The 54,809-nt window shown below is 63.4% G+C and carries 61 protein-coding genes and 1 tRNA gene (2 of these 62 running past the window's edge); 31 read left to right on the forward strand and 31 right to left on the reverse strand.

Translation table 11 applies throughout. The features are described from left to right. On the forward strand, positions 1–460 hold the 3' portion of the coding sequence (locus EBS_RS11220) for a substrate-binding domain-containing protein (RefSeq protein ID WP_231892810.1). Its footprint begins 128 nt before the window's first position; the window shows 460 of its 588 coding nt (coding positions 129–588); its start codon lies off the left edge, out of view; the stop codon is at positions 458–460. Then, entirely contained in the window at positions 457–747 is a 291-nt protein-coding gene (locus EBS_RS14670; protein ID WP_231892811.1) for a type 2 periplasmic-binding domain-containing protein, read from the forward strand. The genes EBS_RS11220 and EBS_RS14670 overlap by 4 nt, the downstream gene beginning before the upstream one ends. 123 nt (positions 748–870) lie before the next feature. Here EBS_RS14670 and EBS_RS11225 read toward each other — a convergent pair whose 3' ends face one another. The 3 genes from EBS_RS11225 to aprB all read right to left on the reverse strand — a co-directional run bounded on the left by EBS_RS11225 (position 871) and on the right by aprB (position 4,566). Further along, the gene (locus EBS_RS11225) at positions 871–1,812 is read right to left on the reverse strand and encodes a YkgJ family cysteine cluster protein (RefSeq protein ID WP_043108753.1); all 942 of its coding nucleotides are present in this window, start codon (positions 1,810–1,812) and stop codon (positions 871–873) included. Positions 1,813–2,047: 235 nt separating this feature from the next. After that, a complete protein-coding gene (gene aprA / locus EBS_RS11230; RefSeq protein ID WP_043108754.1) occupies positions 2,048–4,051 on the reverse strand; it encodes an adenylyl-sulfate reductase subunit alpha in 2,004 nt (667 codons plus the stop codon). A 41-nt stretch (positions 4,052–4,092) separates the two neighbouring features. Beyond that, the gene (gene aprB / locus EBS_RS11235; protein WP_043108756.1) at positions 4,093–4,566 is read right to left on the reverse strand and encodes an adenylyl-sulfate reductase subunit beta; all 474 of its coding nucleotides are present in this window, start codon (positions 4,564–4,566) and stop codon (positions 4,093–4,095) included. A 340-nt stretch (positions 4,567–4,906) separates the two neighbouring features. Here aprB and EBS_RS11240 point away from each other — a divergent pair, with 340 nt between their 5' ends. Both EBS_RS11240 and EBS_RS11245 read left to right on the forward strand, forming a co-directional pair. Then, positions 4,907–6,238 (forward strand): sigma 54-interacting transcriptional regulator, encoded by a 1,332-nt coding sequence (locus EBS_RS11240; RefSeq protein ID WP_081999951.1) that lies wholly within the window; start codon positions 4,907–4,909, stop codon positions 6,236–6,238. Positions 6,239–6,482: 244 nt separating this feature from the next. Then, a complete protein-coding gene (locus EBS_RS11245; RefSeq protein ID WP_043108757.1) occupies positions 6,483–6,953 on the forward strand; it encodes a sigma-70 family RNA polymerase sigma factor in 471 nt (156 codons plus the stop codon). Between the two features lie 96 nt (positions 6,954–7,049). Here the strand turns inward: EBS_RS11245 and speA are convergent, their stop codons facing one another. Next, a complete protein-coding gene (gene speA / locus EBS_RS11250) occupies positions 7,050–8,921 on the reverse strand; it encodes a biosynthetic arginine decarboxylase (RefSeq protein ID WP_043108758.1) in 1,872 nt (623 codons plus the stop codon). A gap of 37 nt (positions 8,922–8,958) precedes the next feature. Beyond that, the gene (locus EBS_RS11255; protein ID WP_043108759.1) at positions 8,959–9,837 is read right to left on the reverse strand and encodes a LysR family transcriptional regulator; all 879 of its coding nucleotides are present in this window, start codon (positions 9,835–9,837) and stop codon (positions 8,959–8,961) included. A 105-nt stretch (positions 9,838–9,942) separates the two neighbouring features. On the opposite strand from EBS_RS11255, the gene metE reads away from it, so the two are divergent. Continuing rightward, positions 9,943–12,249: a 5-methyltetrahydropteroyltriglutamate--homocysteine S-methyltransferase gene (metE, locus tag EBS_RS11260; RefSeq protein ID WP_043108760.1), complete on the forward strand. Its 2,307-nt coding sequence runs from the start codon at positions 9,943–9,945 to the stop codon at positions 12,247–12,249. Positions 12,250–12,513: 264 nt separating this feature from the next. On the opposite strand, the gene EBS_RS13750 is transcribed toward metE, so the two are convergent. From EBS_RS13750 to EBS_RS14100, 4 genes are all read right to left on the reverse strand, one after another. Continuing rightward, entirely contained in the window at positions 12,514–13,146 is a 633-nt protein-coding gene (locus EBS_RS13750) for a restriction endonuclease subunit S (protein WP_171816246.1), read from the reverse strand. Between the two features lie 18 nt (positions 13,147–13,164). Then, on the reverse strand, positions 13,165–15,111 hold the full coding sequence (locus EBS_RS13755; RefSeq protein ID WP_081999953.1) for a restriction endonuclease subunit M: 1,947 nt from the start codon (positions 15,109–15,111) through the stop codon (positions 13,165–13,167). Positions 15,112–15,227: 116 nt separating this feature from the next. Next, positions 15,228–16,313: a hypothetical protein gene (locus EBS_RS14095; RefSeq protein ID WP_148307748.1), complete on the reverse strand. Its 1,086-nt coding sequence runs from the start codon at positions 16,311–16,313 to the stop codon at positions 15,228–15,230. 185 nt (positions 16,314–16,498) lie between these two features. Next, on the reverse strand, positions 16,499–17,314 hold the full coding sequence (locus EBS_RS14100) for a hypothetical protein (protein ID WP_148307749.1): 816 nt from the start codon (positions 17,312–17,314) through the stop codon (positions 16,499–16,501). A 533-nt stretch (positions 17,315–17,847) separates the two neighbouring features. Between EBS_RS14100 and EBS_RS11270 the strand changes: the two genes are divergently transcribed. Further along, complete coding sequence (locus EBS_RS11270; RefSeq protein WP_043108762.1) at positions 17,848–18,027, forward strand: hypothetical protein; 180 nt, start codon at positions 17,848–17,850, stop codon at positions 18,025–18,027. A 186-nt stretch (positions 18,028–18,213) separates the two neighbouring features. Here EBS_RS11270 and EBS_RS11275 read toward each other — a convergent pair whose 3' ends face one another. Further along, on the reverse strand, positions 18,214–18,639 hold the full coding sequence (locus EBS_RS11275) for a cytochrome c (protein ID WP_052199653.1): 426 nt from the start codon (positions 18,637–18,639) through the stop codon (positions 18,214–18,216). A 328-nt stretch (positions 18,640–18,967) separates the two neighbouring features. Here EBS_RS11275 and speE point away from each other — a divergent pair, with 328 nt between their 5' ends. Then, entirely contained in the window at positions 18,968–19,828 is an 861-nt protein-coding gene (speE, locus tag EBS_RS11280) for a polyamine aminopropyltransferase (RefSeq protein WP_043108763.1), read from the forward strand. A 5-nt stretch (positions 19,829–19,833) separates the two neighbouring features. Then, positions 19,834–20,259, forward strand: coding sequence for a potassium channel family protein (locus tag EBS_RS11285; RefSeq protein ID WP_148307795.1), 426 nt, complete (start codon positions 19,834–19,836; stop codon positions 20,257–20,259). Here EBS_RS11285 and EBS_RS11290 read toward each other — a convergent pair. The 4 genes from EBS_RS11290 to lgt all read right to left on the reverse strand — a co-directional run bounded on the left by EBS_RS11290 (position 20,241) and on the right by lgt (position 22,713). Further along, positions 20,241–20,747, reverse strand: coding sequence for a dihydrofolate reductase (locus EBS_RS11290; RefSeq protein WP_043108765.1), 507 nt, complete (start codon positions 20,745–20,747; stop codon positions 20,241–20,243). The two genes, EBS_RS11285 and EBS_RS11290, sit on opposite strands and share 19 nt — an antisense overlap. 64 nt (positions 20,748–20,811) lie before the next feature. Then, on the reverse strand, positions 20,812–20,946 hold the full coding sequence (locus EBS_RS14795; RefSeq protein WP_269446334.1) for a hypothetical protein: 135 nt from the start codon (positions 20,944–20,946) through the stop codon (positions 20,812–20,814). Positions 20,947–21,052: 106 nt separating this feature from the next. Continuing rightward, positions 21,053–21,886, reverse strand: a complete 834-nt coding sequence (locus EBS_RS11295) for a thymidylate synthase (protein WP_043108766.1) — start codon at positions 21,884–21,886, stop codon at positions 21,053–21,055. Then, complete coding sequence (gene lgt, locus EBS_RS11300; RefSeq protein ID WP_043108768.1) at positions 21,883–22,713, reverse strand: prolipoprotein diacylglyceryl transferase; 831 nt, start codon at positions 22,711–22,713, stop codon at positions 21,883–21,885. The genes EBS_RS11295 and lgt overlap by 4 nt, the downstream gene beginning before the upstream one ends. Before the next feature lie 94 nt (positions 22,714–22,807). On the opposite strand from lgt, the gene EBS_RS11305 reads away from it, so the two are divergent. The 3 genes from EBS_RS11305 (at position 22,808) to EBS_RS13175 (ending at position 24,351) form a co-directional block, all read left to right on the forward strand. Then, positions 22,808–23,590, forward strand: a complete 783-nt coding sequence (locus EBS_RS11305) for a hypothetical protein (RefSeq protein WP_043108770.1) — start codon at positions 22,808–22,810, stop codon at positions 23,588–23,590. Positions 23,591–23,701: 111 nt separating this feature from the next. Further along, entirely contained in the window at positions 23,702–23,887 is a 186-nt protein-coding gene (locus tag EBS_RS11310; protein WP_148307750.1) for a hypothetical protein, read from the forward strand. Positions 23,888–23,988: 101 nt separating this feature from the next. Continuing rightward, positions 23,989–24,351 (forward strand): helix-turn-helix domain-containing protein, encoded by a 363-nt coding sequence (locus tag EBS_RS13175; protein WP_171816247.1) that lies wholly within the window; start codon positions 23,989–23,991, stop codon positions 24,349–24,351. An 11-nt stretch (positions 24,352–24,362) separates the two neighbouring features. Here the strand turns inward: EBS_RS13175 and EBS_RS11320 are convergent, their stop codons facing one another. The 4 genes from EBS_RS11320 to EBS_RS11335 are packed head-to-tail and all read right to left on the reverse strand — an operon-like array spanning position 24,363 to position 27,457. After that, the gene (locus tag EBS_RS11320; RefSeq protein WP_043108772.1) at positions 24,363–25,559 is read right to left on the reverse strand and encodes a class I SAM-dependent rRNA methyltransferase; all 1,197 of its coding nucleotides are present in this window, start codon (positions 25,557–25,559) and stop codon (positions 24,363–24,365) included. Between the two features lie 52 nt (positions 25,560–25,611). Beyond that, complete coding sequence (dsbB, locus tag EBS_RS11325; RefSeq protein WP_043109773.1) at positions 25,612–26,127, reverse strand: disulfide bond formation protein DsbB; 516 nt, start codon at positions 26,125–26,127, stop codon at positions 25,612–25,614. A gap of 7 nt (positions 26,128–26,134) precedes the next feature. Continuing rightward, positions 26,135–27,079 carry a KPN_02809 family neutral zinc metallopeptidase gene (ypfJ, locus tag EBS_RS11330; protein ID WP_043108773.1) on the reverse strand — a complete coding sequence of 315 codons (945 nt, stop codon included), beginning with the start codon at positions 27,077–27,079 and terminating at the stop codon, positions 26,135–26,137. 3 nt (positions 27,080–27,082) lie between these two features. Continuing rightward, complete coding sequence (locus EBS_RS11335; RefSeq protein WP_043108774.1) at positions 27,083–27,457, reverse strand: DUF2780 domain-containing protein; 375 nt, start codon at positions 27,455–27,457, stop codon at positions 27,083–27,085. Positions 27,458–27,578: 121 nt separating this feature from the next. On the opposite strand from EBS_RS11335, the gene EBS_RS11340 reads away from it, so the two are divergent. From EBS_RS11340 to EBS_RS11355, 4 genes are all read left to right on the forward strand, one after another. Further along, on the forward strand, positions 27,579–29,075 hold the full coding sequence (locus EBS_RS11340) for a helicase HerA-like domain-containing protein (RefSeq protein ID WP_043108776.1): 1,497 nt from the start codon (positions 27,579–27,581) through the stop codon (positions 29,073–29,075). 256 nt (positions 29,076–29,331) lie between these two features. Then, positions 29,332–31,335, forward strand: a complete 2,004-nt coding sequence (locus tag EBS_RS11345; RefSeq protein ID WP_043108778.1) for a thioredoxin domain-containing protein — start codon at positions 29,332–29,334, stop codon at positions 31,333–31,335. Positions 31,336–31,457: 122 nt separating this feature from the next. Continuing rightward, the gene (locus tag EBS_RS11350) at positions 31,458–32,063 is read left to right on the forward strand and encodes an SCO family protein (RefSeq protein ID WP_043108779.1); all 606 of its coding nucleotides are present in this window, start codon (positions 31,458–31,460) and stop codon (positions 32,061–32,063) included. Positions 32,064–32,258: 195 nt separating this feature from the next. Beyond that, the gene (locus EBS_RS11355; RefSeq protein ID WP_052199547.1) at positions 32,259–32,603 is read left to right on the forward strand and encodes a TusE/DsrC/DsvC family sulfur relay protein; all 345 of its coding nucleotides are present in this window, start codon (positions 32,259–32,261) and stop codon (positions 32,601–32,603) included. 38 nt (positions 32,604–32,641) lie between these two features. On the opposite strand, the gene EBS_RS11360 is transcribed toward EBS_RS11355, so the two are convergent. The 3 genes from EBS_RS11360 to EBS_RS11370 form a co-directional block, all read right to left on the reverse strand. Further along, positions 32,642–32,977, reverse strand: coding sequence for a hypothetical protein (locus EBS_RS11360; protein WP_171816248.1), 336 nt, complete (start codon positions 32,975–32,977; stop codon positions 32,642–32,644). 17 nt (positions 32,978–32,994) lie between these two features. Next, positions 32,995–33,068, reverse strand: a tRNA-Gly gene (locus EBS_RS11365). 28 nt (positions 33,069–33,096) lie between these two features. Continuing rightward, the gene (locus EBS_RS11370; protein WP_043108781.1) at positions 33,097–34,929 is read right to left on the reverse strand and encodes an AMP-dependent synthetase/ligase; all 1,833 of its coding nucleotides are present in this window, start codon (positions 34,927–34,929) and stop codon (positions 33,097–33,099) included. 125 nt (positions 34,930–35,054) lie between these two features. On the opposite strand from EBS_RS11370, the gene thiS reads away from it, so the two are divergent. From thiS to EBS_RS11400, 6 genes are read left to right on the forward strand one after another with little or no spacing between them, the layout of a single operon-like run. Further along, on the forward strand, positions 35,055–35,255 hold the full coding sequence (gene thiS / locus EBS_RS11375; protein WP_043108784.1) for a sulfur carrier protein ThiS: 201 nt from the start codon (positions 35,055–35,057) through the stop codon (positions 35,253–35,255). A gap of 13 nt (positions 35,256–35,268) precedes the next feature. Further along, the gene (locus EBS_RS11380; RefSeq protein ID WP_043108785.1) at positions 35,269–36,063 is read left to right on the forward strand and encodes a thiazole synthase; all 795 of its coding nucleotides are present in this window, start codon (positions 35,269–35,271) and stop codon (positions 36,061–36,063) included. Beyond that, positions 36,064–36,753 (forward strand): tRNA (guanosine(46)-N7)-methyltransferase TrmB, encoded by a 690-nt coding sequence (gene trmB / locus EBS_RS11385; protein ID WP_043108788.1) that lies wholly within the window; start codon positions 36,064–36,066, stop codon positions 36,751–36,753. It abuts the gene before it with no gap. Then, the gene (locus EBS_RS11390) at positions 36,753–37,340 is read left to right on the forward strand and encodes an ABC transporter ATP-binding protein (protein WP_052199548.1); all 588 of its coding nucleotides are present in this window, start codon (positions 36,753–36,755) and stop codon (positions 37,338–37,340) included. The genes trmB and EBS_RS11390 overlap by 1 nt, the downstream gene beginning before the upstream one ends. Further along, positions 37,337–38,134: an ABC transporter permease gene (locus EBS_RS11395; protein ID WP_043108789.1), complete on the forward strand. Its 798-nt coding sequence runs from the start codon at positions 37,337–37,339 to the stop codon at positions 38,132–38,134. The genes EBS_RS11390 and EBS_RS11395 overlap by 4 nt, the downstream gene beginning before the upstream one ends. Before the next feature lie 29 nt (positions 38,135–38,163). Beyond that, positions 38,164–38,544, forward strand: a complete 381-nt coding sequence (locus EBS_RS11400) for a DUF3301 domain-containing protein (RefSeq protein WP_081999955.1) — start codon at positions 38,164–38,166, stop codon at positions 38,542–38,544. Between the two features lie 225 nt (positions 38,545–38,769). Here the strand turns inward: EBS_RS11400 and EBS_RS11405 are convergent, their stop codons facing one another. From EBS_RS11405 to EBS_RS11430, 6 genes are all read right to left on the reverse strand, one after another. Continuing rightward, positions 38,770–39,153, reverse strand: a complete 384-nt coding sequence (locus EBS_RS11405) for a ClpXP protease specificity-enhancing factor (RefSeq protein WP_043108790.1) — start codon at positions 39,151–39,153, stop codon at positions 38,770–38,772. Between the two features lies 1 nt (position 39,154). Then, on the reverse strand, positions 39,155–39,784 hold the full coding sequence (locus EBS_RS11410) for a glutathione S-transferase N-terminal domain-containing protein (protein WP_043108792.1): 630 nt from the start codon (positions 39,782–39,784) through the stop codon (positions 39,155–39,157). Positions 39,785–39,930: 146 nt separating this feature from the next. Next, entirely contained in the window at positions 39,931–40,728 is a 798-nt protein-coding gene (locus tag EBS_RS11415) for a cytochrome c1 (RefSeq protein ID WP_043108794.1), read from the reverse strand. Beyond that, entirely contained in the window at positions 40,725–41,954 is a 1,230-nt protein-coding gene (locus EBS_RS11420) for a cytochrome b (RefSeq protein ID WP_043108796.1), read from the reverse strand. The genes EBS_RS11415 and EBS_RS11420 overlap by 4 nt, the downstream gene beginning before the upstream one ends. After that, positions 41,951–42,547 carry a ubiquinol-cytochrome c reductase iron-sulfur subunit gene (gene petA / locus EBS_RS11425; RefSeq protein ID WP_043108799.1) on the reverse strand — a complete coding sequence of 199 codons (597 nt, stop codon included), beginning with the start codon at positions 42,545–42,547 and terminating at the stop codon, positions 41,951–41,953. Before petA ends, EBS_RS11420 begins: the two co-directional genes overlap by 4 nt. Positions 42,548–42,693: 146 nt before the next feature. Beyond that, positions 42,694–43,434 (reverse strand): Nif3-like dinuclear metal center hexameric protein, encoded by a 741-nt coding sequence (locus tag EBS_RS11430; protein ID WP_043108801.1) that lies wholly within the window; start codon positions 43,432–43,434, stop codon positions 42,694–42,696. A gap of 280 nt (positions 43,435–43,714) precedes the next feature. On the opposite strand from EBS_RS11430, the gene EBS_RS11435 reads away from it, so the two are divergent. Both EBS_RS11435 and EBS_RS11440 read left to right on the forward strand, forming a co-directional pair. Continuing rightward, the gene (locus EBS_RS11435; protein WP_331711234.1) at positions 43,715–44,653 is read left to right on the forward strand and encodes a S1C family serine protease; all 939 of its coding nucleotides are present in this window, start codon (positions 43,715–43,717) and stop codon (positions 44,651–44,653) included. Positions 44,654–44,658: 5 nt separating this feature from the next. Then, positions 44,659–44,946 carry a hypothetical protein gene (locus EBS_RS11440; protein ID WP_043108802.1) on the forward strand — a complete coding sequence of 96 codons (288 nt, stop codon included), beginning with the start codon at positions 44,659–44,661 and terminating at the stop codon, positions 44,944–44,946. Positions 44,947–45,006: 60 nt separating this feature from the next. On the opposite strand, the gene hisC is transcribed toward EBS_RS11440, so the two are convergent. The 4 genes from hisC to EBS_RS11460 all read right to left on the reverse strand — a co-directional run bounded on the left by hisC (position 45,007) and on the right by EBS_RS11460 (position 50,206). Then, positions 45,007–46,101, reverse strand: a complete 1,095-nt coding sequence (hisC, locus tag EBS_RS11445) for a histidinol-phosphate transaminase (RefSeq protein ID WP_043108803.1) — start codon at positions 46,099–46,101, stop codon at positions 45,007–45,009. Positions 46,102–46,564: 463 nt separating this feature from the next. Beyond that, positions 46,565–47,266: a Ni/Fe-hydrogenase, b-type cytochrome subunit gene (cybH, locus tag EBS_RS11450; RefSeq protein ID WP_043108804.1), complete on the reverse strand. Its 702-nt coding sequence runs from the start codon at positions 47,264–47,266 to the stop codon at positions 46,565–46,567. Between the two features lie 52 nt (positions 47,267–47,318). Beyond that, positions 47,319–49,133 carry a nickel-dependent hydrogenase large subunit gene (locus EBS_RS11455; protein ID WP_043108805.1) on the reverse strand — a complete coding sequence of 605 codons (1,815 nt, stop codon included), beginning with the start codon at positions 49,131–49,133 and terminating at the stop codon, positions 47,319–47,321. Between the two features lie 5 nt (positions 49,134–49,138). Further along, entirely contained in the window at positions 49,139–50,206 is a 1,068-nt protein-coding gene (locus EBS_RS11460; RefSeq protein ID WP_043108806.1) for a hydrogenase small subunit, read from the reverse strand. Between the two features lie 389 nt (positions 50,207–50,595). On the opposite strand from EBS_RS11460, the gene EBS_RS11465 reads away from it, so the two are divergent. The 8 genes in view from EBS_RS11465 to hypA are tightly spaced (at most 23 nt apart) and all read left to right on the forward strand, a layout consistent with a single transcriptional unit that may run on beyond the window. Beyond that, positions 50,596–51,300, forward strand: a complete 705-nt coding sequence (locus EBS_RS11465) for a HyaD/HybD family hydrogenase maturation endopeptidase (RefSeq protein WP_043108807.1) — start codon at positions 50,596–50,598, stop codon at positions 51,298–51,300. After that, entirely contained in the window at positions 51,300–51,632 is a 333-nt protein-coding gene (locus EBS_RS11470) for a HypC/HybG/HupF family hydrogenase formation chaperone (protein ID WP_043108808.1), read from the forward strand. The genes EBS_RS11465 and EBS_RS11470 overlap by 1 nt, the downstream gene beginning before the upstream one ends. Beyond that, the gene (locus EBS_RS11475; RefSeq protein ID WP_052199550.1) at positions 51,629–52,069 is read left to right on the forward strand and encodes a thioredoxin domain-containing protein; all 441 of its coding nucleotides are present in this window, start codon (positions 51,629–51,631) and stop codon (positions 52,067–52,069) included. Before EBS_RS11470 ends, EBS_RS11475 begins: the two co-directional genes overlap by 4 nt. Before the next feature lie 23 nt (positions 52,070–52,092). Next, positions 52,093–52,947: a hydrogenase expression/formation protein gene (locus EBS_RS11480; RefSeq protein WP_043108809.1), complete on the forward strand. Its 855-nt coding sequence runs from the start codon at positions 52,093–52,095 to the stop codon at positions 52,945–52,947. Further along, positions 52,944–53,165 carry a rubredoxin gene (locus EBS_RS11485; RefSeq protein ID WP_043108810.1) on the forward strand — a complete coding sequence of 74 codons (222 nt, stop codon included), beginning with the start codon at positions 52,944–52,946 and terminating at the stop codon, positions 53,163–53,165. Before EBS_RS11480 ends, EBS_RS11485 begins: the two co-directional genes overlap by 4 nt. Further along, a complete protein-coding gene (gene hybE, locus EBS_RS11490) occupies positions 53,162–53,680 on the forward strand; it encodes a [NiFe]-hydrogenase assembly chaperone HybE (RefSeq protein ID WP_052199551.1) in 519 nt (172 codons plus the stop codon). Before EBS_RS11485 ends, hybE begins: the two co-directional genes overlap by 4 nt. 4 nt (positions 53,681–53,684) lie before the next feature. Next, a complete protein-coding gene (locus tag EBS_RS11495; RefSeq protein WP_043108811.1) occupies positions 53,685–54,779 on the forward strand; it encodes a nickel-dependent hydrogenase large subunit in 1,095 nt (364 codons plus the stop codon). Beyond that, positions 54,772–54,809, forward strand: partial view of a hydrogenase maturation nickel metallochaperone HypA gene (gene hypA / locus EBS_RS11500; protein WP_043108812.1) — the beginning only. 304 nt of this gene lie beyond the right edge of the window; the window shows 38 of its 342 coding nt (coding positions 1–38); the start codon lies at positions 54,772–54,774; its stop codon lies beyond the right edge, outside the window. Before EBS_RS11495 ends, hypA begins: the two co-directional genes overlap by 8 nt.

Genomic DNA, 54,809 nt, shown 5'->3' on the forward strand with positions numbered 1-54,809 from the left:
CTGGGAGCGCAAGACCGGCATCCACATCGATCTCGAGGGCGGTGGTGCCGCCAAGGGCATCCGCCGAGTAGCCAACCGCAGCGTTGCCATCGGCGGTAGTTGCCGTCCGCGGATCCCTGGTGCCCGCGAAGAGATGCGCGCCCGCTTCAACCCGGTGGCCTGGGACGCCCTGAGCGTCATCGTTCATCCCGACAACCCGGTGTCCAACATCACTCTGGAGCAGTTGCGTGCCGTCTACGAGGGACGCATCACCAACTGGAAGGATCTCGGCGGGCCGGACCGTCCGATCGACCTGCTGATCCGGCGGGGCAAGTTCTCCGGCGTGGGCCGAACACTGCGACAACTGGTGTTCAACGACTACGACAAGGAGTTCGTGTCCGAGCACGTCTACAAGTCGTCAGGGCCGCTGGAAAAGGCAGTGGAACAGAGAACCCCAACGCCATCGCCGTCACCGGCGTGAGCAGCGCACACAAGCGCCAGGTAAAGCTGCTGAAGCTCAATGGCAAGGCACCCACCTACGACAACATCCGCAGCGGCGAGTACCTGCTCTATCGGCCGCTATACATCACCTCCAACCCCGCGCACCCGCAATACCGTGAGGTAAAACGCTTCATCGCCTTTGCCCACAGCCGCGAAGGACGCGAGATCATTCGCCGCGCCGGTGCCGTGCCCTACCTGGATGCCGTGAACCTGATCCGCAAGCAACGCCAACAGTGGGAGGATGCACGCAACCTGGCTACACGGTAGCCGGGACCAGGTCAGAGGGGGAAAACACAAAGCACACAAAGGACTCGAAGGTGATCGAGGATCATACTTCGTGCTCTTTGTGGGCTTTGTGGTAAACCAACCCCTCTGCCTTCGCGCCGGGGGTCAGTCGCGGTCGCCGCAGCTGTCGGTGTTGCACTCCTCGCCCAGGGTCTCCTCACGCATGGCCTTTTCCATCTCGGCATTGCGCCGCGCGATCTCGGCCTCGGCGCGAGCCTGCCAGACCGGCTTGCGCTCCTGCACCCGGCGATCCCAGGCGTCCTTCTGCTCGGGGATGGTCATCTCGGCGAACAGCACCTGGCGCATGAAGCGGTAGCCGAACTTGATCAGCGCCTCGTCGTTCTGTGCCAGCTCGTCGTAGGTCTGCTGCGGCAGGTCGTAGGTGCGCTTGAAGTTGTCGCTGAGCACGAACTTGCGGAACATGTCGAAGTTGAAAGAGGCCATGAAGAACAATTGCAGGCTCATCTCGTTGGGCTTGCCCACACCGGGGCCGCCCGAACGCTTCTTCAGGATCAGTTCGTACCACTCGCGGTTGAAATCGTCGTATTCCTCGACGCCCTGCTCCTTGCGGTATTCGGCCACGGTCAGTTCGCGATCTTCCTCATGGCCCTTGCAGTGCTCCTCGACCACCAGCGAATACTGCTGTTCGGCCACGCTGGAATCCTTGCGGCGCATGGCGAGCAGGCCGACCGGGTAGTAGCGGCAGACCGTGGGCCGGTCCTCGTACACGGTGCAGCCGTTTTCCGGATCGAGAAACAGGCAGGCGCCCTCGTCGTCGGTGCGCAGCTTGATCCCCGGCACCCCGTCTCGCTCGAGCTGGAAAGGCACCGTGTGGTTCTTGAGGAACTGCTCGGAGTTCATGCCCAGACGGCGCTGCAGGCGCAGCACGTCATAGGGCGCGAGCGTGATGTCGGCCGCGCGGCAGCAGTCGTTGAAGCAGGAGATGCCCTTGTGACAACAAAAGCGGATGGTGCTCTCGGCGGTCAGCAGGGTCGGCAGGGTCGCGCTGGCCAGTTCCTCGGGGATATCGAATTTCTCGTCACTCATCGACCTTACCTCTCGTGCAGTACGGCGCTGCCGCGCCGGAAGAAGATGCAGCCTGACACGGCACCGAGCCGCGATCAGACCGCGAATTATAGGGTTTTGCGCCGGGATTGGCGCGGCGGTTCCCGAAAGGACCCGGCAGGGACCCTTTCGGGAACCGCCCGGAAAGCAAAAAGTCCGGGTGCCAAAGCACCCGGACTCCTGAGCCTTCAGGCTCGGCCGTGTCCGGCCGTCAAGATCACTTGAACAGCTTGGACTTGTCGACCAGATCCTTGTGTGCCCGCTTGAAGCAGGTCCAGGTCTTGGTCTCCTTGTCGTACACGGAGTTGACGAAGCACTTCCAGTTTTCCTCGTCCACGAAGTTCTTGTCCATCCGGTAGTAGAAGCCCGGATAACGCGACTCTTCGCGGAACTGGATGTGCTTCATGTGGGCCTCGGCGGTGAGGATGCGGTGATAGTTCTCCCATGCGCGCAGCAGCTCGTGGAGGTCCTTCGCACGCATCTTCAGCGCGTCTTCCTTCAGCATCTCGAGCTTCTGCTCGGCCAGGGCCAGCATGTGCTCGTTGGTGGTGTAGTAGGTCGCCACACCAGCCACGTACTCGTCCATGATCTTCTGCAGACGGAACTGCAGCATCCGCGGGGTGATGTAGTTGGGGTTGATATCGATCGCGGTGGTGTAGTCCTTGAACTCCAGGAAGTTGCGCACCGGACGGTAGATCTCCTCGATGAGGGTGTCCACGTCGGTATCCAGTTCCGGGGTCCAGTCCTTGTTGTCCATCACGAACTTGACCATGGCCTTGGCAGCCAGACGACCTTCGGCGTGCGAACCGGAGGAGAACTTGTGGCCGGAAGCACCCACGCCGTCACCGGCGGTGAACAGGCCCTTCACGGTGGTCATGCCACGGTAACCCCAGTTCCAGCCTTCCGGCAGGTGCGAGGGGATCTTGTCCTTCTCGGGATGCTCCTCGGAGGTCGGCGCACCAATGTCGTCCGGGCCAGAGGTCCAGATGCCGCAGCAGCCGGAGTGCGAGCCCAGCAGGTAGGGTTCGGTGGGCATCAGCTCGGAGTTCTTCTTCTCCGGCTCGATGTTCTCACCGGCCCAGATGCCACACTGACCGATGCACATGTCGAGGAAGTCTTCCCAGGCCTCGGCCTCGAGGTGCTTCACCTCGCGGGGCGACAGGGTCTCGCGCAGGTTGGCCAGGGCGGTCACGGTGTCCATCCAGATGGGACCGCGGCCTTCGCGCATTTCCTTGAGCATCAGGTGGTTACGCAGGCAGGATGCCGGAACCTGGGCCTGACCGTAGGGCGGGTAGTCGTCCAGCATCTCCTTGTTGCGCTCCATGTACACCTCGCCGAAGGCGTTGGTGGCCTTGGATTTGAACAGGAGGAACCAGGCACCCACCGGACCGTAGCCGTCCTTGAAGCGGGTCGGCACGAAGCGGTTTTCCATCATGGTCAGCTCGGCACCGGCCTCGGCAGCCATGGCGTAGGTGGAACCGGCGTTCCACACCGGGTACCAGGCACGGCCCTGACCTTCACCGACCGAACGCGGACGGAAGATGTTCACGCAGCCACCGGCAGCCAGCAGGCAGGCCTTGAACTTGTAGACGTACAGCTTGTGCTCACGCACCGAGAAGCCGACGGCACCGGCGACGCGGTTCTTGTCGTTCTTGTCGTTGACCAGCTTGACGATGAACACGCGCTCCTGGATGCGGTCGGTGCCCAGGGCCTTCTTGGCGGCCTCGGCCACGATCCACTTGTAGGATTCACCGTTGATCATGATCTGCCACTTACCGGAACGCACGGGCTTGCCGCCGTCCTTCAGCGCGGGCAAACCCTCGGCACCGTTGTGGCGCTCGCCATTCTCGTCGGTCTTCCAGATCGGCAGGCCCCACTCTTCGAACAGGTGCACCGACTCGTCCACGTGACGGCCCAGGTCGTAGGCCAGGTCGTCGCGGGTGATGCCCATCAGGTCGTTGGAGACCATGCGTGCGTAGTCGGCGGGATCCTGCTCGGGACCGATGTAGGTGTTGATCGCGGACAGGCCCTGGGCCACGGCGCCGGAGCGGTCCATGGCGGCCTTGTCGACCAGCTTCACCTTGATGTCCACACCGGCTTCCTTGGCCACTTCCAGCCAGGGACCGATCTCGTAGGCCGCGCCGCAGGCAGCCATGCCGCCGCCGATGAGGAGGATGTCAACTTCTTCTTCGATGACTTCCGGATTTCCGAATTCAGCCATTTTCAATACCTCTGATAGAAATTCTTCGTCTCAACCCGCAATCACTTGCAGATCAGCTCGCTCGGGTCGCCGGCGCGGTAGCCGTTCTGCTCGTTGTGGTTGAAGAAACCCGGCTCGGCGATCTTGCTCAGGTCGGCTTTGGGCTTGCCGCCGTACGGATCGATGGAGCCTTCCGGGGTGGTGCGGATGGGGAACTTGAAGCGCTTCATGGTGCCGTTGCGGAACTTGATGGTCCACATGATGGAATCGGTACCACGCAGCGGCTGCACGGAGGCACCCAGCGGCACGATGTCAGCGTAGGGACGTGCCTCGATGGCGTTCTGCGGGCAGATCTTGATGCAGGAGTAGCACTCCCAGCACTGCTCCGGCTCCTGGTTGTAGGACTTCATGGCGTGGCCGGTCTCCGAGCCGTCCATGTCCAGTTTCATCAGATCGTGCGGGCAGATGTACATGCACGCGGTCTTGTCCTGGCCTTTACAGCCATCGCACTTGTCGGTACGTACGAATGTAGGCATCGAAAGTTCTCCTGAGGTTTACACTGCAGTGTGTGGGTGTTTCGGGCCACCCCCCGAGGGCGGCGTCCCAAATCTTTCGCCCCGTGTCGCAACCGGCGGACCGGGCCGCCTCGCGCACCGACCGGAGCCAATGGCGCAGGCCAGGCGGGGCATCGGGGTGAGTAAACATAGAGATGGGGGGGATAAAACGCCAAACAGTTTTACCCGCAGATGGCATAAATCACCTTTATTTCATATGCTGATACACCCAAGCGCCTGAATCGCCGGGCTTTTCGCTCGCCTCGATGGCACGAAAACCGAATGCAAATCATTCTCCGGGCTGTATCCCGAGGAGTCCGCCATGTCCCCTGCCCCATCCCCCCCCGCAGCACCCGACGTACTGCTGTTCATCGCCACCGGCTGCGCCCATTGCCCGGCCGTGCTGGCCGCCCTGAGCGAACTGGTCAAACAGGGCGCCGTGGGCCGCCTCGAGGTGGTGAACATCGCCGCCCGCCCCGAGGCAGCACAGATCGCCGGGGTGCGCTCGGTGCCCTGGATGCGCATCGGCCCCTTCACCCTGCAGGGCAGTCACACGCCTGCAGAACTGCGGCAGTGGGTGGAGCGGGCCGCACGCGGCAAAGGCGTGGCCGAATACCTGGGCGAGTTGATCGAGAACCAGCGGCTGGACGAGGCGCTGGCACGCCGCCGTGCCGCGCGCGAGAAACATCCGGCACCGCAATTGCCGACACGCGACCTGATCGGACGCAGCACGGCCATGCTCGAGGTGAGCAAGCAGATCGCACTGTCCGCGGGTTCGGACGCCAATGTACTCATCGAGGGCGAATCCGGCACCGGCAAAGAGGTCGTCGCACGGCTGATCCATCAGCACAGCGAGCGCAATGGCCCCTTCGTCGCGCTCAACTGCGCGGCCATCGTCGACACCCTGATCGAGAGCGAGCTGTTCGGTCACGAGAAGGGCGCCTTCACCGGCGCCGATCGGCGCAAGCCCGGCAAGTTCGAACTGGCAGCGGGCGGCACCCTGTTCCTCGACGAGATTGGCGAACTGGCCCTCCCTCTGCAGGCCAAGCTGCTGCGCACCCTTCAGGAACGGGTGATCGAACGCGTGGGCGGTACCGAGTCCATCCCGGTGGACGTGCGCATCATCGCCGCCACTCACCGCGACCTGTTCAAGCTTGCCGCAGATGGTCTCTTCCGCGAGGACCTCGCCTACCGACTGAAGGTCATCGAGATCCACCTGCCACCCCTGCGCGAACGCCCCGAAGACATCCCGCTGCTCGCCCAGTCGCTGCTCGATCGCATCGCCGTGCAGCACCGCGCCTGCCCGCCGCCGCTGTCCGAGACGGTCATCCACAAACTGCAAGGGCATGACTGGCCAGGCAATGTACGCGAACTGGAGAACACCCTCACCCAGGCCCTGGTGCGCGCGCGCGGCGGCGCCATCCTTCCCGAACACATTCGGCTCGGCACCACGGGCACGACGACACCGGCCACCAACGACACGGCCGTGCTGCGCTCGCTCGCGGAGGTTGAGGCCGAACACATCCAGCGCGTGCTCGAATATACCGGCGGGCACAAGGGACGCGCCTGCGAGATCCTCGGCATCTCTCGCCCGGCGCTGGACCGCAAGATCACCCGCCACGCCCTGATCGTTCCATCCTCCCGACGCAGCTGAACGGCAGATCTGTCACACTGTAACGAAGCGTTGTAACGAAACGTTCAACTTCCTGATCGGGCGCCTTGAAAATTCCTTGAATATCCGCCACTTATAAACTGGCACGCCTACTGCAACGTTCAGGGTACACCCTTTCGAACCGAGCAGAGGACACTGCCATGAGCGTCAACGTCGCCACTCTTGCCTCCCTTGCCGTCGACCGCACCTCCCAGGCCGCCTCCCGCGAGGCCCGCTTCGAGGCCCTGTGATCACCACCAGACTGAACGATCTCTACCGTTACGCCTGCTGGCTGACCCACGACCCGGTGGTTGCCGACGATCTGGTGCAGGAGACCATGCTGCGCGCCTGGAAGAACCTCGACCGCCTGCAAGACCACAAGGCCGCCAAGAGCTGGCTGATCACCATCCTGCGCCGCGAGAATGCCCGCCGCTTCGAGCGCTACCAGCCGCCGCAGTCGGCCATGCCCACCGAGGAGCTGGCGGCCGGCCGCAACGAGTACGACACCTCCACCGAGGCCTTCGTGCTGCGCCGCGCCCTGGAGCACCTGCCCGAGAACTACCGTGAACCGCTGCTGTTGCAGATCATCCACGGCTACTCGCAAAAGGAGATCGCCGCCCAGCTCGGCATCTCGCCGGCCGGCGCCGGCACCCGCCTGTTCCGCGCCCGGCAGAAACTGCGCAAGATGCTGGAAGGCAACGGGGAAGCCGTGGACTGATCACCCAAGGGTTCGCGGCGAGGACGCCGCTCCTGCCCGCAGGAGGCCGTCCCCGGGCCGAAGCGTTCGTGGAGAGCCCCCCGCCCGGCAACACGATCAATCGGTCAGGTAGGTGGTTCCGTGCAGGCCGGCCTTGAGTTCACGGAAATAGCCGTCGGCCGCGCGCGCATCCGTCCCAGCCGTGCGCAGCTTGTGGCGGTAGCGCTCGAGCATCTGCTGCGGTTCGAAATGCACGTAGCGCAACAGTTCGTCCACGCTGTCGCCACGCTCGGGCTCGGCCAGCCGATAGCCTCCCTGTTCGTCCAACTCGACATTCACCGCGTCGGTGTCGCCGAACAGGTTGTGCATGTCGCCCAGGATCTCCTGGTAGGCGCCGACCAGGAAGATCCCCAGCAGGTAGGGCTCGCCGTTGTCGGCATGCAGTTTCAGGGTGGTCTCCACGCCATCCTGATCGACATACTGTTCGATGCAGCCGTCGGAATCGCAGGTGAGATCGTGCACCAGGGCGGCACGTTGCGGAGCCTCGTCCAGGCGCTGCAGCGGCATCACCGGGAAGATCTGCTCGATGGCCCACACATCGGGCAGCGACTGGAACAGCGAGAAATTGCAGAACACCCGTTCGGCGAGCATCTCGTTGAGTTCATCGAGCAGCTCGCGGTGACGACGCGAACCGGGCCGCAGGCGGCTGCGTACCGCTTCGGCCAGCGCATACAGCCATTGCTCGGCATGGGCACGCTGCACCAGGCTCAGTTCGCCCTGCTCGAACTGTTGCTGGGTCTGGTCGAACAGGTGTCGCGCGGCCTGCCAGACAAGCAGCGGCTGCCCCTGCCCGGCCCGCGCATGCAGGCTCGCCAGCTCGCGCACCACGGGGGCGGCATCGTCTCGCGCCGCACCATCCGGCGGTACCGAGGGCAGTTCGCGCTCGATCACCTCGGTGACCAGCACGGCATGATGCGCGGTGAGCGCGCGCCCCGACTCGGAAAAGATCATCGGCTCCGGCAGCCCGTGCTCACGGCAGCGCCGCTGGATCACCTCGAGCACTTCGCGCGCATAGGCACGCACGCTGTAGTTCATGGAACAGAAGTGGCGGCTCGCCGTTCCCTCGTAGTCCACGCCCAGGCCACCGCCGACATCGACGATCCCGATCGGCGCTCCCGCCCGGTGCAGTTCCGCGTAGAAGCGCGCCGCCCCGCCGATGCCGCGGCCGATGTCGGCAATGTCCGGGATCTGCGAGCCGATATGCGAATGCAGCAATACCAGGCCATCGAGCATCCCGGCCTCGCGCAGGCGCTCGACCAGGGCCACCGTCTGCGCCGCCGACAGGCCGAACTTGGAACGCGCCCCGCCCGAGTTCTGCCACTTGCCCGCGGCCACTGCGGTCAGGCGCACCCGCACGCCCAGCAACGGCCGGATGCCCAGGTCGCGCGCGGCCTCGATCACCAGGTCTACCTCGGAGGGCTTCTCGATCACGATGTACACCGGGTGGCCCAGGCGCTGGCCGATCAGCGCCAGGCGGATGTACTCGCGATCCTTGTAACCGTTGCACACGATGGGACTGCCCGGCGCGGCCGCCGCCAGCACGGCCATCAGCTCGGGCTTGCTGCCGGCCTCCAGGCCCACGTCCCGGCCACTGCCCGCGATCTGTTCAACCACGCTGCGCTGTTGATTGACCTTGATGGGATAGATGGCGCGATAGCCGCCCCCGTAGCCCAGTGCCTCCGCGGCCTCGGCAAAGGCATCGCACAACTGGCGCACCCGGGTACGCAGCAGATCGTTGAAGCGCAGCAGCACCGGCCAGCTCAGGCCGGCGGCACGCACCTCGTGGGCGATACGATGCAGGTCCAGCTCTTCGCCGTCGCGCAGGCGCGGGCAGACCGTAACGTGTCCCTCGGCATTGATGCCGAAGAACCCCTCGCCCCAGTAGCGGATGCCGTAGTTCTCCTCGACCGGATGGATGTTGGCTGGCATGCGGCAGACCTCGAAAAGACCGATTATCCAGCAGCGTTCAGCGGCTGGCCAGCGCCACGAAATCGCGCACCCAGGGCAGCTCGGCATCGGCTGCGCGCAACGCGGCGTACATCTTGCCGTGCAGCCCACGCCGCCCCAGCGGTCGCGACACCAGGCCTGGCGGACACACTGAGGAGGCCAGCACCCAGTCCGGCAACACCGCCACGCCACGCCGGCTGGCGACCAGTTGCAGGATCACCGCAGTCAGCTCGCTCTGGCGCACCGACGCCGGCGCCACCCCGGCCGGGTCGAGAAAACGGGTGAACACATCCAGCCGCGCGGCCGGCACCGGGTAGGTAATGAGCATCTCTCCGGCCAGGTGGTGCGGCTGGATGCGCTTGAGGCGCGCCAGCGGATGCGACTCCGCGAGCACCGCGCGCGCCTCGTAGGCGAACAGCGGCGCAAAGTACAGCGAACGATGGCGCGAGCGATCCGAGGTGACGACCAGGTCCACCTCACCGGCGAGCAGGTCGGGCAGCGCCTCGAAGCGTGCCTGCCGGATGTCGATGTCCACCGCCGACCAGGTCTCGCGGAAACGCGCCAGCAACGGCAGCAACCAGTCGTAGCAGGCATGGCATTCCAGTGTCAGGTACAGGCGCGCCGAGGCCGACCGTTCGGGGTCGCCCAGCTCACGCTCGGCCCGCTCGACCTCGGGCAGCACGGTGCGCGCCAACGCCAGCAGGCGCTCACCGGCGGGGGTCAGCGCCAGGGGCCGGGTCCCCTTGCGCACCATCGGCACCTCGAAGTAACGCTCCAGCGCGCGCAACTGGTGTGACAGTGCCGACTGAGTCAGGTGCAGCTTGCGCGCCGCGGCCGCGAGACTGCCGGTCTCGGACAGCGCTTGCAGGGTACGCAGATGGCGAAGTTCGAGAAACATGAATCACTCTCATCAACCGATTGAGAATAATGAATTTGAATACACGCCCGGCGCGCAGCATACTCGCCGTCTGTTACCGGAACAACCACATCAGAGGACGACGACATGCTGGCACACAATCTCGGCTTTCCGCGCATCGGCGCCCACCGCGAACTCAAGTTCGCACTCGAGCAATACTGGCGCGGCGAGATCGACCGCGAGGGCCTCGAGGCCACGGGACGCGAACTGCGCGCCGCGCACTGGCGACGCCAGCAAGAAGCCGGTATCGCACTGATCCCGGTCGGCGACTTTTCCTTCTACGACCAGATGCTGGATCACTCGGCGATGTTCGGCGTGGTGCCCGAGCGTTTCGGATGGGATGGGAAGGAAATCGATCTCGACCTCTACTTCCGCATGGCCCGCGGGCGCGCACCGAGCGGTGAGCCCGTTGCCGCCTGCGAGATGACCAAGTGGTTCGACACCAATTACCACTACCTGGTCCCCGAGGTGGTGAAGGGCCAGCGTTTCGCACTGTCCTCGCGCAAGCTGTTCCACGAGGTGGCCGAGGCGAAGGCGCAGGGCATCCCCTTCAAGCCAGTATTGATCGGTCCGCTCACCTGGCTGTGGCTGGCCAAGGTCAAGGGCGAATCCTTCGACCGCCTCGAACTGCTCGACGAGCTGCTGGCCGTGTATGACGAAATCCTCGGCCAGCTCGCCGCCCTCGGCGCCCTCGGCGCTGAGTGGGTACAGATCGATGAACCCGCACTGGTGCTCGACCTGCCCGTGGCCTGGCAACAGGCCTGCGAGGCCGCCTACAACCGCCTGCAGGCCGCGCCGGTGAAGCTGTTGCTCACCACCTACTTCGGCGGCCTGGAGGACAACCTTGGCCTGGCCCTGTCGCTGCCCACCGCCGGCATCCACGTGGACCTGGTGCGCGCGCCCTCGCAGCTCGAGGCCGTGCTCGACCGCCTGCCCCCCTACAAGACACTGTCACTGGGCCTGATCGACGGACGCAACATCTGGCGCGCCGACCTCGACGCCGCCCTGGACACCCTGGAGAGCGCGGTCGGACGCATCGGCGCCGACCGCCTGTGGGTCGGGCCTTCCTGCTCGCTGCTGCACGTGCCGGTGGACCTGGCGTCGGAAGACCAGATCGATGCCGAGCTGCGCACCTGGCTGAGCTTTGCCGAGCAGAAGCTGGGCGAACTGGGCGTGCTGGCGCGTGCCATCGTAAAAGGCCCCGACAGCGTGGCCTCTCAGCTGGCAGCCGCGCGCGCCGCGCTGACCGCCCGGCGCACCTCCGAGCGCACCCACCGCCCCGAAGTGGCCGAACGCCTGGCCACGATCGACGATGCCATGCTCTCGCGCCGCAGCCCCTATGCCGAACGGCGGCCATTGCAACGCTCACGGCTCGAGCTGCCGCTGTTCCCGACCACCACCATCGGCTCCTTCCCGCAGACGCCGGAGATCCGCAAGGCGCGGCACGACTACAAGGCCGGCACCCTACCCGAAGCCGATTACGTCGTGCGCATGCGCGAGGAAATCGCCCTGTGCGTACGCAAGCAGGACGAGTACGGCCTGGACATGTACGTGCACGGCGAGCCCGAGCGCAACGACATGGTCGAGTACTTCGGCGAACTGCTCGAAGGCTTTGCCTTCACCCGCTTCGGCTGGGTGCAGTCCTATGGTTCGCGTTGCGTCAAGCCGCCGATCATCTTCGGCGACGTGTCACGCCCCGCGCCCATGACGGTGGACTGGATCACCTATGCCCAGTCGCTCACCGACAAGCCCATGAAGGGCATGCTCACCGGTCCCGTGACCATCCTCAACTGGTCCTTCGTGCGCGACGACCAACCGCACGCCGACACCTGCACCCAGATCGCGCTGGCACTGCGCGACGAGGTACTGGACCTGGAGGCCGCCGGCATCCGCGCCATCCAGATCGACGAGGCTGCCCTGCGCGAGGGCCTGCCGCTGCGCCGGCGCGACTGGCAAACGTATCTCGACTGGGCGGTGCGCGCCTTCCGCCTCACCACCTCGGGGGTGCGCGACGAGACCCAGATCCACACCCACATGTGCTACTCGGAGTTCAACGACATCATCGCCTCGATCGCCGAGATGGACGCCGATGTCATCACCATCGAGACCTCGCGCTCGCAGATGGAGCTGCTCGACGCCTTCGTGGACTTCGAGTACCCCAACGAGATCGGCCCCGGCGTGTACGACATCCACTCGCCCAACATCCCCAGCGTGGAGCAGATCGTCGAGCTGATGCGCCTGGCCGCACAGCGCATCCCCACCGAGCGCCTCTGGGTGAACCCCGACTGCGGCCTCAAGACCCGCGGCTGGGCCGAGGTCGACCCGGCGCTGCACAACCTGGTCGAGGCCGCGCGTCGGCTGAGGGAGGAGTTTGCGGATCAGGCGGCGGGTTAAGCGCCAGGTTCCGTATGGACATATTCCGGGGCTTGTTCTGTAGCCCCGGAAGCATCCCCAACCTGATCGGGGAAGCTAATAACCGGAAACACCGCTCCGCCAGGGGCGCAACACTCGGAAATGGTGGGTGGTTAACCTTTACCATGCTGGGACTTTCACCCGACCAGATGCGCCACGCTTTGCGCGGCGCGCTAACGCTTGAGCTAACCGGGGGGCAAATGCGGAGCGAAGCGCCGCCTTTGCCCGTCCGTGTTGAGCGATTTGTTATGCGTTTTTATTATTAGCCTCTTCAATAAGACGGAGTAAAAAATCTTTTGTCATGACATCTAGACTTGATGTTGATTGTTCCAGTTCTTCCTTCATAGCTATTTGCAATTTAACCTTTTCCACTAGCAAGTCGACTTCGCTCCACTCACTCGGAACAGGGATCAATATGTTTGAAACATGATTTGGTTCGAGATGTTGCTGTACCGCTCCATACTCATTTTTGAGCATTTGATTCCGTGCCATTTCGGACATCAGAAACTGATAGGCATACATCCTGATCTTTTCATCAGGAATACGCACCCTAATTAGATCATCGGAGACAATCGCACCATCAAGCCTCTGAGTGATATATGCGACCCGTCCGATTGTCCCTGATCGGGTGATAACTATGTCACCCCGGTAAACGCGCACGGCGTTGATCGTAGAAATCTGCTTCGCGGACGCTAGCGACACGTTTAGTAACTTTGCGCTATCCGACTTTTCTTGCAGTACGGCAGACGGCGTATAGTAGGGTTCAATTCCAGGCCCTTCGTTTTCAACAATTAGATTTTCACTTTTAAGTCGTGGCCCCTTAAATATTCTTACTCCAGAACATATCTGCCCGAGAGTTGTGACCGACCACCCATCCACACCATCAATAGACTCTATTTAGCGTATCGTTTCGTTCAAGTTTGGCAAATAGAATTGCGGATTTATCCTCAGGTGGTGGTCGACCTGATGCCGATAAATTGAAAAACGATATTCCGAATTGACGAGTTGCCCATTCTGATGCGCGCGATAATCGGTCAAGATATCATCCAGGTCGTGATCAATAAGTTCTGTCAGCTCATTATTCGCGTCTCGTTTGAATATAGGAAAGCCTTCGCTGTCCTGTCCTATTTTCTTCGAGATAGCCATGAAAATTGGATAGTCGACAGAACCATCAATTTCCTTGATAGGTCTCTCTATAATCAAGAGGCAAGTCCTCACACCTGTATGCGGCTGAAATGTATCTTTGTGGCAATTAACAACAGCGAGCAACTTAAATTTTTCTAGCAAAAGGCGTCTTGCTGGATAATACGTTTGAGTATCCAGAAAACTCTCCGGCATTACTATACCGATCTTCCCGCCTGGTGCGATCCACTGAAGGCATCGTTCAAAAAATAGCATTTCAGGTGGGACGCCTTCAGTATTTCTTTCACCAGTTGAAATATACTCGCCGCTTCTGGTGGACCAGCGAATGCCAGTCGTGAAATTATCCAGTACGTGTGGATCTGTAATTCGCCCCTCTCCGACTCCGGCAAATGGTGGGTTGGTCAAAATAACGGTTGGTTTTCCAAGGCCACAACGTGCAACTACCCGTTCATTTAAATCAGCCACCGGACCCAAAGAATCACCCTGGATCATTCCGGCATGACCATCACCATTCAAGATCATCGCTGTTTTGGCGATTTTGACCAGACGCTTACTAATCTCAACCATAAAGAGATTGGTGCGGTGCTTATCCAATTGCCTTTGCTTAGATATGTCGGTTGCACTGGAATGTAGAATCTTTTTTCTAACGTGTCGCATGGCGCCCGTTAGAAAGCCGCCCGAACCGCCGGCCGGATCAAGGATGATGTCTTGATATTCCGGGTCCACGGCTTGGCAGAGAAAATCTACAACGAGGCGGTTTGTAAAAAATTGGCCTCTTTTCTTTTTTAAGTACGTTGCAGTGTATTGCTCATACGCGTGCCCCATTATATCCCAGTCATCTGGCGCATGCAGATCGCTTAACAAGCGATAACGCTGTAGTTCAATAACCACATCGCAAATGGCCCGCGGGCCAACTGAAATTTTCTCATGCTCGGAAAATACGTCTCTGTTTTCTGATACGACTTCCGCAAACAAACTATGAATGCGTGAGGCAACGGCATTTCGCCCTTCCTCTGTCTTGTATTCTTCTGGCGTGCAGTAAAATTCACAGTATTCGCCAGACTTTTCCTCGTCCATAGCCTTCGCGAGAATCAGACGAACCATATCCATGGTGAGATCATCTTCATCGCCATCCACACCACGACCATGCAATTTGTTATGGCACTGTCGCAACAATCCTTTGATATCTTTTGGACGTTTTAACTCCGCTTTCTTTCTCCGGCCAAGCGCATCCCATGCCTCTCCCTTTCTAGGGATGCCTGTCCAGTCAATTAGATCGTTCGTTGGTGAGAACAGGCGGCGATAATATTGTGGGGCCTCGCCGTTGTACCAAACTCCACCTTCTGCACTTGTGTTGTAAATATATGAGACAAGCTGGTTATAGCCGCTGGTAATGTTTGGTGCTTTACATTCGACAACCAATGCGATCGCACCTTGATTTCTATCTTTTTTTGCTTTGGCATTTCGATAGACAACTATGTCAGCTCGAACTGGATTGCCCGACTTGTCTTTTAGTTCTTTGCTTCCATAATAGATTGGAACTTCTCTGGCAAGCACGTTCTTCGGGTACTGGCATTCAAAATGAAGTACTCGGATGTACTGCTGACGTACAAACTCCTCGGGAGTGGGATCAAGCTCTATACCTTCCAAAAAATCTACGATTTTTCCGTTCTCGTTTTTGGTTACTTCAAAGTTGCTCATTCTTTCTCTCAAAGATAGGTAGAAGCGTCAATGTTGAGACGCATCACGCCGCAAATCACCGGCGCTAAAAAGCAGAGCGCAGCGGCGCTTTTTGGCGTCCGAGTGGATTTGCCTTGTTAGGCATATCTCTCAGGATACACCAATTTTAATGACCTAGTAATTTCTTCCGTTTCATGCCCTTCAATTGAATCCAAGTATGCATGAAAACTATCCCAGTCATTAGCTGACAATGTTTTTGTGCCATATGATGCTAAACCTTTGGCATCTGGATCATCACACCAAGTTTTCATGGCTCTATCGATGAAAATTGCATTACAATATGGTCCAAATACAGAAATACACTCTGTGTCATAGAAAAGGCCTGCTAATTTTCTTTTAGCATTATCTGGATTTGTATATGCCCCGTTTTTAACCATCTTTCTTAACACGGCGAATAGCTCGCAAGAAACTTTAACATTTGGAATGTTGGCAAAATACTCCGATGATAAGAACTCACTTACTCTTTTCAGGCGGAGCTCAATCTCCATAGTATTCGAATCGTAGTGCAATAATGTCTCAACGTATGACGCATCTATAGGGGAATGCAAATAATTCATGAAATCCTCAGAAACAGAAGCCACCATCTTTAGATATTGCTCCATAAGTGATCGCCCGTAGCCTCTTGCTTCTTCAGCTACATCCTCCTGGAAAGAGGTGGTCAATTTTGCCCAGTCAGGGAACAAACCTACTAATGCAGCAATAGCATCTGATTTGCCTTGCCTCATTGCCTCTAAGTCGCCTAATATTGGGCGAAGATCGATCCAGAAATAATCATCCCACTTATGGATATTTTCATGAAATGCATCTCTTTCATTTATTTCTATAGCGCTAGAGGCTTGATTGCGAAATGCATCAAATGATTCAACCAATTGGTTTTGTTTTATTTCATATGACTGTCTGAATTTATGACCACGAGCAGTTTGTTTTATAAACCTATATAGTTCTTCTTGTTGTTCATGGCGCCATAGATGGGTTTCGTCTGTATGTACCGATGAGTAGGGGCAAACCAAAAGTTGCCTTGCTGCCAATTCCTTTATTCTTTCCGCTGCTTCTACAAAAACTCTTTCTTGCCGCCTAAAAGCATGCGACAGAAAGAACTGATCTAAATAAATTATTTCTTTTTTTAGTTCTGGAAGCGGAAATCTAAACCACTCGCCACACAAGTCACATCCCCTATTTAGTAAATTGCCACCCTGACGTTACCATAATGCCCAACTTGGCCACACGATGGACACGGTTCATCTAATTTATGGGTGATTAACATTTATTGCATGCCTAACGCCAGCCGTAACCGGCGCATTTGCAGTAAGCAAAGCGAACGAAAAATGCGTCCGCGTTTACGGCCTTGTTAGGCATTTTTTAAGCCTGATTCGACTAGCCAGCTTGAAAATATTTCTGGGGTAATTATAAAGCCTTTGATTAAAATACTCTTTTCCGAAAATACTTGCTCCCCATCATTTTGCATATTTTCCTGATTCTTTCCACCTGGTTGACCTTCATACACGATACCAGCCACATCATAGAATTCTTCATGTTGTAGAATAATGATTCCTCCACTCATGCCGCTAAAAAAGAAACCGTGAGGTTCATCTAATTCACTAAACAAAGTGATTTTCGTTTCTCTAGCACCTAAACGGCTAACAACTTCTGCAGTTACATGTAAGCATGGAGCCGACACATATTTTCCTTGATGCTCTTTATGATCAGTGGGATACCCGAATGCAGATCCGTATTTGTATTCATCCCATCGTGGTTCTATCCAATTATCGAGGTCTACTGGGCTTTTATGTTTTTTGCTTTCAATTAATTCCCAGTGAAAATCCGTTATTGGGCCAATTACAATATCCACCTGTTCGCCTGAAAAATCCGTTCTTAGAGTACGAAAAATATCTTGGCGTTTTTTAGGGTTTTTGGGGTCAATAGCCGAAAGCTGCAAAATAACTCGCTCTAGATGTAGAGTTAGTGTTTGCCAGCCATCATTGAGTTCTTTCCTCTTTTTATCGAGTTGTTTGACGACATGATGACAAGTGACGGCGTATATGCGCTGTTGATATTTAACAAATGTAACAGTTGCATTATCTGTTTCTTCGTGACGCCCCTCATGCATTGACGATGAATGAAAAAATGCAGGGAGGCAAAATTCACAACCGTTCTTTTCTTCCATACGGGTTCCATTATGTGCCTAACAGTGTCTTAGACGGAATCCCGGTACATCTGGATAGACTGAATCCCGGTCCATCGTGATAGGCGGAATCGTCATATGACGGCTCTGCCCTGGCCTGTCAGGCCACCCTTGAGACTCTGTCCTGTTCGCCTTGGACCGATTATTCCAGTCACCATCGCTCTCCACCAACTCGGCACCGATGGCCGTTTGGGCAGACTGAACCTGCCTTCATCAGCGCCATTTGAGCGGAAAACCCGGCCTGATGGCGACAGATCGGGGCAGATTTGACGCCGAAACGCCACCCCGAGACTAGCCCAGGCTCGATCTGAACACAATTCCCTTCCCCGATCAGGGGATTCCTGCCACATTCCGTGATTTCAGGCACCACGAGGCACCAACCCTTTTCCAAGGCGCGACAAATACGGACGCTGCCTCCGTCGTGATAGACGGCTTCGGCCTATCACGGGTGGACATTGGCGATTGTGCGTTCCGTGTTGACTCTCTATCTCGGAGTAAGGAAACAGGATAATGGCATGGATGCCGACGACCAACAGGAAGGCATCCGCAGGTTTTGGAGGGGCTACCTCGCCCATCTGAAGACACAGAGGGTGCAGTCCAGGCAGTTCCCCTGGTATCGCCTGCGCGCCCGGCAATACATCGAGGCATCGGATATGCCTCTGCGGCAGCACGCTGTGGCACAGGTCAACGCCTGACACGAACACCTGTGTAAGCAGATTTACGCATGAGCGGGGATTTCAGAATTTCCCTAATCCGCCAAAGGTAAGCCCACAAAAGCAGTCGCCCACCGCAAGCCTCAACCCATCTCTACGATCCAGAGCCTATGGTCGATGTCGAGCTGCCGGAGCCTGAGGCCTCATGGGCACTCTCCGCTTAACCTGTTACTGCAACCGATACCCCGCATGACAGGCCGTGCACTGCGCCATCACGTCGGCCAGGGCGCGCAGGGCCGTCGCCGGGTCGCCGCGCACTTCGGCATCGCGTGCGGCCTGGGCGAACCGGCTGGCGGCCCGGTGCATGGCGATGCCGGCCTGGCGCATGCCCTCGGGCATGAAAGGCGCCATGTGGGCGGCACCGTGCATCTGCATGGCACTCATGCCCAGGCCCCCTTCGGCCAGCTCGGCGGCGCCCTCGTAATCGGCCTGTCCGAGCCGGGTGACGATACTGCGCAGGGTCTCCAGGTGGTCGCGCATGTTGTGCAGCATGTGTTCCCGCATCATGGGCGGCAGCTCCACCAGGACACGACCGTCCTCTGCAACGGCAGACAGCGGCAACAGGCACAGCAGGATCAGCTTCGTCCGTTTCATGGTCTTCTCCAGGTCAATCGCTATCTTGCCCTCGGCACGCTGCGCTGACCAGCGCTGCACCAACCCGATTCCCGGGCGGGAGCCGAATGTTCGCGACGGGGACGTCACTCCCACAGGGTCTGTAGGAGGCCCGTCCACGGGCCGAATGTTCGCGGCGGGGACGCCGCTCCTGCCACAGGAGGCTCGTCCACGGGCCGAATGTTCGCGACGAGGACGTCGCTCCTACCGTACGAGGCTCGTCCACGGGCCGAACGGTTTGAACTTTTGCCCTGTTGCACCCCCAGCAGTCGCTCGCTATGGTGCGCGAAACGCAACCGGAGGTAGGTTCATGGCGCTTGACAAAAACTGGTTCACCGAGATCGAGGAAGAGATCCAGTCGGCCTTTTCGCTGAAGGTCCGCAAGAAGCTCCACGAAGAGCAGTCCGCCTTCCAGAAGATCGAGGTCTACGAGACCGAAGGCTTCGGGCACCTGCTGGTGATCGACGGCTTCACCATGGTGAGCACCCGTGACAATTTCCTCTACCACGAGATGATGACCCACCCGGTGCTGTTCACCCATCCCGATCCGAAGCGGGTGGCCATCATCGGCGGCGGCGACTGCGGTTCGCTGCGCGAGGTACTGCGTCACCCGGGGGTCGAGCATTGCGTGCAGATCGATATCGACGAGCGGGTGACCCGGGTCTCCGAGCAGTTCTTTCCCGAGCTGTGCGAGGCCAACGACGACCCGCGCGCCGAGCTGCTGTTCATCGACGGCATCCAGTGGATGAAGGATGCCGAGCCGAACTCGCTGGACGTGATCATCGTCGATTCCACCGATCCCATAGGCCCCGGCGAGGTGCTGTTCTCCACCGAGTTCTACGCCGCCTGTCATCGCGCCCTGGGCGAGGACGGTCTGATCGTGCAGCAGAGCGAGTCGCCGCTGGCGCATCTGCCCATCCTCGAGCGCATGTACCGCAGCTACCGGGCCGCGGGCTTCCGCGCGGTGCAGACCCTGTTCTTCCCGCAGCCCATCTATCCCACCGGCTGGTGGTCGGCCACCATCGGCGGCAAGGCCGACAGCTTGCCCGGGTTCCGCGAGGCGGACGCCCGTGACAAGCCCTTTGCCACCCGCTATTACAATGCGGAGATCCATCGCGCGGCCTTCGCTCAGCCCGAGTTCTTCCGCGAGGCAGTCGCAAGCTGGCGATGAATACCCTGCTGGCCACCACCCTGCTCAACATGACCCTGATCACCACTGTGGTGATCGTGCACTACGAGTTCCTGATCCGCACCTCCGACGCCATCCCACGCCTGTGCCGGCATCACCGCCCACGTATCCTGCTCGGCGTGCTGGCGGCACTGGTGGCGCACTCGGTGGAGATCTGGATCTTCGGCCTGGGCTACTGGTTCATGCATCACAGCGAGGGCTTCGGACACCTGCAGGGCAACTTCGACGGCTCGCTGCTGGACGCGGCCTACTTCTCCTTCACCACCTACAGCACCCTGGGCTTTGGCGACATCGAACCGATTGGGCTGTTGCGCTATACCGCCGGCATGGAGGCGCTCGCCGGCCTGGTGCTGATCACCTGGTCGGCCTCCTTCCTGTACGTGGAGATGCAGCGTTACTGGGACGAACGCTGATAGGTGACGAAGTGATGGGGGATGGGGTTGCGCTCGTCCACCCGCCCCTCGATGCGTTCCACCTCGCGCCATTCGGCTGGATCGATGGCGGGAAAGAAGGCATCACCCTCGGGCTCGATATGTACCTCGGTGAGATACAGACGCGCCGCGCGCGGCAAGGCCTGGGCGTAGAGCTGGGCGCCACCGATCAGCATCAACTCGTCGACATCGCCGAACTGTTCGATGGCCTGGTCCAGCGAGGTCACCACGAAACCACCCTCGGCGCGGTAATCGGGATTGCGGCTGATCACCACGTGCGTACGGTGCGGCAGCAGGCCGGGCAGGGACTCCCAGGTACGGCGGCCCATGAGGATGGGCTTGCCCAGGGTGAGCCGCTTGAAATGCGCCAGGTCGGCGGGCAGGTGCCAGGGCAGGCGGTTGTCGATACCGATCACGCCATTATCGGCGACCGCGGCGATGATCGACAGCTTGGGAACGACGGCAGACATGCCACCATCGTATCAAACCCGTCCCGGTCCTTCCGGGACGGGTCTCCTCGTGCGCCTGTGACGTTCAGGCGGCCAGCTCTTCACAGAGTTCTTCTTCGGCCTCGATCAGCATCTCGATGATGACTTCCATTTCGCGGCTGTTCTCTTCGGCCAGTTCGCGGATCTGCCCGCAGTCGATGGTGAGTGCCTCAGCGTTCATGACGGTACCTCCTGTCAATGTGTGCATTAGAAGATTAGTCTCTTCTGATGCTCTGACGAGTGGAAAGTTCTCCGTCACCTGATCCTGGTCAACAAAAGAAACCGACTCAGACGGCGACCACACCCTTGATGTGCGGATGGTGCTGGTAGTCGACCAGCTCGATATCCTCGTAGCCGAAGGCGAACAGGTCATCCACTGCAGGATTCAGGCGCAGACGTGGCAGGGGGTAGGGCTCGCGGGTGAGCTGCAGGGCGATCTGTTCCTGGTGATTGCTGTAGATGTGGGCATCGCCCAGGGTGTGGACGAACTCACCCGGCTGCAGACCCGTGACCTGGGCGATCATGCAGGTGAGCAGGGCGTAGCTGGCGATGTTGAAGGGCACGCCCAGGAACACGTCGGCGCTGCGCTGGTAAAGCTGGCAGGACAGGCGCCCCTCGGCAACATAGAACTGGAACAAGGCATGGCAGGGCGCCAGCGCCATCTTGCCCCGGTGCACGTTTTCCTGTGGCGGGATGGTCTCGTCGGGCAGATCGGCCGGGTTCCAGGCCGAGACGATGATGCGCCGCGAATCGGGCGTGTTGCAGATCTGCTCGATCACCTGGGCGATCTGATCGATATGCCGTCCGTCTGGCGCCGGCCAGGAGCGCCACTGATAGCCATAGATCGGCCCCAGCTCCCCGTCCTCGGTGGCCCATTCGTCCCAGATGCGCACCCCGTGCTCCTTCAGGTAGCGCGTATTGGTATCACCGCGCAGGAACCACAGCAGTTCATGGACCACCGACTTGAAATGGATGCGCTTGGTGGTGACCAGCGGAAAACCTTCGGCCAGGTCGAAACGCATCTGGTAGCCGAACACCGACTGGGTGCCGGTACCGGTGCGGTCGCCCTTGGACACGCCGTGCTCGCGCACGTGACGCAGCAGATCGAGATACGCTTTCATGAGCTCATCCTTCGTGATCGGTATACCAGGTACAGCCCAAACAGGATCATCGGCAAGGACAGCAGCTGGCCCATGGTCAGCCAGCCGAGGGCCAGGTAGCCGATGTGCGAGTCCGGCATGCGCACAAACTCGACCAGAAAACGGAACACCCCGTAACCGAGCAGGAACGAGCCCGACAGGAATCCCATGCCCGATGGGCGGCGCGCCGCCCACCACAGCAGGGCGAACAGCACCAGCCCCTCCAGCCCGGCCTCGTAGAGCTGGTTGGGGTGCAGCGGTGGCGTCTCGGGCGTGCCTGGCGGCAACCCCAGCTTGTTCAGGCAGAGGTCGAGATGGCCTGCACACGGCACGCGCATGCCCCAGGGCAGGTGGGTGGGCGCCCCCCACAGCTCGCCGTTGATGAAATTGCCGATGCGCCCGAAGAACAGACCGATCGGCACCAGTGGGGCAATGAAGTCGGTCACCTGCAGAAAGCGCAGCCCCTGGCGCCGGGCAAACCAGGCCATTGCCACCAACACCCCCAGCAGGCCGCCGTGGAAGGACATGCCACCTTCCCAGATACGCAGCAACGCCAGCGGGTCGTCCAGCCAGCGACCGAAATCGTAGAACAGGATATAGCCCAGACGACCACCAACAATCACCCCCAGGGCGCCGAAGAAGATCAGATCCTCGAGCTGCCGCTCATCGATCACACTGCCCGGCCGCCGCGCCAGCCGCCGACCCAGCAGCCAGGCCCCGGCGAAGCCCAGCAGGTACATCAGGCCATACCAGCGCACCGCGGCAGGCCCCAGGTGCAGGATGACAGGATCGAAAGCAGGATATTGCATGGCGCGCAAGTGTATCAGTGAAACCGCTCACATGCCGCCGGTGGACAGGCCCCGGCCCACCGGCTAGGCTGCCTCGAGGATCAACGGACAGTCCATGCGTACCCTGCTGAAGCTTTTTCTCTGGCTGATCCTGCTCAGCCCCCTGGCCACCGCCCTGCTGTTCTGGCTCGCGCTCTCACCCACCCCCTTGGTGAGTGAACAATCCGCATTGTCGCATCAGGACCTGTTGCAGGCCCGCCGATTGCTGCACCAACACCAGCAACAGGCCGGCAGGCAGGAAGACCGGCGCGAGCTCGTATTCATTGCCCGCGACCTGGAAGTGGCCGCGCGCCTGCTGCTGCAACGTCATTTCGAAAGTGCCGTACGCGTGACCATCGAAGAAGACCGCCTACGCGCCGAGGCCACGTTGCGCATCCCCGGACTGCCCAGCCGCCCCTGGCTCAACCTGGCGCTGACACTCCAGGAGCAGCAACGACATCCGGTGCTGGTGCGCATGCAAGCCGGTCCCTTCACCATTCCCCAGCCGACCGCCCGCTGGCTGCTGGCCCGACTGCTGGAGCGCGCCGCGCAGAGTCCGGAATTCCGCGTCGCGCGCAGCCTGATCGACACCCTCTGGCTGGAGAAAGGCCGCCTGCACCTGCGCTATCGCTGGAGCCAGGAACTCGCAGCGCATGCCTACGACATGCTCGGTGGCGCCGATCGCGACTTGAACGCCATCTACATCGCGCAACTGCGACAACAGGCGGCCGACGCGTCGTCGGACCAGCGTCTGGTCCAGGTGCTGCCCCCGCTCTTCGCCCTGGCGCGAGAACGCGCACAGACCTACGGGAATGCGGTCGGCGAGAACCGTGCCCTGCTCGGAGTACTGGCGGCCTAGGCACGCCCCGGCGAGGCCGCCCCCCTGCTCGGCCTGGCGGCCGACCGCGCAGGCAGCCGTTTCGGTGCCCTAGCGGTCCATCCCGACACGGCCACCGCCTTGCAGGCGCTGATGGCCACGGATGTCACCGAAGACGACCTGATGCCACCGATCGATGCGCTGGCGGAAGGACTGCAACTCGATCACTTCCGGCACGACTACCGCGACCTGGACTCCCCCCGCTATCGCGCCGCGATCCGCCTGATCGACCGCCGCATCGCGGCCTGCCGCCTCTATCGCAGCCTGGGCGTGCCCTGATCGAAATTCCTGAAATCCCCTGGCAACTCAAGTTTTTCTCCGCACCGCCGTTAGCCCCAGCACACCCCGTGACACCACGAGAGAAATTGGTTATGAGGCTGATGAGCATGAACGAAAGGAAACGACCGCCTGTGCATCTGCGCACCCTGGGGGAACGGCTGCGCTACTGCCGGCGCCAGATGGGATGGACGCAAGAACAGCTCGCCGTGCAGGCCGGGACCAACCAGGCCGTGATCCAGAAGATCGAAAACGGCAAAAGCCTGCGTCCGCGCAAGATCGACGAGATCGCGGCGGTGCTCGAAGTCAACCCGGCCTGGCTGATGTTCGGTGACGACAAGGCCACACCGCTGACCGACGACGCGCGCGAGGTGGCCGAGCTGTGGATGGGCCTGCCGGAGTACGACCGCCGACGCATTCTCGAAGAAATCCGCCGCCTGGCCGCACGCAACCCGCGCACCCAATGAAACGGCCGGGGTCACATGCCAGGCAACACCCGCAGATAAAACGCCTTCAGATAGGCCGTCTCGGGGATGGCGGGATGCACTGGGTGATCCGGCCCCTGCTGGCCGCTCTCGAGGAGCTGCAGGTAACGATCGCCGTGACGTGCGGCCTGCTGCACCACGCGCAGCAGTTCGTCCCGGGGCATGTGGGAGGAACAGGACGCCGTCACCAGTAGACCGTCGCGCGAAACCAGGCTGATCGCCGCCTCGTTCAGCCGCCGATAGGCCAGGGTGCCCTCTTTCATGTCCTTCCGCCGCTTGATGAAGGCCGGCGGATCCAGCACCACCACGTCGAAACGCTCGCCCTCGGCCTTCAGCATGCGCAGGGTATCGAAGGCATCACCCTGCAAGCCATCCACGCGATCTGCCACGCCGTTCGCCTGCGCATTCTCGCGCACCCCTTCCAGCGCACGGGCCGAGGCGTCCACGCAAACGACCTCGCGCGCGCCCGCATGCGCCGCGCGCACACCCCAGGCCCCGACATAGCTGCACACATCCAGCACCCGCGCACCCTCGACCTGCGGCATCAGCCGATCACGGTTGGCCGCCTGATCAAAGAACCAGCCGGTCTTCTGACCCTCGCTGGGCGACACCTCGAAACGACAGCCTCCTTCTTCGACGACCACCCGGTCGGGCACACGACCGTGCGCCACCTCGACATAACGCTCCAGGCCCTCGAGTTCACGCACCGCACTGTCGTTGCGCCACAGGATCGAGGCCGGCGAGAGCACCTTGTCCAGGGCCGCCACGATGTCCTCGCGCAGCCGCTCCATGCCGGCGGTGCCGATCTGGGCCACCAGGTGATCGCCGTAGCGGTCCACCACCAGACCCGGCAGAGCATCGGACTCGCCAAACACCAGCAGATAAAAAGGCCTGGCATAACGACGCTCGCGCAGGGCCAGAGCGATCTTCAGGCGATGCACCAACAGCGAACGGTCCAGCGGATGCTCACGGTCGCGGCTGGTGATGCGTGCACAGATCAGGGAATGCGGGTTGGCATAGGCATGAGCGATGAAGCGGCCACGCGCGTTCTCGATGACCACCGGCTGGCCCGGCGCCAATCCCTTGAGCGGCGTGGCCGCGGTGTCGATCTCGTTGGAATAGACCCACAGGTGGCCGGCACGCAGACGGCGGTCCTGGTGAGGCTTGAAACGCAAGACAGGCAGAGACATGGAGCGATCCGGTAACACGAAAGGGCCGCAAGGGTACCAGATCGGGGCGATCTCAGCGTCGTGCCATTCGCCCCAGCCCGGCACCGGTCACCAGCAACCAGGCCAGCAGATAGAGGCCGTAGATCACTGCCATCCAGCCCGGCATGCTCAGGCCAAGAAAGGCCCATTGCACCTCGCCACACAGCCCCGTGGGCTGGAACACCGCCGGCCACCAGACATCCAGTGGCGCCCAGGAGGGGAAGTCGGCCAGGTAGGTACAGCGCAGATCCACCTCGCCCCACTGGATGCCGACATGCTCCAGGGCCAGCGACAACCCCCATCCGGCGGACAACAGCCACAACAGAAGGGCCGACAGTCGCACGACCAACACCTGCGGCGCCACGGCCCCCAGCAGTCCCGCGAGCAGAATGCCCGCCACCGCGACACGCTCGTAGACACACAGCACGCAGGGGTCGAGCGCCATGCCGTACTGGAAATAGAGGGCGGTCAGCTCCAGGCCCAGCGCCGTGGTGGCGAGCAGCAGCCAGGGCCAGCGCTGGCGCGGCAGTTCAGCGAGGAAGTCGATCATCATGGATCTAGAGTCGCACATCCCTGCCGAAGGTGTCACAGGCGGTGAAGCTGCCCTGCTCGTAGCCCCGGGTGAACCAGCGCATGCGCTGCTCGGAGCTGCCGTGGGTGAAGGCATCGGGCGAGACTCGCCCGGTAGCCTCGCGTTGCAGGCGATCGTCACCGATGGCGTTGGCCGCGGTCAGGCCTTCCTCGATGTCGCCCGCCTCCAGCAACTGCCGCGAACGGCTGGCATGGTACGCCCAGACCCCGGCATAGCAGTCGGCCTGCAACTCCAGGCGCACCGACAGGCGGTTGCCCTCGACCTTGCCCACACGCTGCCGCGCCTGGTGCACCTTGCCGGAGATGCCGAGCAGGTTCTGTACGTGATGGCCGATCTCGTGCGCAATCACGTAGGCCTGGGCGAAATCCCCGGGCGCACCGTGGCGGCGTGCCAGCTCGTCAAAGAAACCCAGGTCGAGATAAACCTTCCGGTCGCCCGGGCAATAGAAGGGACCCATCGCCGCCTGTCCCAGTCCGCACGCCGAGCGCACCGCGCCGCGGTACAGCACCACGGTGGGTTCTCGATAGGCCTTGTCCGCCTGGCGGAACAGCGCATGCCAGGTATCCTCGGTATCGGCAAGCACCGTCTTGACGAACGCAACCTGCTCCTGTTCGGCGGCCGAGGCCTTGCCCCCGGTCTGGGTGGCCGCAGGCCGGGTCGCCACGCCCCCGCCACCAAGCAGGCTGCCGAGGTCACCGCCGCCGAAGAACATCCAGGCGCCGAGGGCCAGTGCCGCCAGCAGGGTGCCCTTGGGTCCAAGCACACGAAACAGCAGCGGCAACAGGCGCAGCAGGCCACCACCGCCTCCACCCAGACCGCCGAGACGTCCGATGCCGCCAACACCGCCGACAGGCGCGTCGAAACGGTGATCCTCCATGTTGCTGCTCTGCCTGCGACCACGCCAGCGCATGACTCATTCTCCCAGCAGGTCGCCGACACGGCGGGCCAGATCGCCGCCACCTCGTTGCTCGAGAAAACTGCTCAGCAGGGGCACGAAGCGCCCGAGCATCGAGGCATCCATGTCCAGACCGGAAAAGCCATCAGCCAGCTTCGCCAGGTCACCGGCGCCGCCACCGAGCAGCGAACCGGCCATGCCCAGCAGGCCCCCACCACCAGTGACGGGGGCCTGATCGGCCAGTTGCGCCGCCTCGGGCAGGGCCTCGCCCAATTGCGAGAAATCGCCGCCCAGCTTGTCGCGCAGCAGGTTCAGGGTCAGCCCCAGGCCACCCTCGGCCTGCCATTGATCCACGCCCAGACTGCTCATCAGTTGTTGCACCAGTTCGCTCATTGTATTGCCTCCTCCGGCTCGCATCCGAGCCGCCAGTTTACGGCGTACCCGGGGCCCGGGGCCCGATGCGGCAATGGCTTGCGTGTCGCCATACTGCGACAAACAGGGAGAATCATCGACCATGGAAGACAACACCCTCCTGCTCGGCGGCAATGGCGAGCGCCAGATCGTGCTGGATGCCGCCATGGCCAACCGCCACGGCCTGATCACCGGCGCCACCGGCACCGGCAAGACCGTCACCCTGCAGGTGCTGGCCGAGTCCTTTTCGCGCCTCGGCGTGCCCGTGTTCGCAGCCGACATCAAGGGCGACCTCTCCGGACTGGCCACCGCCGGCAAGCCACATCCGAAGATCGACGAACGCATCGACCACATCGGCATCGAGGGCCATGCCTTCGAGGGTTGCCCGACCCTGTTCTGGGACCTGTTCGGCGACAAGGGCCACCCGCTGCGCACCACCGTCTCCGAGATGGGGCCACTGCTGCTGGCCAGCCTGCTGGAACTCAACGAGACCCAGGAAGGCATCCTGCACATCGCCTTCGCGGTGGCCGACGACGAAGGCCTGCTGCTGCTCGACCTCAAGGACCTGCGCGCCATGCTCAACTGGGTGGCCGACAACGCCAGGGAACTGGGTCGTGAATACGGCAACATCTCGCGCACCAGCGTGAACGCCATCCTGCGCCGCCTGCTGGTGCTCGAGGAGTCGGGCGGCGAGCAGTTCTTCGGCGAACCCGGCCTGCACATCGAGCACCTGATGCAGACCGACTTCTCCGGTCGCGGGGTGATCAGCCTGCTCGATGCCACCAGGCTGTACCACTCGCCGCGCATCTACGCCACCTTCCTGCTGTGGCTGCTCTCGGAACTCATGGAAGAACTGCCCGAGCGCGGCGACGCCGAGCGGCCGCGCCTGGTGTTCTTCTTCGACGAGGCGCACCTGCTGTTCTCCACCGCCCCCAGGGCGCTGCTGGAGAAGATCACCCAGGTGGTGCGCCTCATCCGTTCCAAGGGCGTGGGCGTGTTCTTCATAACCCAGTATCCCAATGACGTGCCCGACGAGGTCATCGGCCAGCTCGGCAACCGCATCCAGCACGCCCTGCGCGCCTTCACGCCCCGCGACAAGAAGGCGGTGAAGGTCGCCGCCGAGACCTTCCGTCCCAACCCCGCCTTCGACACCTTCGAGGCCATCACCCGGCTTGGCGTGGGCGAGGCCCTGGTCTCCACCCTCGACGAGAAGGGCGTGCCATCGGTGGTCGAGCGCACCCTCATGGCCCCGCCGCGCTCGCGCATTGGCCCGCTGAGCGATGCAGAACGCAGCGAACTGCGCGAACGCTCACCGCTCAAGGGCCTGTACGAGCAGGCCATCGACCGCGAATCGGCCTATGAACGGCTCAGGAAGCGCGAGCAGGAACTCGAAGAAAGACGCCGCACCGAACTGCAGGCCGAAGAGGAACGCAGACGTCGCGAGAAGGAAACGAAGGCCGCCGAGCGTCGCACGCGCGGTGGCGGGCGCCGTCGCCAGGGCGTGCTCGAGGCAATGGCCAAGTCGGTGGCGCGCTCGATCGGCTCGAGCATCGGGCGGCGTATCGTGCGAGGCATCCTCGGCTCGATCATCGGGCGCTGAGCCCACCCGGCAAATCACAGCAGCGCCAAGGCCACAAAGCCCCCCGCACAAGCGCACCGCCCCCCTGCACCCGAAGGGCGGGAGCGCCCAAAAACCCGGGTGAAACGTTCCGGAAACTGCCTGTGCCGGGCGGAAAATCGTGTCAACCCGGATATTTCACCGGCATCCCGAGAACCGGCGGAATTCGCAGCCGCTCACGAGAAACCCCTGCAATCGCGACGTTTCCCCACCCTTCCCCGGCGCCTATGATGGTGGCATGAGCCAGAATCGCCTTACCGACGCCACCAGCCCCTATCTGCAACAGCATGCGGACAACCCCGTGCACTGGTGGCCCTGGTGCGAGGAGGCGCTGAGCGAGGCGCGCAGCACCGACCGCCCGATCCTGCTGTCCATCGGCTATTCGGCCTGCCACTGGTGTCACGTGATGGCCCACGAGTCCTTCGAGGACCCTGCCACCGCCGAACTGATGAACCGGCTGTTCATCAACATCAAGGTGGACCGCGAGGAGCGCCCCGACCTGGACCGCATCTACCAGAACGCCCACCAGCTGCTGGCACAGCGTCCCGGCGGGTGGCCCTTGACGGTATTCCTCGACCCGCACGACCTCACGCCGTTTTTCGCCGGCACCTATTTCCCGCCGGAGTCCCGCCACGGTCTGCCGTCCTTCAGCCAGGTACTCGAATCGATCGACCGCGCCTGGCGCGAACAGCGCGAGGCCATCGGCGAACAGAACCACGCCATGCGCGCGGCACTGACGCGACTGGAGACCACCACGGCCGGCGAGCGCCCTGGACGTGAGACCATCGAGCAGGTACTGCACGAACTGGCGCGGCATTTCGACCCCACCCATGGCGGCATCGGCCAGGCCCCCAAGTTTCCCCACCCGGCGACCTTCTCCTTCCTGCTGCACCAGGGCGCGCACCACGGGCACGGAGAGGCACGGCACATGGCCCTGTTCACCCTCGAGCGCATGGCCGAGGGCGGCCTCTTCGATCAGCTCGGCGGCGGCTTCTACCGCTACTCGGTGGACGAGCGCTGGGAGATCCCGCATTTCGAAAAGATGCTCTACGACAACGGCCCGCTGCTGGCGCTGTACGCCGAAGCCTGGGCGCTGGACGACCGGCGGCCACTGTTCCGGCACGTCTGCGAGCGTACCGCCGAATGGGTACTGCGCGAGATGCAATCGCCAGAGGGCGGATTCTGGTCCAGCCTGGACGCCGACAGCGAGGGCGAGGAAGGCCGCTTCTATCTCTGGGACCGCGAGGAGGTGGCCAGCCTGCTCGACGAACCCACCCACGACCTGTTCGCCGCACGCTTCGGGCTCGATGGTCCGGCCAACTTCGAAGGACGCTGGCACCTGCGCGTGACCACCGCGACCGACGCCCTGGCAGAACGCTTTGGCCTGCCCCCGCGTGCCGTGCGGCATCACCTGAAGAGCGCGCGCGAGACCCTGTTTGCCGCGCGCGAGCAGCGCGTGCACCCGGGGCGGGACGAGAAGGTGCTCACCAGCTGGAATGCGCTGATGATCCACGGCATGGCCCGTGCCGGGCGCCTGCTCGACCGCCCCGAATGGATCGATTCGGCCGCACGCGCCCTGGACTTCCTGTACCAGCATCACTGGAAAGATGGGCGCCTGCTGGCCACCAGCCGCGACGGCGAGGCAAGGCTCCCCGCCTACCTGGACGATCACGCCTACCTGATCGATGCCATCCTCGAGCTGTTGCAGGCACGCTGGTCGGACACCCATCTCGGCTTCGCCGTCGAACTGGCCGAACGCCTGCTCACACACTTTGCCGATACCGACCAGGGCGGCTTCTATTTCACCGCCGACGACCACGAGACCCTGCCGGTGCGGCCACGCCCCTTCAGCGACGACGCCCTGCCCTCGGGCAATGCCATCGCCGCCCGCGCCCTGCTGCTGCTCGGCTGGCTGCTGGCAGAACCGCGCTACCTGGAGGCCGCAGAAGGCGTGTTCCCCGCCGCCGACTCGCTGCGCCACACCCCTCACACAGCCACTGGCCTGCTCGACGCGCTGGACCTGGCACTCGACCCACCGACCATCCACATCGCACGCGGCAGTACCGAGTCGCTCGATGCCTGGCAGCCCGAATCGCTGGTTCCCGGGGACCTGGTATACCGCATCCCGGACGACGCACAGCTATCGCCCGCCCTCGCCACCAAGCGAGCCGAGCCAGGGCGGCTGCTGGTCTATCGCTGCACCGGCACCCGCTGCGAGACACCGTTCGAGCCCGAGGCCTGAACGACTCGCCCCGCGCTGCCTCTCCCGTCCCCACCCGCCGGAAACGACAGAACGGCCCGCCATCGAATCCCGCGGGCTTTCCGCTACAATGTCCCCATCCCGGCCACCGCGAGAAACCGCCCATGAAACAGCTCCCCCTGCTCATTGTTGCCCTCGCCAGCATCGCCCTCGGCATCTGGTTCGGCCTGCAATCACCGGGCGACGACGAGGACCCCTATGCCCACCTCGGCGGTGACTTCACCCTGCAATCCGACAAGGGGCCGGTCAGCCTGAGCGATTTCCGCGGCAAGGTGGTGGCCCTGTACTTCGGCTACACCCGCTGCCCCGACGTGTGCATCACCGCGCTCACCAAGGTCTCGCAGGCGATGCGGGCACTCGACGAGAAGGAACGCGAACAGATCCAGCCGATCTTCGTCAGCATCGACCCCGAACGCGACACCCCGCAGATCGCCAGCGAATACGCGCGCTATTTCTACCCCGGTGCAGTCGGCCTGAGCGGCAGCCCGGAGGAAATCGCCAAGGTCGCGAAACGCTACCTGGTGATCTACGAGAAGGTGCCGATGAAAGATTCCGCCATGGGCTATTCCATGGACCACTCTTCCATCATCTACGTCATCGGGCGTGACGGAAAGATCCACTCGCTGGTACATCACGCCGATACCGCCGAGGCACTGGTGAAATACCTGCGCGAGGCGCTGGCCGGCAACCCCTCGAAAAGCCCTGCCTGACCCGACACTTGCCGGCCCCTGCCGGGTCGGGCATACCGTGCACCCGACAAATAACCAAGTTGTTTACTTGGTAATTCCCTCCGCAGCGTCTATACCTGAAGGGTGAGTCGCCCCTCTCTTTCGAGAGAGGGGCGGCCACCGGGGTCAATCGGCCCCCGAAACACGACCCAGAGTGAGATTGGAGGAACGATTTCGATGCAACATACATCCCCATTGGTGACCGAGCGCAGGGACCTGCCGGAAGGATTCGAAGACTGGACCAGGGAAAAGGCCATGAAGCTGGCCCAGAAAGAAGGCATCGAACTGACCGATGCCCACTGGGAGGTCATTCACTTCCTGCGCCACCACTGCAAGGCCCGTGGCGCCTCGTGCAGCGCCCGGCACGTGCTCAAGGCGCTGACCAGACGCTTCGCCGAACAGGGGGGCAAGCGCTACCTGTACCGCCTGTTCCCGCACGGTCCGATCTACCAGGCCTGCAAGATCGCCGGCCTGCCACTGCCGCCGAGCACCACGGACCTGTCCTTCGGCAGCGTGCACTGATCGATTCACCGGCGGGACGGCAGACCGTCCCGTCACCTTCAGTCTCGCGGCTCACCGCGACGGTCGAGCGCCTGTGCCAGTCGCCACAACGCAAGGCCGCTCCCGAAGACGATCATGGCCGGGCCTGTCAGCAACAGCAACGCCTGCCAGCCCTCCGGCCCACCCCGGCCCAGGCCATGCAGAAAGGCCGGCCCCAGCACGGCCGCCATAGCCAGCAGCATGCCTGCCATACCGAGCAATGCGATCAACGCCATACTGGCTCGTCGCCGCGCCACCGCGCGCCCGGCCGACAGCAACAGGCGCGCGCTGACCGCCAGCGCCACCACCGGCATGGCCGCGGCCAACAGGACCTCGAACAGGCGAATCAATGACATTGTGGAGAAGGAAGAAATGGAGCGGGTGATGGGAGTCGAACCCACGTTAGAAGCTTGGGAAGCTCCTATTCTACCATTGAACTACACCCGCGTGCGACAGATTGTACGACATTCGCGGTTCAACCGGCAGGCCCGCCATCGTACAAGGCCTCGATCTCGGCGGCGTAACGTTCCATCACCTTGGGACGCTTGACCTTGAGCGTGGGCGTGATCAGGCCGTCGTCGATGGTCCAGGGCTCCAGCGTGAGGAATACGCGGCGGATCTTGGCATAGCCGGGAAAATCCTTGAGCGCCGCCTGCACCCGACGCTGCACGGCCTTGAGCACCTTCTCGTCGCGCAGCGAGTCGGGGTCGAGCGGGTCCAGCCCCAGGTCCTGGGCGAAGCCGGGCCAGTGATCGGCCTCGAGCACGATCAGGGCCGCCAGGTAGGGCCTGCCCTCGCCAACCACCATCACCTGCTCGAACAACGGGTCCAGCTGGATGGCCATCTCCATGTCGCCCGGGGGGATCTTTTCGCCATTGGACAGCACCAGGATGTCCTTGATGCGACCGGTGATGTACAGGTGCCCGGTCTCGCCGATGCGCGCCTGGTCTCCGGTATGCAGCCAGCCGTCCGGGTCGATGACCTGGGCGGTGGCCTTGTGGTTGTTCCAGTAGCCCTGCATCACCCCGGACCCCTTGACCAGCAGTTCGTCGTTCTCGCCGATGCGCACCTTGACGCCACGGATCGGCAGGCCAACGCTGGCCGGGATGTTGTTCTCCAGCGGGTTCACGCTGACCACCGGCGAGGTCTCGGTCAGGCCATAGCCCTGCACGATGGGGATCCCCAAGGCGATGAACACCCGCGCCACCTCTTCGCTGAGCGCCGCCCCCCCGCTGACCGCGGCGCGCAACCGCCCACCGAGGCGGGCGCGCACCTTGCTGGCCAGCAGGCGATCGAGCAGGGGCCACAGGAGTTGCCCCAGCGTCCAGCCGCCACGCCCCTGCTGGCGCAGGAAGCGCTGCCATCCGATGCACGTGGCAGCACGGAACAGCAACGGCGCCAGGCCGCCGCGTTTCGCCATCTGCTCGGCGAGCCGGGCATGCACCCGCTCGAAGATGCGCGGCACCGCGATCAGCACCGTGGGCCGTATCTGTTGCAGGTCTTCGGCAAGCTGAGCCACCGAACGCGCATAGGCCACGGTGGAACCGGTCATGATGGGCAGGTAGTACCCGGCCGTGCGCTCCAGAGTGTGCGACAAGGGCAGGAAAGAGAGGAAGCTGTCTTCCTCGTAGACATTGAGCATGGTCACCCCGCCATGCGCCACCGAGAGCATGTTGTGATGACTGAGCATCACGCCCTTGGGCCGCCCCGTGGTACCCGAGGTATAGACGATGGAGGCCAGGGCGTGCGGATCGGTGTCCTTGCGCACGCGCAGTTCACCGGCCTGCGCGGGCAGCCAGTCGGAGATCAGGCGCACCCGCTCGTCCTCGGCGGCCAATTGACGCGCGGCCTCGCTGTCGTCGAGCAGCAGCACCCGCTGCAGAGGCCCCTCGTCGGGGATCACCTTCGACAGGCGACGCCAGCGCCCGGCGTCCTGCACCAGCAGCAGGCGCACGCCCGCCTCCTCGAGGATATAGGCGATATTGTCGGGCCGGTCGTCGGTATACAGCGGTACCGTGACCAGGCCCTGGCTCAGGGCCGCCTGGTCGAACATGACCCACTCGGGGCAGTTGCGCAATTGCAGGGCCACGCGGTCGCCTTCCTGCAGGGCCTCGGCGGCAAAGGCCTGCTGCCAGCGCGCCACCACCCGGCCCATGTCGTGCCAACTCAGTTCGCGCCACTCCCGGGCCTCGCGGTCGTGATACACGTAGGCCGGGCGCTCCGGGCTGCGCCGGATGCGCAGGGCAAACAGGCCGTCCAGCGTGCGCGCATGATCAGGTGAAATCAGGTTTTCGTGAAGTCTGGCCACGTACTCCCCCCTCGATTACCCCGGCTTCTGGCCGGCCGGGTGACATCTCCCCCTCTCCTTGAGTCCGCGCAGTTTAGTGTAAGATTGCCCTGTATTTCCATTTCGTCATCGAAACCGCCCCCGAAATGCAGATCCTCCTCAACGGCCAGCCCGAACGGCTCGTCGACGACCTCACACTGGCGCAACTGGTCGAACAGCTCGGCCTCATCGGCAAGCGCATCGCCATCGAGGTCAACGACGAGCTGGTGCCGCGCAGCGAACACGGCACACACAGGCTGTGCGACGGCGACCGCGTGGAGATCGTGCAGGCCATCGGCGGCGGCTGAAGCAGGACTCGCCATGAACGACACCCCGCAAGACCCGCTCGTCATCGCCGGGCGGACCTTTCATTCCCGCCTGCTGGTGGGCACCGGCAAGTACAAGGACATGGCCGAGACCCGGGCGGCCATCGACGCCTCCGGCGCCGAGATCGTGACCATCGCGGTGCGCCGCACCAACCTCGGCCAGAACGCCGACGAGCCCAACATCCTCGAGGTGCTGCCGCCGGACGAGTTCACCTACCTGCCCAATACCGCGGGCTGCTATGATGCGAAGACCGCGGTACGCACCTGCAAGCTGGCTCGCGAGCTGCTCGACGGCCACGACCTGGTCAAACTGGAAGTGCTGGGCGACGAGAAGACCCTGTTCCCCGACGTGATCGCCACCCTGAAGGCGGCCGAGGAGCTGATCGCCGACGGTTTCAAGGTCATGGTCTATACCAATGACGATCCCATCATGGCACGCGAATTCGAACAGATGGGCTGTGTGGCAGTAATGCCGCTGGCTGCCCCCATCGGCTCGGGTCTGGGCATTCGCAACCGGCTGAACATCCGCACCATTGTAGAGAACGCCAATGTCCCCGTGCTGGTCGACGCCGGCGTGGGTACCGCCTCGGACGCGGCCATCGCCATGGAGCTGGGCTGCGACGGCGTGCTCATGAACACCGCCATCGCCGCAGCCAATGATCCGGTACTGATGGCCTCGGCCATGAAGAAGGCCATCCAGGCCGGGCGCGAGGCCTACCTGGCCGGGCGCATGGCACCGCGTCGCTTCGCCTCGGCCTCCTCGCCGACCGACGGCCTGTTCTTCGACTGAATGAACGACGAGACCCGTCCGCACCGCCCGGTGCGCAGCTTCGTGTTGCGCACCGGGCGCATGACCCCGGGCCAGCGACGCGCCTTCGAGCGCCTCTGGCCGCGTTTCGGCCTCGACTACCGCCCCGGGCCACTAGACCTGCCCGCGCTGTTCGGCAACGAACACCCGGTATACCTCGAGATCGGCTTCGGCAACGGTGACGCCCTGGCGGAGATGGCCCAGCGCCATCCCGGGGGCAACTACCTGGGCATCGAGGTCCACACCCCCGGAGTTGGCCACCTGCTGCGCCGGCTGGAAGAACAGGGCAGCGAGAACGTGCGCGTGCTGCGTCATGACGCGGTCGAGGTATTGGGCGACATGATTCCCGACGCTGCGCTCGCCGGGGCCTACCTGTTCTTCCCCGACCCCTGGCACAAGAAACGCCATCACAAGCGGCGTATCGTGCAGCCGGCCTTCGCAGAACTGCTGGCGCGCAAGCTCGTACCAGGTGGCTTCTTCCACGCAGCGACCGACTGGGAGGACTATGCCCTGCACATGCTCGAGGTGCTCGATGCCTGTCCCGCCCTGCACAATACCGCGTCCGACGGCCGCTTCGTGCCCCGCCCCGAAGACCGGCCGCTGACCCGCTTCGAGCAACGCGGGCTGCGCCTGGGGCACGGGGTATGGGACCTGGTGTACGAGCGCCGCTGATGGCCGAGTTGTGGATCGAACGACTGGAACGCCCCGGCCTGCACATCACGGACCTGCGGGTGCCCGGCGGCCACATCCTCTGCCTGCACGGCCCCTCGGGCAGCGGCAAGACCCTGCTGCTTCGCGCCATCGCCGACCTCGACCCCAATAACGGCCAGGTCTGGCTGGGCGATCGGGTCCGCGAGCGCCTGCCCGCCGCGCAATGGCGACGCCAGGTGATCTATGTTCCGCCCGAATCACACTGGTGGGCCGAGACGGTACGCCCGCACGCCGCACGCTGGGCCGAAGACATGCTGGCCGCGCTCGGCTTCGAACGTGACGTGCTCGACTGGTCGGTGCGCCGCCTGTCCACCGGCGAGCGCCAGCGCCTGGCGGTGCTGCGCGCCCTGGCGCGCGAACCCGAAGCCTTGCTGCTCGACGAGCCGACCGCCAACCTCGACCCCGCCAATACGGAACGCATGGAGAAGCTGTTGCGTGACTTCGCCCGCGAACGGCAGGCGCCCCTGTTGTGGGTCAGCCACGACCCGGCACAACGCGCACGGGTGGGCGACGCCGAACACCGCCTCGTCGAGGGGCGGCTGCAATGAACGGGGGGGTGATCCCGCTCGGGGGATTCGAGCTCGGCCTGGCCGCTTCCCTGCTGGCACTCGCCGGCGCCCTTTCATGGCGCCTGCAAATGGGAGTGGAACGCCGCCTGCTGGTGGCCGCGGTGCGCGCCGCCGTTCAGCTCTCGCTGCTGGGACTGGTGTTGCAGCAGCTCTTTCGCACCCTCTCGCCCTGGCTGATCGCGGCGGTCGCCGGCTTCATGCTGGCGGTCGCCGGCTACGAGGTGTGGTCGCGCCAGAGCCGGCGCCTGAAGGGCTGGTGGGGCTACGGCACGGGCACCCTGTCGATGCTGCTCTCCTCGGTGAGCATCGCCCTGATCACCGTACAGGTGATACTGCAGCCGAACCCCTGGTTTCATCCGCAGTATCTGATCCCGCTGCTGGGCATGCTGCTGGGCAATACCATGACGGGCATCGCCGTGGCCATGGACACCCTGGGGCGCGAAACCTGGAACCGGCAAGGCGAGATCGAGGCCCAACTGATGCTCGGAGAACGCGCCATCGAGGCCATTGGCGATATCCGGCGCGCCGCCCTGCGCGCTGGACTGATCCCCATTCTCAACAGCATGGCGGCCGCCGGCGTGGTCAGCCTGCCCGGCATGATGACCGGCCAGATCCTTGCCGGCGGCGACCCCCTGCTGGCGGCGCGCTACCAGATCCTGATCCTGTTCCTGATCGCCGCGGGCACCGCCCTGGGTGCCGCCAGTGCGGTACTCATCGCCTCGCACCGGCTGTTCGACAACCGCGAACGCCTGCGCCTCGACCGTCTGAGTTGACCAGCGGTCGAATGTGACACAATGCAGGGATGGCAACAGCCCTGTTACTTATCGTTGTGTTCGGAATTCTCGCTGGCCTCTGGGCCGACGGTGCGCGGGCGCGCGAGCTGGCCACACGGTTGGGGCAGGCATTGTGCAACCGGCGCGGCCTGCAGTTCCTCGACGGCACGGTGGTGTTGCGCCGCATGGGCCTGCGCTGGACCCGGGCCGGCCTGCGCTTCCGCCGCATGTTCAGCTTCGACTACAGCCGTGAGGGTAGTGGCCGGCACACGGCCTGGCTGATCCTGCTGGGTACCGAGGTCGAGCAGGTGGTACTCGACGAACCCGAGGAACCACAGCCGGCCACACCGGCACCGCACGAGGCGGACAGCAAGGTGGTGCCCTTCCGCCGCCCCCGCAAGGGACCGTGATTCACATCGTCAACCGCCCTTGCGCCGGCAAAGGGGGCAGCCCGGAGATGGACCTCCTGCAGAGGTAACGGTATTCCCGGCGTGAATGATTCGGCCCGAGGACGGGCCTCCTACGGGAAGGCGCGGCGTCCTCGCCGCGAATATCCGGCTCCGGGGCGGATCTCCTGCGCACCTGTCACACACCCTGCCCTTCCCGCAGGGCTTCCCCACACCCCCTGGCAGGCGCTACTTGACCACCTTGAGGGCGGGGCGACCGCCGGCAGGTGGCTCGGGCGGGGTGTCGTCCGAAGGACCTTGCGGGTCTTCGTCGGGAAACAGCATCCCCTGGCCGTTCTCGCGCGAATAGACCCCCAGCACCGCGCTGGGCGGAAAGATCACCTCCATGGCATGCCCGGAGAAGCGCGCGGAGAAACGGATGAAATCGTTACCCAGATCGAGATCGCGCACCGCGCCCGGCGCCAGATTCAGCACGATGCGCCCGTCCTCGACATAATCGCGCGGCACGATCACGTTTTCGCGATCGGCGTCCACGAGAAAATACGGCGTCTGGCGGTTGTCCACCAGCCACTCGTAAAGGGCACGGATCAGGTAGGGCCGATTGGAGGTCATCTCACCCGCCGCGCATCTCGCGCTCGGCCTCGCTGAGGCTGCGGGCAAACCCGGGGCGCTTGAACATGTGTGCGGCATAGGTATTGACCTGCTTGCCGGCTGCCCCACCCAGCTCGATGCCCAGCATTGGCAGACGCCACAGCAGGGGCGTCAGGGTGGCATCGACCAGGGTGTATTCCTCGCTCATGAAGAAGGGATTGGCCGCCAGCACCGGGGCGGCGGCGACTAACCCCTCTTTCAGTTCCTTGCGTGCCTTGGTGGCCGCCTTGCCCCCGGCGAGGATGGTATCGACCAGCGGATACCAGTCGTTCTCCACGCGAAACATGTACAAGCGGGTGGTTGCGCGGGAGACCGGATCGACCGGCAACAGGGGCGGATGGGGAAAGCGTTCGTCGATGTACTCGCAGACGATGCGCGAATCGTACAGCGCCAGTTCACGGTCGACCAATGTGGGCAGGGTGCCGTAGGGGTTGAGATCCACCACGTCTTCCGGCAGCTCCAACGGGTCGACATCCACGATCTCGCAGGTGACGTTCTTCTCTGCGAGCACCAGCCGTACCCGATGACTGTAGATGCTGGCCGGGTCGGAAAAGAGGGTCATCGTGGCTCTTCTGCTGGGTACTACGGTCATCCTCGCATCTCCTTGTCGTCTGGCGGGCGGCCGGCGCCTGTGTCGCGGACCACAAAAAAGGCGCAGAGTATAACAAACTGTGCGCCTTTCCTGTGGCCGCCCCCCGGACCGCCCTTAAAGGCGCGGCCCGGAGCCCCTGGCGAAGATCAGTGCACGTCCTTCCACCACTCCTTCTTGGTGACGTAGGCAAGCACGGTGAAGATCACCAGGAACAGCAATACCCAGACACCCAGGCGCTGCCGCTCGAGCTTGATCGGCTCGGCGATGTAGCTCAGGTAGGTGGTCAGGTCACGCACCACCTGGTCGAACTCGCCGGCACTCATCTTGCCCGGGCGGACCGGGTTGAAATGGTCCACCACCTTCTCGACACGGGCCCCTTCACCCAGCTCCCTGGCCTTGGCCTCGGATTCGAACTCGGCGACCACGTGCCCGCCCTCGTGCACCTCGTAGCGATAGACCGGGTCCTTGATGCCCTCGAGCTCCCACAGCACGTTGGGCATACCGACGTTGTGGAACACCACGTTGTTCACCCCGGTCAGGCGCGACGGATCGGTGTAGAAGCTCTTGAGGTAGGTGTAGATCCAGTCGGCGCTGCGACGACGGGCCTCCAGCGTGAGGTCCGGCGCAGGGGCACCGAAGGCGGTGGCCGCGTAGTCGCCGGCCATGGCATTGGTCATCAGACCGCCCACCTTGCTGCCGTTGAAGATCAGGTTGTCCTTGATCTGCTGCTCGGTCAGGCCGACCTTGGTGAACAGCTTGTAACGGACGTACTGAGCCGAATGGCAGCCCATGCAGTAGTTGATAAAGTACTTGGCACCACGCTGGATGGCCGCCTCGTTGTGCAGGTCGATGTTGGCCGACTCCAGCTTCACGCCTTCGCCCGTGTTGGCCATCGAAGCGACCGGCAGGAGTGCCAAGGCAATTACAGCAATCAGTTTTTTCATTGGGTCACCCTCTCCGGCACCGGCTTGGTCTTGTCGATTTTCGAATACCAAGGCATCAACAGGAAGAACGCGAAATAGACGCCCGTGAAGATGCGGGCCAGCAAGGTCTTGGTCGGCGTTACCGGCTGCAGGCCCAGGTAAGCCAGCACCACGAAGGTGACGGCGAACACGGCCAGTGCGAACTTGAAGAGCGGCCCCTTGTAGCGCACGGACTTGACCGGCGAACGGTCCAGCCAGGGCAGGAAGAACATGATGAGGATGGAGGCAAACATCACCACCACGCCCGGGAACTGCGAGTTGAACATCGGCGGCACCGCCCGCAGCATGGCGTAGAAGGGGGTGAAGTACCACACCGGCGCGATGTGCGGCGGGGTCTTCAGCGGGTTCGCCGGCTCGAAGTTGGGCGCCTCGAGGAACAGGCCACCGAAATCGGGCCAGAAGAAGATCACCGCGGTGAAGAAGATCAGGAACACGCCCACGCCGAAGATGTCCTTCACCGAGTAGTACGGATGGAAGGGGATGCCGTCGGCCGGCGCGTCCGGGCTCCAGCGGTTGCCCTTGGGACCCTTCTTGATCTCGATGCCGTCCGGGTTGTTGGAACCCACCTTGTGCAGCGCCACGATGTGGATGAACACCAGCGCTGCGAGGATGAACGGCAGCAGGAAATGCAGTGCGAAGAAGCGGTTCAAGGTCGCATCCGAGATGACGTAGTCACCGCGAATCCACAGCGAGAGATCGTCACCCACGAAGGGCACCGCCGCGAACAGGTTGACAATCACCTGGGCGCCCCAGTAGGACATCTGTCCCCAGGGCAGCAGGTAACCGAAGAAGGCAGTGGCCATCATCACCAGATAGATGATCAGGCCGATGATCCACAGCAGCTCGCGCGGCTTGCGGTAGGAGCCGTACATCAGGCCGCGGAACATGTGCAGATAGACCACGATGAAGAAGGCCGACGCACCGGTGGAGTGCATGTAGCGCAGCAGCCAGCCATAGTCCATGTCGCGCATGATGTATTCGACCGAACCGAAGGCCAGGTTGGCGTCCGGCTTGTAGGCCATGGCCAGCCAGACACCGGTGGCAATCTGGTTGACCAGCACCAGCATGGCGAGCGAGCCGAAGAAATACCATGCATTGAAGTTCTTGGGCGCGTAGTACTGGGCCAGGTGCTCGTTCCACACCTTGGTCAGCGGAAAGCGCTCATCGATCCAGCTAATCAAGCTCATGCTCCTGCCTCCTGGTCAACGCCGATCAGGATCTTGTCGTCCGACAGATACTTGTGCGGCGGAATGTTCAGATTGGTCGGCGCCGGCGAGCCCTTGAAGACCCGGCCAGCCAGGTCGAACCGCGAACCGTGGCAGGGGCAGAAGAAACCACCCTTCCACTCCGGACCGAGATCGGCCGGCGCAATTTCCGGGCGATAGGTCGGCGAGCAACCCAGGTGGGTGCAGATACCGATGGCCACCAGGTATTCCGGCTTGATCGAGCGCGTCGGGTTCTTGCAGTACTCGGGCTGATGCGGCACTTCGGAGGTCGGATCGGACAGCATCGGATCGAGCGTCGGCAGATCCTTGATGTTCTCCTCGGTGCGATGCACCACCCAACACACCTTGCCACGCCACTTCACGCGCAACAGAGCGCCCGGCTCCAGGCGGCTGATGTCCGCCTCTTCGGGCGCACCGGCCGCCTTGGCCCGCTCGGACGGATTCCAGTTGGCAATGAAGGGGACTACAGCAAACCCTGCACCAACCGCTCCGACCACTGCCGTGGTGGCAGTGAGGAAGCGGCGTTTCTTGAGGTCTACGCCTTCTGAACTCATGAATCGCTCCCCACGGTCCAAGCCTGAACAGGCAGGCGGGGTGACCCGGACCGAATAAGATGTAAGAATATTCTGATATACCCCGATTGGGCGGGGATTTTCGCCCAAGGCGAATCCCCGGTCAAGACTGCGGGTACTGATCGATATCAAACGGGGTTGTCCAACTCTACATAATAGTGCCGCAGTCCGAAGCGTTCGGCCAGCACCTCGCCGAGCCCCCGCACGCCGAAAGTCTCGGTGGCATGATGCCCCGCTGCCAGATAGAGGACCCCCAGCTCATGTGCCAGGTGATACGTCTGCTCGGACACCTCGCCACTGATGAAGGCATCGAATCCGGCCTCGGCGGCCTCGATCAGAGCCCCCTGCGCCGCACCGGTACACCAGGCGATGCGGCGTATCGGGCGCTCCGGGCCCAGGCGCAGCGGCTCGCGCCCCAGCGCAGCGGCCACCTGGTCGGCGAGCGTGGCGCCTTCCAGCGGCTGATCCAGGGTCGCGCCCCACACCAGGGAACCTTCTTCCAGCGGCGCGCCGTGGAACCCGAGGGCGCGTCCCAGGCCAGCGTTGTTACCAACCTCGGGATGGGCATCCAGCGGCAGATGATAGGCCAGGAGGCTGATGCCATGACGCATCAGTGCGCGTACCCGCCGACCCTTGATGCCGGTCAGCGGCGCTGGCTCGTTCTTCCAGAAGTAACCGTGGTGGACCAGCAGCACATCGGCCTCGCGCTCGATGGCCGCCTCGATGAGCGCCAGGCTGGCCGTCACCCCACTGACCACGACCTGCACCTGCTCGCCGGCCTCGACTTGCAGGCCATTGGGGCAATAGTCGGAAAACCGTTCGACAGCGAGATAATCGTCACACCACGACGCCAGTTCGCGGATATTCATATGTCAGGACACTCCGTGATAGCGACAGGCGGCGACCGATTCCGTAACCTATGTCGCCAAAACCCATGGTACAGACCCGCCCCTCACCGATGAAACTCTATCGCGTCGCCGCCTTTCTGTTCACATCCATCGCCACCGGCCTGGCCGCAGCCTTCATTGTATTGCTGTTGCGTCCCGAGCTGCTGAGCCCCCGCGACGAGAGCACGCCCCCGCCGCCGGCAACCGAGGGGCCGGTCTCCTATGCCGACGCCGTGGCCCGCGCCCCCCCTCGGTCGTCAACGTGTTCGCTACCAAGGTCACCCGCAGCAAGCCCAACCCACTGTTCGAAGACCCGTTGTTCCGGCGCTTCTTCGGTGACAAGCTGCGCCAGCCCACCTACCGGCGCGAGAACAGCCTGGGCTCGGGCGTCATCGTAGATGAAAACGGGTACATCCTGACCAACAATCATGTGATCCGCGGCGCAAGCGAGGTCCAGGTGGTGCTGCGCGACGGGCGCCACTTCCCCGCACGCATCGTCGGTACCGACCCGGAGACCGACCTCGCGGTCCTGCAGGCCGCCGGCAGCCATCTGCCGGTCGCTGCGCTCGGCCGGTCTGACCAGTTGCGGGTGGGTGACGTGGTGATGGCCATCGGCAACCCCTTCGGGGTCGGCCAGACCGTGACCCTGGGCATCGTCAGCGCTACCGGCCGCGACCAGCTCGGCATCGCGGCGATCGAGAACTTCATCCAGACCGACGCAGCCATCAATCCAGGCAACTCCGGCGGCGCGCTGATCAACGCACGCGGCGAGGTGGTGGGCATCAACACCGCCATCTTCTCCGAGAGCGGGGGCTCGCACGGCATCGGCTTTGCCATCCCGGTACGCATCGCGCGCACCGTGCTCGAACAGATCACGAAACACGGGCGGGTGATCCGCGGCTGGATCGGGGTCAACGGCCAGGAGGTCACCCCTGCACTGGCCGAATCCTTCCATTTCCGCTACCGCAAGGGGCTGCTCATCTCGGGTGTTCTCGAGGGCGGACCGGCGGACCGCGCGGGCATCCAGCCGGGCGACCTGCTGGTTAGCATCGACGGTCAGCCCGTGGTCTCCGCCGCCCAGGCCCTGGATCTGATCGCCGGCCACGCCCCCGGCGAGCAGCTGACCCTGGGCATCGAGCGCGACGGTCGGTTGCTGGAAGTGGAAACCACGGTGGCCGAGCGCCCGCCACAGAAAGGTTAGGCAGAATGGGGCTGTTCGACTTCCTGAAGACCGAAGAGCAGAAACGCGACGAGGTGGCCCGGGAGATCGCCTGCCGCACCGGGGTACTGGAACGCTGCCCGGTGTGCCGCGCCCTGTTCGATCGTGGCCACGACGAGCGCCTGCCTGCCGCCGATGCGCTGGCCCACGAGCTGTTCGAGCGCAACGATCCGCTGATCGCCGTTTTCCAGGGCGACCGCGACGACCTGCTGCAACGCCTGCGCAGCGCCCGCGAACCCCTTCCCTACGCCTGCACCTGCGAGGACGCCGGCTGAACCTTTCGGCCCGCGGACGGGCCTCCTACGGTAGGAGCGGCGCCCTCGCCGCGAACTCGATCAGTGCCCAGCCAGGGCCGCCAGCGCCTCTGCCACCGCCTCGTTCTCTTCGGGGCGACCGACGGTGATGCGCAGGCAGTCCTCGAGCAGCGGGTGGGCACCGTGCAGGCTCTTGATGAGGATGCCACGCCCCTTCAGACCCTCGAACCAGGCGCTCGCCCGCCCGGCTGGGGTGCGAACCAGCAGGAAGTTGGCCTCGGAAGGAAAGACCGTCACACCCGGCAGCGCTGCCAGCGCCTCGGCCAGGCGCGTGCGCTCGGTGCGGATGCGCGCGGTCTGCTCATCGAACACCGCCTTGTGGCGCAGGGCGAACTCGGCGCTCACCTGGGTGAGCACATTGATGTTGTAGGGCAGCCGCACCTTGTCGATCTCTTCCAGCCAGGCCGGCGGGCCGGCGAGAAAGCCCAGGCGAAGGCCGGCCAGCCCCATCTTGGAGACAGTGCGCATCACCAGCAGGTTGTCGTACTCGCCCAGGACGCCCATGAAGGTAGTGTCGGTAAAGGGCGCATAAGCCTCGTCGATCACCACCAGCCCAGGTGCGGCCTCGATGACCTCGCGCACCGCCGCTTCGTCGAACAGGTTCCCGGTCGGGTTGTTGGGACAGGCCAGATAGACGATTGCCGGCTGCTGCTCCTCCATCGCCTGGCGCAAGGCCGGCAGGTCGAGCGCAAAATCGTCGGCACGCAAGGGCACTCCCACGTAGGGCATGCCACAGAAGGTGGCGATCATGCGATACATGACAAACCCGGGATCGACCGAGAGCACGCAGCGCCCCGGCGCAGCCAGCGCCATGCCCAGCATCTGGATGATTTCATCCGAACCGTTGCCCAGGAGCACCCGCATGCCCTCGGGCACCCCCATGGTCTCGGCCAGGCGGTCGGTGAGCGCGCGTGCCGCCGGGTCGGGATAACGGTTGACGTCGGTCTGCCGCAGCAACGTCACCCATTCCTCGCGCAATGCGTCCGGCCAGGTCCAGGGGTTCTCCATGGCGTCCAGTTTGATCGATCCGGCCGCATCCTGCACATGGTAGGCGGACAGGGCACGGATCTCGGGGCGAATCCAATGGGAGACCAGTTTATCGATGGTGTCGCTCATGGGCCGTGCTCGGTGATGAATCGGGAGCGCCAGTTTACCCTGCCTGACTATGTGACCCGGTACCAATCCATGCCATCCTCAGGACATCAGACAGAAGTCAGAACGCGGCGCGCTTCGCGGGCAATGGTCATTCCATTGGCAAGAAGCGCAACAACGTGCTGGCTTCTATATCTGACGTCCCGATCCTTTTGACATTCAACCGGTCTGGCCACCACGAGCGCCTCCGTGGACTTCGTTGCCGCACCTCGACAGGGAATGTACCCTGCCTTCGGCACGGCGCCTCGCCACGGTCGCGCTCGTGGTGGCTGAGGGCGACATGGATTGGTGTCGGGTTAATAGAAAAAAAGGCGCGATTGGAAATCGCGCCAGACCGGAAGAGATTGCACCTGGAAGCCTCCGACCGCCCCCCCTCGTAGGGACGGGGGGGGGGGGAGTACGTCTTCGGAAGCTCCCTGAAGGTCGATCAGAACTCGTCACCCTCGGTTCTGCGGGTGTCCTTGAAGGTGCGCCAGCCGCTGATCATGGAACTGATGATCGACTGCCGCGACATGATGTCCTCGCGCACCGCGACGTACACGTGAATGATGACGAAGACGATGATGTACCACATGATCAGGTGATGCCAGGTATGCACATCCTGGCTCTGGCCGAACAGGGGAATCACCCAGGCACTGAACAGTTCGTACTGCCAGGACCCCATGCCCGTACCCTCCCCGTACAGCGCGAAGCCGGTCACGATCATGAACACGATGCCCCAGACGAACACCACATACATCACCAGCTGGGCCAGTGGATTGTGACCGATGTATTTCTTCGGTTCTTTTGTCAGGAAAAGGTACCAGCGCACCTCGTGGATTACCCCCTTCCACCACTCCGCACTGAACAGAGGAGGCAGAATGATCTGCCGCGCGTGCTCGTTGCCCATAAACGCCCAGTAGATGCGGAACAGGAAACCGATGGCGACCACGTAGCCCGCCGCGAAGTGAGCGAAGCGGATATACCCCATCAGGAAGTTGTCGATGGCTTCGCCCGGCATGCTGGGCAACGGGCTACCGATGAAATACCCGGTGATCGCCAGCGCATTGACCCAGTGCCACAGGCGCACCGGTGCCTCGTAGACATACACCGCCGGCTCGGCATGTACCCTGGCTGCTTTGCTTGTCATGGACTTGTCCTCCATCGAGCGGCCCCTTGCGGGGCCGCGGTCGGTTGGTCGCTCAGCGGATCTTGACTTCGGTCAGCTCCTCGCCGTCTTCGCTCATCACGTGCGTGGAACAGGCGAGACAGGGATCGAAGCTGTGCAGGCTGCGCAGGATTTCCACCGGCTCGTCCGGGCGCTCCATCGGCGTGTTCAGCAGGCAGGCCTCGAAAGCGCCGATGTTGCCGGCCGGATCACGCGGCGAACCGTTCCAGGTAGTGGGCACTACACACTGGTAGTTCTCGATGCGCCCGTCCTTGATATGGATCCAGTGCCCCAGCGCTCCGCGCGGCGCGGCCACGGTACCCACGCCCTTGGCCTCCTTCGGCCAGGTCGAGGGATCCCACTTCTCCATGTTGGCGGTGGCCGTGTCGCCGGCCTTGATATTGGCAATCAGCTCGTTCCAGTCGTCCACCATCATGTCGGCGCAGTACTCGGCCTCGAGCGCACGCGCCAGGGTGCGGCCGATGGTGGAGTTCAGCGCGGTCTTGACATCCAGATTGGTGCCCGCCAGACGGTTGAAGGCGGCCAGACTGGTATCCACCTGGTTGCGCACGTATTCGACGCCGTGCGCATAGGCCAGGGTGTAGCGCGACAGCGGGCCGACCTCGACCGCATGGCCGCGCCAGCGCGGGGCCTTGATCCAGGAGTACTTGGCGCTCTCGTCGAGCTCCTGGATGTTGGTACGGGTGCCCTTGGTCTTCGGTCCCAGCTCATAGTTCGGCTCGGTGATGCCGTCCCAGGGATGCAGGCCGACCGACTCGTCGGGATAGCTGTACCAGGAATGCGCCACGAACTCCTGCACCTGCTCGGGGTCGCGCGGATCGATCTCGTAGATCTCGTCCCAGTTGCCATTGAGGATGACGCCGCCGGGCAGCTGGTCGGTGGACTTGTCGTAGTTGACCTTGGGATAGGCACCATAGTCCATGACGTTGATCGCACCGTGACCGCCGCCATAGAGCCAGTCCTTGTAGAAACTGGCGATGGCGATGACATCGGGCAGGTAGACGTTCTTGCAGAAGTCCACCATCTCCTGGATGCGCGCGCGCACGAAGTTGAGCCGTTCCATGTTCAGCGGGGCACCGGCCGAAAGATCGCCGTCCATGTTGATCGCGCAGGGCACGCCACCCACCAGGTAGTTGGGGTGCGGGTTCTTGCCGCCGAAGACAGTGTGAACCTTGACGAACTCCTTCTGCAGATCCAGCGCCTCGAGATAATGGGCCACCGCCATCAGGTCGGCTTCGGGCGGCAGCTTGTAGGCCGGGTTGTCCCAGTAGCCATTCTTGAAGGGACCCAGCTGACCCGACTCGATGAACTTGCGGATGCGCGTCTGGATGTCACGGAAGTAACCGGGACTGGAGAGCGGGTGGCGCGGCGAGACGCTCTGCTGCAACACCGAGGTCGCCTTGGGGTCGGCCTTCAGGGCGTTGACCGGGTTCACCCAGTCGAGCGCGTGCAGGTGATAGAAGTGCACCACGTGGTCGTGGACCTGAAGGGTCTTGGCCATCATCTCGCGGATCAGGTGCGCATTCTTGGGGATGCGGATGCCCAGCGCATCCTCCACCGCGCGCACCGAGGTGAGCGCGTGACAGCCGGTGCACACGCCGCAGATACGCTCCACGAAGGCCCAGGCGTCGCGCGGGTCGCGCCCCTTGAGAATCACCTCGAGGCCGCGCCACATGGTGCCGGTGGACACCGCGTTGCGGATCACGTTGTTCTCGTCCACGTTGACCTCGCAACGCATGTGACCCTCGATACGGCTCACCGGATCGACGACCACGCGCCGACCGCTGCTGTCCAGGGTATAACCGTTGGGTGTCTTGATGACGCTCATTTAGATCACTCCTCTCCCTTGTTGGCGGCACGCTTGACGGCGCTCACGGCGGCATGGGCGGCAACCGCGCCGCCCACCACGGCGGCCACGCCTCCACCCACGGCATCAGCGTTGCTCTCGATGCCGAACTGGTTGATATCGGTCAGACGGGCATACCAGGAACCCTTGTCCCAGAAGCCATCCTCGGAACAGCCGATGCAGCCGTGCCCGGCCTGGATGGGGAACGAGGTCCCTTCGTTCCAGCGAATGGTGGAACAGGCGTTGTAGGTGGTCGGCCCCTTGCAGCCCATCTTGTACAGGCAGTAGCCCTTGCGCGCGCCCTCGTCGTCCCAGGACTCGACGAACTGGCCGGCGTCGAAATGCGGCCGGCGGTAGCAGTTGTCGTGGATGCGCTGGCTGTAGAACATCTTGGGCCGCCCCTGGCGGTCCAGTTCGGGCATGCGCTCGAAGGTGAGCATGTAGGTGACCACCGCGGTCATCACCTCGGCGATGGGCGGGCAGCCCGGCACCTTGATGATCGGCTTGTCGGTGATGACCTTGTGCACCGACGTGGCCCGCGTCGAGTTGGGCTTGGCCGCCTGCACGCAACCATAGGACGCGCACGACCCCCAGGAGATGATGGCCTTGCAGTGCTCGGTCGCGTAACGCAGCTGTTCGACGAAGGGCTTGCCGCCGACGATGCAATACATGCCGTCTTCGTTGAGCGGCGGATTACCCTCGACCGCCACGATGTAGTTGCCCTTGTACTTCTCGACGATCTCATCGACGATGGCCTCGGCCTGGTGCCCGGACGCCGCCATGATGGTGTCGTCGTAGTCCAGCGAGACCATGGACAGGATCACGTCCTTGGCCAGGGGGTGGGCCGAACGGATGAACGACTCGGAACAGCAGGTGCATTCAAGACCGTGCAGCCAAAGGATGGGAATGCGCGGCTTGTTCTCCATCGCGTGGGCGATCTTGCCGGCGAACTCCGGCCCCAGCCCCAGTGCCGCAGCGGTGAGACTGCAGAACTTGAGGAAACTGCGTCGGGATATCCCTTGCCGCCGCATCACTTCGTAAAAGGTTTCGGTCATCGCTTGGATTCCTCCGGATTCTCGGTTCGGTACCCCCTTTGGGTCGCTTTGGCCTTTCAAAACCCGTGCCAACAGAAAAAATCTGATATAAAACCGCTACTTGCCATCCTCTCTCCAAAACTTCCGGCGACAAATTTGTCACCCTCCCTGTCCACCACCCGCCCGCGATGGAAAGTCCGCTTCCAATGGCGACCAATCACTCCAGAGCGTCCCCACGCCTGCCACTTCAGCCAATGAACCGGAAGGATTTCTTCCGGTCAAAACACCCCGATGAACAGCGATCGCGGCCAAAACGACAGAAAAGCTGCCGCCTGCGCTGCACTCGACCCCAGTTGGCCCAGCTCTTGCTCACAACTGAGACACCCGCCGTAAAGCAAACGACCACCGACATGAACGAACCGACAGACAAGCAGGTACTGATTCTCGGCATCGGCAACATCCTCTGGGCCGACGAGGGTTTCGGCGTACGTGCGGTCGAGACGCTCAACCAGCGCTACACCTTCGCCGACAACGTCACCCTGATGGATGGCGGCACCCAGGGCATCTACCTGGTCCAGCACGTGCAGTCCGCCGATTACCTGGTGGTGTTCGACGCCATCGACTACGGCCTGCCCCCGGGCACCCTGAAATGCATCGAGGATGACGCGGTGCCGCAATTCATGGGCGCCAAGAAGATGAGCCTGCACCAGACCGGCTTCCAGGAAGTGCTGGCGATGGCGCAACTGCTCGGCGACTATCCCGAGCGCCTGCTGCTGGTCGGGGTGCAGCCCAAAGAACTCGAAGACTACGGCGGGAGCCTGCGCCCCGTGGTGCGCGCGCAGATCGAACCGGCCATCGAAGCCGCACTGGACTGGCTGGGCGCGCTCGGCGTCGTCGCCCGGCCGCGCGCCACCCCGCTGCCCGAGGATGCGCGCCTGACCCCGCCGCAGATCGATCTCGAACCCTACGAGCGCGACCGCCCACCGGAAGAGGCCGCGCCGCGTCTCGGCGATGCCCGCATCCTCGCGCGCGACGACGTGCGCTTCGACCCCAAACCTGTCGAATTCGACGGCCCACGCCTGAGCGTGTGCATAGACCACCGGAGAGACGACTGATGTGTATCGGCATCCCCATGCAGATCCTGCACAGCGAGGGCCTGCAGGCGACCTGCGTCCACCAGGGCGAGGAGCGCCAGATCGATCTCACCCTGGTCGGCGAGCAGCCGCCGGGCACCTGGGTGATGACCTTTCTCGACGCCGCGCGCGAGGTTATCGACGAGACCACAGCGCGCCAGAACTTGGCCGCCATCGAAGCGGTCGAACAGGTGATGCGTGGCCAAACCGCCGGCATCGAGGCCCTGTTCGCCGACCTGATCGACCGTGAACCCGAACTGCCGCCGCATCTCGCCGCGCAAGTGCAACGACAGACCACCGAGGAGAACTCATGAACCCGGCCACCGCCCACGCCGAATCCGCCACACCACCGCTGATCCAGCGCCTGATCGACGACTACGGCTACCCGATGCTCGGCGCCGCCGACATCGACGCCTTGCCCGCAGACGACCGAGTGAACGTGCTGTTCTTCACCGAAGACCCGAAAAAATACCCCGAAACCCTGGATGTCGCGGTGGTATTGCCCGAACTGGTCGCCCACTACGGCGCGCGCCTGCACCCGGTCATCGTGGCCCGCGCCGACGAAAAGGCCCTGCAGGAGCGCTACGGTTTCGCCCAGTGGCCGACCCTGGTGTTCCTGCGCGGCCGCGACTACCTGGGCGCGATCAGCCGCATCCAGGACTGGCACGTCTACCTGGAACGCATCGACGAACTGCTCACCGCCGAGCCGACCCGCCCGCCGGGGGTGGGCGTGCCGGTGGTCGGCGCCTGACGAACGCCCGGAGGAGGAACCCAATGAAACCCATCGACATCCCCGTAGTCGGCATCGGCCCCGGCAGCCAACCCGACGACGGCGACCAATTCGAATTCATGAACATGCCGCGCGGCATGTTCCGGCACGACCTGATCAGCCTGCCCGAGCCCGAAGACATCGCCGATCTGCCGGCTGCGCGCCGCCTGCTGCTCGACCTGAAGGCAGCGATCGGCCACTACCGCTGCGGCGATCCGGCAATCCGCCTCGACATGAACGGCCTGGGGGCACGCGAACGCGACCTGCTCGCCCAGATCCTCGGCGAGGGCGAGGTCAGCATCACCGTCGAGCAGGACGGGCATCGCATCCAGATCCAGGAGTCGGTGCTCACCGGCGTGTGGCGGGTGCAGACCCTCGACGCCGGCAACCGCCTGCTCGACGACGCCCTGGAGATCGCCGATATCCCCGCGGCGGTGCGCAGCGCCCGCACGGCGGACGACCGCCACCTCGACACCTCGCTCGAAGGCCTGCCCGAGGGCGTACAGAACGCGCCCGCCCTGCTGGTGGAGATCTCCGACCAGCTCGCCTCGCATCAGCCCGGCGACCCGGCGCATGTCATCAACCTCACCCTGCTGCCGCTCACCAATGAAGACCTGATCGTGCTCGGCGAACGCCTGGGCGCGGGGCCGGTGACCATCCTCTCGCGCGGCTACGGCAACTGCCGCATCGGCAGCACCGCCTTCCCCGGCCTGTGGTGGATCAAGTACTACAACTCGCAGGACGCGCTGATCCTCAACACCATCGAGATCGTGGACATCCCCTCGGTAGCGCTGGCCGCGCCCGAAGACATCGAAGCCCCGGCCGAGCGCGTGAACGAAATCGCGGAGCTCTACGCATGAAAACCTTCGAAGGCTCCTACATGGGCGACAATACGCGCATCCCTGACGATGCGCGCATGGAGTGCAAAGTCTGCTGGTACGTCTATGACCCCGCCGAGGGGGACGACTACTGGCAGATCCCACCCGGCACGCCCTTCAGCCAGCTCCCCGATCACTGGCGCTGCCCGCAATGCGAGGGCGCCCGTGAGCAATTCATGGTGATCCTGGAGGACCGATGAGCGGCATGGCCAACACCCTGGCGGGCGGACTGGAGCGGGTGTTCACGCAGATCCAGGCACAACGCATGGACGGTGTGCCGGTGATCAACCCCCGGCTGCGGGTGCAGGCCGTCGGCTTCCATCCGCGCGACGGTGCCTTTCTCGGCGTGCTCATCACCCCCTGGTTCATGAACCTGGTGCTGTTGCCCGAAGAGGGCGACGGCTGGCAGGAGTTGCCGGTGGGCAGCACCGTGCGCCACCGCTTTCCTGCTGGCGAATACGACTTCATCGTCGGCCACGAGGAAGGGCTGGGGCGCTACCAGAGCTGCTCGCTGTTCTCCCCCATGTTCGAGCTCGCCGACATGGAGGCCGCGGTGGCCACCGCCGAGGCCGCGCTCGAGGCCCTGCTCGCCCCCGCCGAGGAGGCGCCCGAAGCAGCCACACCCACACCGGTCGAGACCGTGGTCGAACGCCGCCTGGAGCGCCCGGTGAGCCGCCGCGAGATGCTGCGTGGCCCGTTCAGCGGCGGAGAATGAGAGAATGAGCATGGCGCTGCACGACCAACACCTGCACTGCCAGCTGCACTGGGACGGGCACCGCGTCACCGGCGTGACCCTCCACTCCGGGCGCCTGTTGGAGGTTTCCCGGCTGTTCACGGGCCGCACCCCGGAAGAGGTGCTGACCCTGCTGCCACGGCTCTACACCCTCTGCGGCCAGGCACACGCCGCGGCAGCCCGGCTGGCGCTGTACCCCGACAGCCTCCCGGCGACCGAGACACGGCGCCGCGTACAGATCGAAAACCTGCGCGAGCACCTGCTCTATTTGTTCATGCACTGGCCCGAGGCCAGTGAGCAGACCCCGGCGGCCGGCGAGCTGGCCCCGGCGCTCGCCCTGGCCAGCCGCCAGCTCGCCACACCACACGAAACCGGCACCCGGCGCGAACTGCTCACCTGGGTCGAGACGAACGTGCTCGGCATGCCGGCCGGCGACTTTCTGGCGCTCGATGACACCGGACTGCGCACCTGGGCGCTGCAAGAAAGCACCCTGCCCGCCCGCCTGCTGCGCGACACCCATGCGCTGCCTGTCGTTCCCGAACCCACAGTCCAGCCGTTGCGTCGCGACGACCTGGAGGCAGTGGCCCGGGCGCTCGCAGCAACCGATGCCGCACGCTTTGTCGCCTGCCCCGCGCTGGATGACGGCTGCCGCCACACCGGCCCAGCCACCGAGGAACCGCCAGCCGGGCCCGACACCCCGCTGCCTCCGCTGGGACGACATCTGGCCGCACGCCTGCGCACCCTGGCCCGCCTGTGCCGCAACCTGGCGTCCCCCGAAGCCGTGGACGACAGCCTGTTCCGCACCGCGGGACTGGCCTGCGCCGAGACCTCGCGCGGCCTGCTGGTGCATCACGCAAAGGTGACGGATGGCCGGGTGAGCGACTATCGCATCCTCGCGCCGACCGAGTGGAATTTCCATCCGCGCGGCCTGGCCGCGCGCTGGCTGGCACGCATCGAGACCGACGACCGCACGACCCTGTACCGGCTGGCAGCCCGCATCGTGCGCGCTATCGATCCCTGCGTGGCTTTCGACATCGGCATCGACGAACCCGACACCCTGCCGGAGGCCGCCCATGCATGAAATGTCACTGTGCGAGGGCATCGTGCAGGT

Source organism: endosymbiont of unidentified scaly snail isolate Monju (assembly GCF_000801295.1).
Taxonomy (GTDB): domain Bacteria; phylum Pseudomonadota; class Gammaproteobacteria; order Chromatiales; family Chromatiaceae; genus MONJU.

What these genes read in the sequence shown, in the direction of transcription:
- EBS_RS14100 (WP_148307749.1), bottom strand. Translation starts at nt 17,314, where the DNA reads ATGGAAGAAAAGAACGGTTGTGAATTTTGCCTCCCTGCATTTTTTCAT.
- EBS_RS11255 (WP_043108759.1), bottom strand. Translation starts at nt 9,837, where the DNA reads ATGTTTCTCGAACTTCGCCATCTGCGTACCCTGCAAGCGCTGTCCGAG.
- EBS_RS11400 (WP_081999955.1), top strand. Translation starts at nt 38,164, where the DNA reads ATGGCAACAGCCCTGTTACTTATCGTTGTGTTCGGAATTCTCGCTGGC.
- EBS_RS11460 (WP_043108806.1), bottom strand. Translation starts at nt 50,206, where the DNA reads ATGACCGAAACCTTTTACGAAGTGATGCGGCGGCAAGGGATATCCCGA.
- EBS_RS11340 (WP_043108776.1), top strand. Translation starts at nt 27,579, where the DNA reads ATGGAAGACAACACCCTCCTGCTCGGCGGCAATGGCGAGCGCCAGATC.
- EBS_RS11335 (WP_043108774.1), bottom strand. Translation starts at nt 27,457, where the DNA reads ATGAGCGAACTGGTGCAACAACTGATGAGCAGTCTGGGCGTGGATCAA.
- EBS_RS11225 (WP_043108753.1), bottom strand. Translation starts at nt 1,812, where the DNA reads ATGAGTGACGAGAAATTCGATATCCCCGAGGAACTGGCCAGCGCGACC.
- EBS_RS11465 (WP_043108807.1), top strand. Translation starts at nt 50,596, where the DNA reads ATGAACGAACCGACAGACAAGCAGGTACTGATTCTCGGCATCGGCAAC.
- EBS_RS11345 (WP_043108778.1), top strand. Translation starts at nt 29,332, where the DNA reads ATGAGCCAGAATCGCCTTACCGACGCCACCAGCCCCTATCTGCAACAG.
- lgt (WP_043108768.1), bottom strand. Translation starts at nt 22,713, where the DNA reads ATGCAATATCCTGCTTTCGATCCTGTCATCCTGCACCTGGGGCCTGCC.
- EBS_RS13175 (WP_171816247.1), top strand. Translation starts at nt 23,989, where the DNA reads ATGAGCATGAACGAAAGGAAACGACCGCCTGTGCATCTGCGCACCCTG.
- speE (WP_043108763.1), top strand. Translation starts at nt 18,968, where the DNA reads ATGGCGCTTGACAAAAACTGGTTCACCGAGATCGAGGAAGAGATCCAG.
- EBS_RS11470 (WP_043108808.1), top strand. Translation starts at nt 51,300, where the DNA reads ATGTGTATCGGCATCCCCATGCAGATCCTGCACAGCGAGGGCCTGCAG.
- metE (WP_043108760.1), top strand. Translation starts at nt 9,943, where the DNA reads ATGCTGGCACACAATCTCGGCTTTCCGCGCATCGGCGCCCACCGCGAA.
- EBS_RS11380 (WP_043108785.1), top strand. Translation starts at nt 35,269, where the DNA reads ATGAACGACACCCCGCAAGACCCGCTCGTCATCGCCGGGCGGACCTTT.
- EBS_RS11305 (WP_043108770.1), top strand. Translation starts at nt 22,808, where the DNA reads ATGCGTACCCTGCTGAAGCTTTTTCTCTGGCTGATCCTGCTCAGCCCC.
- EBS_RS13755 (WP_081999953.1), bottom strand. Translation starts at nt 15,111, where the DNA reads ATGAGCAACTTTGAAGTAACCAAAAACGAGAACGGAAAAATCGTAGAT.
- EBS_RS11455 (WP_043108805.1), bottom strand. Translation starts at nt 49,133, where the DNA reads ATGAGCGTCATCAAGACACCCAACGGTTATACCCTGGACAGCAGCGGT.
- EBS_RS11440 (WP_043108802.1), top strand. Translation starts at nt 44,659, where the DNA reads ATGGGGCTGTTCGACTTCCTGAAGACCGAAGAGCAGAAACGCGACGAG.
- EBS_RS11395 (WP_043108789.1), top strand. Translation starts at nt 37,337, where the DNA reads ATGAACGGGGGGGTGATCCCGCTCGGGGGATTCGAGCTCGGCCTGGCC.
- thiS (WP_043108784.1), top strand. Translation starts at nt 35,055, where the DNA reads ATGCAGATCCTCCTCAACGGCCAGCCCGAACGGCTCGTCGACGACCTC.
- EBS_RS11410 (WP_043108792.1), bottom strand. Translation starts at nt 39,784, where the DNA reads ATGACCGTAGTACCCAGCAGAAGAGCCACGATGACCCTCTTTTCCGAC.
- aprA (WP_043108754.1), bottom strand. Translation starts at nt 4,051, where the DNA reads ATGGCTGAATTCGGAAATCCGGAAGTCATCGAAGAAGAAGTTGACATC.
- EBS_RS11270 (WP_043108762.1), top strand. Translation starts at nt 17,848, where the DNA reads ATGGATGCCGACGACCAACAGGAAGGCATCCGCAGGTTTTGGAGGGGC.
- EBS_RS11420 (WP_043108796.1), bottom strand. Translation starts at nt 41,954, where the DNA reads ATGAGCTTGATTAGCTGGATCGATGAGCGCTTTCCGCTGACCAAGGTG.
- speA (WP_043108758.1), bottom strand. Translation starts at nt 8,921, where the DNA reads ATGCCAGCCAACATCCATCCGGTCGAGGAGAACTACGGCATCCGCTAC.
- cybH (WP_043108804.1), bottom strand. Translation starts at nt 47,266, where the DNA reads ATGACAAGCAAAGCAGCCAGGGTACATGCCGAGCCGGCGGTGTATGTC.
- hybE (WP_052199551.1), top strand. Translation starts at nt 53,162, where the DNA reads ATGAGCGGCATGGCCAACACCCTGGCGGGCGGACTGGAGCGGGTGTTC.
- EBS_RS11275 (WP_052199653.1), bottom strand. Translation starts at nt 18,639, where the DNA reads ATGAAACGGACGAAGCTGATCCTGCTGTGCCTGTTGCCGCTGTCTGCC.
- EBS_RS11480 (WP_043108809.1), top strand. Translation starts at nt 52,093, where the DNA reads ATGAAACCCATCGACATCCCCGTAGTCGGCATCGGCCCCGGCAGCCAA.
- EBS_RS11320 (WP_043108772.1), bottom strand. Translation starts at nt 25,559, where the DNA reads ATGTCTCTGCCTGTCTTGCGTTTCAAGCCTCACCAGGACCGCCGTCTG.
- EBS_RS11355 (WP_052199547.1), top strand. Translation starts at nt 32,259, where the DNA reads ATGCAACATACATCCCCATTGGTGACCGAGCGCAGGGACCTGCCGGAA.
- EBS_RS11475 (WP_052199550.1), top strand. Translation starts at nt 51,629, where the DNA reads ATGAACCCGGCCACCGCCCACGCCGAATCCGCCACACCACCGCTGATC.
- EBS_RS11350 (WP_043108779.1), top strand. Translation starts at nt 31,458, where the DNA reads ATGAAACAGCTCCCCCTGCTCATTGTTGCCCTCGCCAGCATCGCCCTC.
- EBS_RS11360 (WP_171816248.1), bottom strand. Translation starts at nt 32,977, where the DNA reads ATGTCATTGATTCGCCTGTTCGAGGTCCTGTTGGCCGCGGCCATGCCG.
- EBS_RS11310 (WP_148307750.1), top strand. Translation starts at nt 23,702, where the DNA reads ATGGCCACGGATGTCACCGAAGACGACCTGATGCCACCGATCGATGCG.
- EBS_RS11240 (WP_081999951.1), top strand. Translation starts at nt 4,907, where the DNA reads ATGTCCCCTGCCCCATCCCCCCCCGCAGCACCCGACGTACTGCTGTTC.
- EBS_RS14795 (WP_269446334.1), bottom strand. Translation starts at nt 20,946, where the DNA reads ATGAACGCTGAGGCACTCACCATCGACTGCGGGCAGATCCGCGAACTG.
- aprB (WP_043108756.1), bottom strand. Translation starts at nt 4,566, where the DNA reads ATGCCTACATTCGTACGTACCGACAAGTGCGATGGCTGTAAAGGCCAG.
- EBS_RS11290 (WP_043108765.1), bottom strand. Translation starts at nt 20,747, where the DNA reads ATGTCTGCCGTCGTTCCCAAGCTGTCGATCATCGCCGCGGTCGCCGAT.
- EBS_RS11485 (WP_043108810.1), top strand. Translation starts at nt 52,944, where the DNA reads ATGAAAACCTTCGAAGGCTCCTACATGGGCGACAATACGCGCATCCCT.
- ypfJ (WP_043108773.1), bottom strand. Translation starts at nt 27,079, where the DNA reads ATGCGCTGGCGTGGTCGCAGGCAGAGCAGCAACATGGAGGATCACCGT.
- EBS_RS11405 (WP_043108790.1), bottom strand. Translation starts at nt 39,153, where the DNA reads ATGACCTCCAATCGGCCCTACCTGATCCGTGCCCTTTACGAGTGGCTG.
- EBS_RS11390 (WP_052199548.1), top strand. Translation starts at nt 36,753, where the DNA reads ATGGCCGAGTTGTGGATCGAACGACTGGAACGCCCCGGCCTGCACATC.
- trmB (WP_043108788.1), top strand. Translation starts at nt 36,064, where the DNA reads ATGAACGACGAGACCCGTCCGCACCGCCCGGTGCGCAGCTTCGTGTTG.
- EBS_RS11430 (WP_043108801.1), bottom strand. Translation starts at nt 43,434, where the DNA reads ATGAATATCCGCGAACTGGCGTCGTGGTGTGACGATTATCTCGCTGTC.
- EBS_RS11415 (WP_043108794.1), bottom strand. Translation starts at nt 40,728, where the DNA reads ATGAAAAAACTGATTGCTGTAATTGCCTTGGCACTCCTGCCGGTCGCT.
- petA (WP_043108799.1), bottom strand. Translation starts at nt 42,547, where the DNA reads ATGAGTTCAGAAGGCGTAGACCTCAAGAAACGCCGCTTCCTCACTGCC.
- EBS_RS11295 (WP_043108766.1), bottom strand. Translation starts at nt 21,886, where the DNA reads ATGAAAGCGTATCTCGATCTGCTGCGTCACGTGCGCGAGCACGGCGTG.
- dsbB (WP_043109773.1), bottom strand. Translation starts at nt 26,127, where the DNA reads ATGATCGACTTCCTCGCTGAACTGCCGCGCCAGCGCTGGCCCTGGCTG.
- EBS_RS11495 (WP_043108811.1), top strand. Translation starts at nt 53,685, where the DNA reads ATGAGCATGGCGCTGCACGACCAACACCTGCACTGCCAGCTGCACTGG.
- hisC (WP_043108803.1), bottom strand. Translation starts at nt 46,101, where the DNA reads ATGAGCGACACCATCGATAAACTGGTCTCCCATTGGATTCGCCCCGAG.